The organism is Pseudoalteromonas sp. SG43-8 (assembly GCF_014164245.1).
Lineage (GTDB): Bacteria > Pseudomonadota > Gammaproteobacteria > Enterobacterales > Alteromonadaceae > Pseudoalteromonas > Pseudoalteromonas distincta.
The window spans coordinates 1-49,142 of sequence record NZ_JACJEX010000016.1 but is presented as its reverse complement, the minus strand read 5'-3'; the positions used below and the strand labels follow the sequence as shown (position 1 = coordinate 49,142).

Here is a 49,142-nt window from a genome sequence, read left to right as displayed (position 1 = left end):
CATAAAGCCCAACTGATCGGCCGTTAAACCGCTGTTAATACCTTTTTTGCGTAAGTATTTTAAACGTGCATCGCGTTGGCGGGCTACGCGTTCGGGTGTAATACCCAGTGCTTTAAAAAACAGCTCGGTTACTTCAAAGTATTTATCGAGCCATTGGCCCGCGTGTTTATCCCATACTTGCCATTCTTTATGGGCCACGATCCACCCTAGATCAACCATATCTTTAAACGCACGACTGGCGCGGCTAATACTTGGTTTAGGGGCGTAGTTTTTATCTACTTTCGTTTTATTAAGCTCGTTTTGGCTTATGGTGCTTAAACCGCATGAGTCGGCGGCATTGCGTAGGCTTATTTGTACTTGGTGGGTTACAAGGTTTACGTGCTCACAAAATACGGTTGCCAAAGCGCGCATGGCTTTTTCACGGTCGGGGTAATATATTTTTTTACGGTTAGTGGCGGGGCGCATGTATACGGCCGCGTCTGATTTTACGATGTTTATTTTTTGAGACTTTTCGACAAGATCACGCACAAAGGCGAGGCGGGTAGTGTGATTGCTTGGCACTGTGTAATTAGGGTTTGCGTTTTTAACGCGGTTACAGTGCTGTAATGGGGTGTTATTATTTGTTTGCATGTTGGCTGCTTGTATTTAGTGCGCTTTGGGCATAAAATAAAAGCTCGTTTAAGCTCTTGCTTGTGTGCTTAAGCGCAAAACGGGCGCGGTGCAGCGCCCGTTTTACCTTTCTTATAAGTCCTGCTTTGTTAAAAGCGTTACCTCGTCCTGAATAGTTAATATAACACGATATGTGTTATCTTCAAGTTAAAGATCACGCCCACTGTTTAAGTGTTGTTTTTTTAGACTTTTAGACCGCATTTAAAATAGCGGCATCCCAGTAACTGGTTAATTTTTTATCCTCGCTATCCGATGTTGAAAAGGTATTAAGCGTTAACGCCACTTCGACGGTGCCAGCGGGTGCAACTCCAAAATGGCGCAAAAGCTCCCAACCATTGTGCTCACTTTGTGAATCTGACGTAACGGCACCCCCCTTAAAAGCTAGCACACCAATAACAACACCTTGGTTGTCGTAAAAATCTAATTGGCTCGTTACCTCACCCGATACCGGCCCATTGGCCCCGTTTTCAAGTATAAACTGGTATTTTCTCATGATGGAACCTAAAACTAACTGGCCACCTTGGCAGGGTATTTTTTGCATAAGCTTTGTAGAATAAAAGGTGCTCCCCCCATTATGCCAGGCCTGCATTTTTAATGACCTGTCGCCTACCCAGTAATGATCGTCTGTTACCTCAATAACCCCTAAGTGGGTGCCCTCCTTAATTGATTGCCAGCCATTGGGGGAATCACCTATTTCATTTTGTTGATAATCGTAATTCCTTAATCCACCGGCTAGGCTTTTAGATATTGGTATGGCTAAACCACTGTAATACAATGAGTTCATCGCGGCTGTATCACAAAAAACCTTACCACCACCACCCACCAATTCTAAATACCCATCACCTTCGTAGCTAAAGTTATCCTCTGCACTTTTAACTAACGCTAAATCAGGGCGGTATTTTTCGGCCGCTGAGAAATGAGGGTTATTTAATTTTAGGCCGCCCGCTTGTGGGTGCGGATCGCCTGCTGTTGCGGCTTTACAATAAAATAAGGTGCTGTAAATATTTGTATTTCTAATAACTATGCGGGGCTCGTTAATTACACACCATGCATGGCTGCCTATAACCTCTAAAAATCGTTTGTTTTTTGCGGTAGATACAGGGTTTTCAAAGTGCGGGCCATACATTCTAACGTCTGCGTCACCATCGACTTTAACGCGCATATTGTCAAATGATCCGCCATGTATGTTATAAGAGCCCGCTTCAAAATGAACAACCCCCATGGTGCCATCCGTGCGTTGGTGGTTATCGGCTATAAAGCAATGCGACAACTTGATATTCTCGCCAAAATCTAGCCCGCCAAAATAGCGCGGGGTTCGCCAACTACCGCCCATTGTGTTTACTTTTTCAAGCTCACACGCCCATACGCCATTCCAAAAATCAATTACGTCATCAAAGTCAAACACGTTTACGCGGCGGATTTTAAATTTACTTGTAACTACAACACCATCGGCACTTTGGCGGGCATTTGCGTGCCCTAGCTGCAAACCCGAACCCGCAACCATATTGCCATACTCACCAATGGTGAACCCCTCAAGCGGTATATTGTTTGATTCTTCCACTAGGCGTTGATAGTTGTCGCTGTATGCGTAGCGGCCGCGTACTTTTATTGCAAACCCAGCCAATGGGGCTGCAGACCATTTTAATTTACAAATACCACGGCAGTACCAGCCGCCGCCCTCAACAAAAATTTCAAAACTATCATTTTCGTTAAAAATATACTCTGAGTTTTCAGGAAAAACTAAGCGGTTGCGGGTGTTTTCGTGTTGGCAATAGTCATTAGCTTGTTTAATAATCGCGCCGTATTCTGTTTTTTCTGTGATCGATATGCTGATCACCGCTCCGGCTGATCCGTCATCACCTCGGGCTGTATCTATTGTGCACCTTTGACTTACAGCGGTGACTTCATACTCTCCTGAACCTGATTGTAGTTGCTTACTGTCGCCACCAATACGAACCCTAACATCTTCTGTACCTGTGGCTGATTCTGATACTGCATATCTAACTGTATAAGTTTTACCTATTTCTATATTTTCGTTTTGAGATTCACCCGCAAAAACTTGGTATTGCGCTAAATTATTTGGCACGGTAATTGGGTTTTCATATTGCCACAACTCCGTAGGTGGCTCTAAAAAATCACTAACATTCACGTCACCCAGCGCGCGTAAGTACAAACCATTATCTGTAGGGTATGGGGTGGCGGCGGCAACTACTTTCCAAATTGTTTTACCTGTCGAATATTTATTTCCTAGCTTGTGCGCCGTGTACGCTTTCATTTGCGCAACGTTATTAAAGTTACGTTTATATATACTGTCATGCCCGCCGGGGGCGTTTAGCTCGCGGGTGTCGTTGTGACTCACAAATAAACTTAATAAATCATCAATTATCGTCGAAAGCGTTTTAACCTCAACGTTTGTGCCATCTAAATTACTAAACGTTACATTGCCCTGCTTGGTTTGCCAATCGTGCATTGCTTGTGTGTTGTTATTAAATAGCGTGTTTGCATCTTGCAAAACCTTCATTATTGATTGAAATTTTATCGTGCTTGGAATTACAGTGGCTGGAGCGTTATTTATATTTTCATACCCCCAAGGGTTTAGTAGCTCAATGATAAACCCGCCTGAGTCTGTAGCAAGCACCCCACTGATTTCAACCGGCATTATCTCTTGCATTTTTACAACTAAAAAATCCCCTTTATTAACTTGCGCGGGGTTTTCACCGCTATTAATTACAGCGAGTTTGTCACCTGTGTTAATGCTTATCTGATTGGCTGTAAATGCGGCCATGATTAGTCCTCTTGTGAAATTATTGAAAGTTTTTGTGACGGATTTTGATAACTACCCACATTCACGGCCGCACTAACTCGTCGTGTTATTGCTAACTTGTAGGTTCGGTCTACTGTAGATTGCTTATTATCGGTATATGTAAACGAACCACTCGCCGTTTGTTGTAGGACCCAGTGCCATTTATCATCCTCAGTTTCAAAGGTTTGCACTAGGATTCGCCCCTCACCAGTATAAGATTGTGTTTGTCTAACTACCCAGCTGGTTCCCACATATTCTGAAAGAGTTATTGTGTATTCGGGCGCGGAAGGTTGCGGCGCTTCATTTGTACTAGAACCTGTGGCCCTAGATGAAAACTGCAAAGAGCACACTATATTAATAACCCCGCCGTTCGAGCCAAATGGGCCAATCTCTACAAAGGCATCGGCTGATAAATCCGTGGTCGTTAGCGCTGTACTATAAGTACCGGCAACAATAGAGCCACCAAAATAACCATTGCCGCTGGTGTCTTTCCACTCTGTTGCATTTACTTTGGTTAGAGAATCTAAATCAGGAAGGCCATTAACCTCAATTCGAGGGCCATACCAATACCAAAGATTATCGGGGCCAAAGCCTGGTGCATATTCTATTTTCATAAAACTGCCGCCAATTAAATCAATACGAGGCGACTCAATGCGAGTGCCCGCCCTAAAAGCTTGGCCGTCAATAGAACCGGTGGCAAATATTGCGCCGTTTACTTCTAGGGCATAACTTTCCCATGCACTGCCGGTGTATTTTTTGGTGGTGTTTACATTGGGGTTGCTGGTTTTATAAATATTAACTACATCGCCGTTGATTGGTGTGTTGCCAGGTACAGCACTGTTTGCGGTGCTATCATTCCATGCGCCAGTGCTTGTTCCTACGTAGTAAACCCCACCACGGCCACCGGCTTGCGCTTGTATGTCTGCGGCATTTTCAATAGCGGTGCCATCACCTAAAACCATGCGGCCTTTAAAGGTGTGCACGGGGTTTGCTGGATCAGTGTTATCAATATACGAAGTAGGCACAAAGGTATTGCCTACCATGACGCCTTGACGTATTACGTCGGCCACTAAATCTAAGTTGCCTGTTTCGCCATCGTTATAACCGGCGACACTTACCGCACGGCCATTGTTATCGAGCACCCACCCACCACGGGCCACCAATTCACCGTTTACTTTTTTAAAGACTTGCTTTAACTCTTTAATGCTGGCGGTGCTGTCACCATCACTAATTTGCAGGTTTGAAATATACTCGGCTAACGGGCCTTGCACCCATGATCCGCCATCGGCAACACATTGCACCGCGTCGTTCTCGCTGGTTACTTCGCCGTTTTCGTCTACACAATATCCAACGGCCGTGCGGGTATACTCTTTTGCTGTAGCAACTGCGGCACTTGTATCGTTGTTTATTTTAGCTGTTAAGGATTGTTCGACAGCTACAAGCGCTTGCTTATCATTTGCAACCACAGTGGATAAATCCGTAAAGGCGGCTTGGCTTTGATTGAATACTGCCTGTAGTTCAAGTGTAAAACTTGCTAATGATTCGATATCACTGGAATTGGCCTTTAGTTCAGTTTGTGCAATAGCTAGCTTTACACCCTGCTGCGCTAGTTCGTTATTTTTTATAAGCTGATTAGCAGCGGTTATTACATCGTTAAGATTCGCATTTTGTAAATCAATATCTAACCCTTGAATTTGCACTATGTTTTGCGAAATCTTGCCAGTTAAGGCGTTTAACTGCTGATCAACGTTTGAAAACTGACTATCTACGCTCCCATCAGCGGCATTAAATGCGGTGATTTGGTCGCTAATAAACCCCTCGGCACCATCAATAAATTGCTGCGCAGCGATGGCCTTTTGCAAAACTTCGTTTTCGTCATACTGCTGCAGGGTGGCGGTTATTGAATACTGGCTGTTAAATTCGTCAATGGTCTGGGTTACGTCTTGCCCTGTTTGATAGCCCGCATTTTTTAAATTACGTATTTCGCTTATGTTATTTACGATTAAATCAGGTAAATTCCCTTCGGTTTCAGGGCGCAGGCGGTCTACTTGCGTGTTTATATCTTCGATAAGTGTTTGTGCATCTTCGCTTAATTTTTGTAGTGGTATATCGTCGATATAGTCTAATAAATCAGATAGTGACGTTTTAACGGCCACGTCTACCCAAGGGCTCACACCTGATAAATTTTTAGTACGCACCTTAAAGCTGTATTCGGTATCTGGCACAAGGCCGGTATAAATATAGTTATAGCCGCTTGCGGTGTTTGGGTTAGTGTTTGGCTCGGCTGTTTGGCCTAAAAACTGCCATTCAAACGTTGTGCCTAAACTTGCACCGGTTACGCTGGCGCTTAGGGTAATGGTGTTATAAGTTACGGCGTCTATATTAACAACGGGAACGCCAGGTAACGCAACACTAAAACCAAACGATACCCATGCGCTACGAAAACCAATTTTTGACGCGGCGCGCACGTCCATTTCGTAGTTACCTGCGTCTAGGGCGCTAATAATAAACGAGGGGGTAACGCTTGTTGTGGTGCTTAATAGCGTGCCGTTTTTATATATTTGTATATCAAAATGGCTGTATACCGACTCCCAATTAATTTTCACGTTGCCGTCGTTTAATAAAGTACTGGTAAAATTAACCGGCTCGGCCACATTACGCGGATCGGGTAGTGATGTGTCCGGTATTGGTGGGCGTACAACGCCACTTAACCAGTTATAAATGTACGGTTGGTGCTCTCTAAAGGTTAATAAAAATTGCCCTGTTGATTGTTGAACGCTTTTAATTAATCTAAATGGCTTTTTGTCCCAGCCTAATTTATTGTGCGAAATAGGCACTACATCGCCAACGGTGTAACGCATCGCAATTGGGGCACACAGTACGTTAAAGTTTAATGATTCTCGGCTGATCATGGCTATGATGCGGGCCATTTGGCGCGCTTCATAATAGTTATTACAGCTTGATACTTTAAAACGATACTCAAGCAATACGCCGTTATCTTCGGCTAACCACTGATCGGCCAGTTCGCTATCTGGCTCTGGGTAAATGGCGTCTTGGTCGCTGTAACTTAGTTCTTTGTCTATGTATTCAACAATTACACGGTTATAGCGTTTATCTTTGCCGCCGTCGTCGTACTTTAATGAGCCTTTAAAATCACGTTCTGATAAGCCGTACTCGGTCGGTTCTTCGTCTTGCTCAATGATTAACGTTAGTCGCCCGTTAATAATAGGCATAAGCGCGCGCATTGATTTACCCAATAACTCGACGTTATCAAGCAATGATGCACTGGTATCGATTGCTAAATTACAGGTAAATAACGGCTTGGTCGTGCTTGCGCCTTGGTATTCTGGCACTTGGGTTTTAGCGACTAGGCCCGCTGTTTTAAACGAGTCTAAATCGTACTCGCTGGCGCTTAAGTTTTTACCAAAAATGGGGTGGGTTAAATAATCAAGCGTACAGTATGCAGGGTTTTCGCTGTATTCTGTTACGCCTGTTTCAAGGTTTTTAACTTTACGGCCACGTATAACGGCATTCAGATCGGGTAAGCCTGTAAAGGGTGTGTCGTCGCCTAAGCTCCACTCTAAACGAATGTAACTACATGCTAAGCCATCAAGTCGGTGATCTTTGGTTGCAGCATCCCAGCCCGACGCTTTTAAATGGGGGTCGCTGTAACCACCCATGCCATTTGTAAAATGTGTGGCATACGCCCAGCGGCCACCCTTTTTGGCGCTAAATTTACTGTCGGTAATTGATATATCATTTAATAAAATATCGTCGATAGACTCTATTCCACCCTCGCACCACACAACAATAATGTGCAGTAGGTCGTTTTTTACGTCGTCGCCGTCGTCGGGGTTGGTGGTGTTATAAAATACAATGGTGCCCGCTATTTTTCGCTCGCCATAAACAACCTTAATATGATCGTCACTTGATGGCTTAGTTATTTGGGTGCCGGTTTGTTGCTGCTCTGGCTCAGGGTTAAGCCAGTTCATTATTAATTTAGTGGTAAAATGGCGTATTTTTGAAAATAAACTCATGATTCTAATTGCCTTTGCGTTGCGCCTCGGTCGTTACGGCTTGAGCCTGTAACAACGACGCTTGTACCTTCTCGACCCCATGGAATATCTGTTATTACGGTGCCTGAAAATTCCATGCCTTTGCATGTTGGGTAAAACAACTGTTGCGATTTAAGGTTTGTTTTTCGTCCGCGCGCGGCTTCAAAGTCGGCCCATATAGACGCGGCTTTTAATGTTAGCTTTGCTGTGGTTTCGCCTTCTTCGCCTGACTTGCCCGAAAGCAGGCCTTTCCACAATGTGGTGTTGTAAGCAACTTGCCCCGCTGCGTTAAACCATAATTTGCTTATTGTGACGGGGGCATTTAGCCAATTTGAAGTAAAAAAAAGCGCCGTCATGGCGCTATCTACTGTGCTTAGTTCTATGTTTATTTCGCCAATTTTGGGGCTTGATTGCTGCTCAATACTGGCTTTTGACTGCCAAAACCCCGCTTGGTATTTAACCCCGCCATGCACTATGTGCGCGCCTGCGTTGGTAAGTGTTAGGTTTGTGTCGAGTTCGATAGTTAGCGTGTGTGCGTGAGTATGTGGGGCTGATAAAATAGCGATTAGATCGGCGGGTAAATTAATCATTTATAAACTCCATAAATTCTACTTTTACGGCTAGCTCCTTACCTTCTCGGGCGCGCAATTGTATATCTTGCTTGTCAGAAGTAAGGCGCATAACAAATTGCACACTTGAACCGGTTTTAAGGCTGGTGTTTTGTGCTAATGCATTACGTAACGGCGGGGTAATATGCACGGTGCCTTGGCCTGCGCCGTTGCTGCTTACGCTTTGTGTAACCATGTACACTTTGCTGTGGGTGCTAAATTGTAAAAAATCGCCAGGTTCTAAAATGCCCGTTTTAGCGCCAGGTAAATTATATAAAGCCACGCTTTCACTGCCCTGATCGGCGCTGGTTCTTACTGCAGCTAGATCGGCCCCCAACCCAATTGGGGGGTAAGGATTAGCAAATAAGCAATTGCCATACTCACCACCTAATGAACACACAAACGAAAACAAGCCCATAACATCGGCGTATTTAAGTTTGGGTGTGGTTAGGTCTATGCCCCATTTGTGCATAAACCCAATGCGGTTGGTTAGGTCTATACCGCCTTGGGTTGGGTCTGTTTGGGTTGTATCAAAACTGCGCAACCGCGCTTGCTGGGGGAGCACGTATTTAACGGGAAAAATGAGCATTACGCTTTCCTACATAGGTCTATCGATCAGATCTTGCATATCAGTTGCTATGCGATTTTTGTTGGCTTCGTACCACGAATCAAACCCATGTGTATCCATAGCGGTTACATTAAAGTTTGGTGCTATGGTTAAGCCGCCTTGGTTTTGGCTTTGGTTTGACATCATGGCGTACATTTCATCAATGCGCTGCGCGCTTTGGTTGGTGTATACCCGCTCGCCTTTATCAAGTAGCCATGTTCCTTCGTTTGGTATTGCGTCGATACCGCTGTGCGCCATACCCGCCATACCTGCAGAAATACCCCCAATGGCGGTGGCCATTGGTGTTGCAACTGCTAATGCGGCGGCCATTGCTGCAGGCGCAGCAATTGGGCCCACAATTGGAATGGCGGCCGTACTTGCAAAGGCGTTTAAGCCTGCGGTTAATGCCATTGCACTTGCACTAGTGGCCATGGTTGTACCGGCACTTACTGCAGTGGTTTTATTTAATACTTTTTCAATGGCCCATAACGCTAAGCGCTTTGCGCCCATTTCGGCAAGGGCTGCAATAGTTGATTTAACAACGCCCTGCATTACGCTGCGCATTGAGTCGCTAAAGCTTTGCTGGGTCATTACTGCATTGGCGACTGATTCGCCTATGCCTTGGGTGAACCTGTCAAACGTATTGCCCCACATTGCATCAAAGTCGGTGCTGGTTTGGGCGGCTTGTTCGCGCAGTTGCTCCATAAACGTTAGGTTTTGTTCTACGCGCTGGGCGTTAAATTCTTCGTTTGCTTGCAGAGAAAGCAAGCGGTATTCGTCCTCGGTTAGTTTTTTAGCTTCAAGGGCTAAACGCCATTCTTCTAATTGCACACCTAATTGGGCGCGTTCTTCGCTCCAATCGTTTTCGCGCATGAGTTTTTTAACAGCAAAATACTCTTGGGCTTGGGTTATTTGCGCTAGGTATGGGTTTTTGGTTTCTTCTGCTGGATCTTCCGTTTCCCCACTAACGGCAGGTGCAACACTTGGGTTGTAATTTAGGGTGCTTACATACGTTTGTGCTAAACCCTCAAAGCGGGCTTTGGCGTCTGCATACCACTGTTCAAGATTTTGTGAGGGAATAGGTTCCATCATTAAATTGTGCAGGGCGGTTGTTGATTCTTGCGCCGATTTATAGGCGGCGGCTGTTTCATCTTTGTCGAATAATTGCGGGGCGTCAAAGTTGCTTAATGAGGCTAAGCTTTGCGCCATTTTTGCGGCGTCGTCGTTAAAATAACCTGCGGCGTCTAGCGCTTGCTGAATAGGAAAAACAACGGTTTTAATAATGTGTTGGCCCAATGACGTCATGCCGCTAAGCATGGCGTTTGCCCCTTCCATTACTAGTAAGCGCAGGCCGTTAAAACTTACCTTTAGTGCTTGCCAAATAACTTGAATACCGCGCCACGCATTACCGACAAAGCCCGCGCCTTTTACCATAGTGCCTACTGCATCGGCTGCATAACTGCCCATGCCGCCTGCCTGTTTGGCGTTTTCTAAAAACAAATCAGCGAGTGAGCCGATCACCGGTGCGGCCTCTGTTGCTAGGTTTTGGCTAAAGCTGCTAAAGACTGATTCGGCGCGCTCTATTGAGTCGTTGGCCATTTCTACTTTGTTTGCATCGATACGATCAAGACTTATGCCAAGGGCGACGGCCTCGGCTCTCATAGCGTCAATGCCTGCGGCTCCCCCTTCAATTACTTTAAGCATGCCGGTGCCTGACTTACCAAACAATTCATAAGCAATGCGGGTTCGTTCTGATTGGCTTTCTATACCGCTTAGGGCTTCGGCCATAACGCCTAATTGTTCATCAGGTTTTAATTTATTTAAATCTTGGGCGTTAATTTGTAGCGCTTTTAATGTGTCGGCAAGTGGGCCAGTGCCTTTAAATGCAGCATCGGCTGTGCGCCGTGTCATGTTTTCTAAGCTTTTATCAAGGTCTTTATTTGCGACCCCTGACAATGCTGCAGCGTGGCGTAACTCAGTTAGTGCGCTGGTTTGTATGCCTATGCTGTCTGAAAATTTGGCGGTTTGATCAATCGCGGCCGCTTGTTGCTTGTAAATACCCAACAAAGCACCCACCACCACGCCACCGGCTAACAAGCCCGCTTTGGCGTAGGTGTTCATATTACTGCGGGCGTTTTTAGCAAAGTTACTTACACTTTTACCCGCTTTGGTTAGCTCTTTTCGTAACGTGGCGCTGTTACCGCCAATTTGTATATTTAAACTGGCTAATGTGCTCATGCTAGCTTAGCTCCCCACGCTTGAAGGTATTGTGTTAGGTCGTCGGGTGGTAACTCGACGGTTTTAGGTTTTTTCGGGTTTGATTGCTCTTGCTGCAGCTTTTTAAAAGCGTAGATTTCTGCAAGTTCGTGGTTGTTTATCTGGCTTTTAAGTTCCGACGGGGTGCGCCCTAATTCCAGTGCAAGCGAAATTAGGAAACACCGCCAGCCATCGGTTTTTAGTTTTTTGTTAGTTCTTCTATGTCGGCGTCGCTAATATTGTTTAGCTTTTGCGCCTCATTAAACATTTTATTAATGTCGGCGGCTGGCATTTCGCCCAGTGTTTTAAGATCGTCCATGGTAAACACTTGGCTGCCTGCTTCATCTTCGGCGCTCATGATAACCATGATTGCTTTTAATGATACGTCGGTTTTTGCTTTGCCTTTTTCGTCAAGAATGGCGCTTTCAAATTCTTCTTGCTCCATTGCTGTAAGGGCTTTTATGTATAATTCACCGTCGGGTAACGTTACTTTTGTTCGGGTTTTTACACCTAGTTTTGCTAAGAATTTCTTTTTATTAAACGCTGCCATTATGCAACTCCATCGTCTTTGTTAATGCCCATTTTTGCTTTGAAACGCAGGCCGCTTTCGGCTTCAAGTTCACCCATTACAAACGAGCCGATCACCGCTTCAAAGTCCCACGCGGGGCCACTTGTTCCTACGCGCAATTTAAACTTGCGTTGTTTTCCATCTGCTTCGGCGGCTTTTAACTCTATTTGGCCTGCGTCGGTTGCGTCCCAACGCCCCAATAGTTCGCGTTCGCCTGCATCTTTAAGGGCTGATTTGCCGTATTTCACTTGTAAATCGCTTAATACGCTATCTGTGTTTAATTTGCCTTCGCTGCCAATGGTGCCGCCAATGCTGTCGAACCCAGCAATAACAATTGGATCAGAACCGTCTGCAACTGGATAAACTGAAAGCTGTGAACCTTCAGGAAATATAACTTCGCTCATGGGTTTTATTCTCCGTAGTGAAAATTAAAGTCGATTATGTGGCGGTGTACGTTAGGATCGCCGCTAAAATCGGGGATTGTGTTTTGCTCTTTTATTAGGGTGATATTGACCCCGCCAAAATTGCCTTTTAAATATTTAAGGTGCTGGCGTAATTGTTTTGCAAGGGTGGCGGCGTCGGCTGAATTGCTCGCCACGATACTAATTTGATACCGCGCTGTGCGATGTTCAGTTAAGTCGAGTGTGGTTTCGGGTGTGTCGCTTACTGGTTTGTAACTAAACGCGGGTAATGTGTCGGTGCTTGTTACTTCGCGTTCAAATACGTCATCGCTTAATTGGTAAAGTATTGCGGTGATGGCTGTATTGATCATGTTGATTGCCTTTTAATAGCGCGTTCGATGCCTTTGGCCAGCTCAACTTTTGTTGTGCTTATTACTTTTGCCTCGTTTTTAATGAGGGATGGGCGCACAAACGGAACACCGGCAAAGCCTGGGTGCAATAAGTTATTTAAACCTTGTGGGTTTAATATGTGCGGCTTTACGCCTGTTTCTAGCCAATAAGCTATAAGCGGTGCGGGTAATGCGCTGCCTGTAAGCCCTTGTGATTTTTTATTGGGGTAAACGCCTACGTATGCGGCGGCGTCGTAAATACTGTGAGCCCCTTTTTTATTGAGGGTGGTTTTTGTTTTTATTGAGTCCTCAATGTGGCCCGTTTGGGTATTAAAGGCGCTAGTAAACCCGCTTTTCATATCGTCATGCACGGGTTTTGCAGCTTTTTTAAGGGCCGCGCGCAATACTTTGCCTTTGGTTGCACCGGCTACTTTTGCCAGTTGGGCCTCTAGCTCTTTTAGGCCGAGCACTTCGCCGGTTATTTTCATAGGGCTTGTAGCTCTAAATCAAAAATGATGGTGTGATTTAATAAACCTGCGTTGGTTACGTCTTTTACTTCGTAAGTTTGGCCGCCAATTTCTATGCTTTTTACGGCCATAAACGCGGGGCGGTAATCAATAGCAAAACTTACTTGGGCTGTGCTTACATCAAGTGTTTGTTGGTTTACTAGGCCGCCGCGCTGCTTGCGGTAACTGCCTTTAACTTTGCCCACTTGGGTTAGCTGTTCTTTTTTACCAGTGGGGGTTTTGACTAACGCCAGGTTAAAAAGCGTGGCGCGCGTCTTTTTTTGTGTGGCGGTTAATCTGTTCATGGTTAGCCTATTATGATGCGTTTAAACCCTTTTATTGCGGTGGTATATGCCGCGTTTTTGTTTAGGGGTTTATCTGTTTCTACTTCACGATTGCTAAATAAGCTGCTTATTTGCAATAAACACGCGGTTCGCAGGTTGGCGCTTTCGTATGGGAGTAAATTTGCTAATATAATCGGTGCCTCTGTTTGTTCGGGCACTTGATCGGCTGTTTCAAATATTGGGCGGCCAATGTCGCCGCACACTTGACCTATTGCGCGATCTATAAGATCGGGTATTTGTTCATCGTAGTAATCGTCGTCTTGCTCAATTTCTAACTGAATTTTTGCTTGGTTTGTTGTAACTAGCATGCGCTTTACTCTATTTTTTACATGAAAAAGCCGCATTGCAGATCAGGACAATGCGGCTCGGGCTGAGGAACGCTTTTTTACTATTCTGGTGTGTAAGCTACTGCAATATTTTGCTTAATTAGCTTGTCAGCAACCGACTTAGGACGCGAAGTAATATCGTCTTTACAGTAACTGCGATAGTTACCAGTAAATTTAATTGCTTTTTTTTCTTCTTTTTCGGGTTTCGTTTCTTGCTCTGAGTCGTCGGTATTAGTTACTTTTAACTGGTAGTAATCCCATGCTTGATCGCGCTGCTCTGCGCTTGGTTTTGACTCTGATTTTTTACCTTCATCATCAAATAACGTAACTTTTAGCGCGTCTACTGGTGGTTTTTTTTCAAAATTACCGACTGAAATAGCCACAACGAATGGCGCTAACGCTGGATCACAGTCGTTTATATCAAAAGATAATGTTTCTAGGGCGCTTGCTGCAGGCGATACAAGCAAGCTTGCTAATAAAGTAACTAACTTTGTTTTTGTGTTCATAGTTATGCCTTTTAAAGATGGAAAAAAGGGCGTTTTAATGCCCTTAAATAAAACTATTAAAGGTAATAGCTTGAGTTAAATTTAACGCCAGTACCGACAATTAAGCCTTCTAAATGACGGAAACCAATATCATTTTCAGTTACTAGGCGTAACAGGCTCATGTTTTGCTGGAACGTTAACTGCAAATCACCGTTTGAATCCATGTAAGCCGTTTCTTTACTTATATCGATTGACCATGTATCAGTTTCACCGATAAGTACGTCGTTAAAATCAACAAGGTAAATTTCAGATTCGTTTGAATCAACACCCAGATCGGCAGGGATATTGGTTGTTGTATCGAACGGTAAGCCTTTTAAAAATCCGTCTTTCATTTCAGGGTATTGAAAACGGCCGTTTGCATCTTTTAAATCTTTTAGGTAACGGGCGGTACGTGGTGGTAGCATCCAGCCAGGCATGATCATGTTTGAGTTTGATTCTTCAAGGCCAAGCATTAACGCACCTAAATACTCGTCAATATTAGTAGCAATTAATGAACCGCCAAATGCGATAACGCGGCCTGCATCGATGGCCGTTTTGCGGATACCGGTAGGAGTATCGCCTGTGCCATCACCGCGAATAAATGCACGGTCTTGGGTTTGGGCTGTTGCGTTGATCATGTCATTTAAAACAAGCTGCTCAATACGATAACCTGCATGGCCTATTAATTTATTTGACATAGCAACTAAAGAAATTTGCTCTTTAGCCTGCATTTTTAAATCGCCGAATTTAGATTCTGATACATCGCCTTTTTCTGTTTCGCCTTTGTATTTTGATGTAGCACCACCGCTTTGGCGTGGCATTGTTAGGCTGCCGTTTGGTAGCGGAACTGACATAGCCCCCATTTTACGCACTAATGTACGCGGGGTTAGCAGCTCGATTACTTCGCTCGCCCAGTTTTCAGGCACTAGCGACCCGCCGGAGTTTGCGGCGGTGGTTACTGCCATTGCAACGTCTTTATCGCCGATTTCGTTTTCGGCAAAAATACGAGCATCAGCTAAGTTGCCTTTAGCTGCTGCAATTGACATTGCTAAACGCGCGACCTTCGCGCCAGGGTAATCTTTTAGCGGTGCTTTTGTGTGGATAGCTAGGCCGCTACCAAAGCCGTTGCCGATTACTGGTTTTGCTGTTTCTATTGCGGTTTCTTGTGCTAAGCGAGCGCGGGCAAGTTTTGCTTGGTTTTGCTCTAATGAAACTTGCGCTGTGTCGAACTGTGTTAATTGTTCTGCGGTCAATTGGCCTGTTTCGGCCTCAATCGCGGCAAGAGATTTAATTGTTTCGCGTTGCGTGTTACACGCAGCGATAATTTGAGCGATAGTCATAATAGTTTTACCTTTTTTTAGCTATAAAAAAAGGCCGCTAAATGCGACCTTTGGGTGAACTCTGCCGCGTGGCAGGGAATTTAAATATTTTGTGTTAGTGCGATTGCTGCGGCTTGGGCTTTTATGCTGCGGGCAATTGTTGGGGCGCTTGAACGCTGCACCGCGCCTTGTGCTATTTGGTTTATTGCGTCTTGTGGGGTGGCTAGTCGGTCGGCCAGTTTTAAATCAATTGCGGCTTGCCCTTCGTAGGTGTCGGCCTCGGTGGCAAGAACTTGCTCTAAGCTCATATCGCGGTATTTAACGATGGCCCCTACAAATTTTTGATAGGTTTTTTCTATGTTTTTTTCGGTGTGGGCGCGTTCTTCTTCGCTCATTTCGACGTCGGGGTGAAAATAAACCTTGGTTGCGCCACGGTGGAACGTGTGCATTTTGTAGCCTGCGTCGGCGTAGGCTTTGGTCATATCGAGGCGCTTTTGATAGACGCCTACGGAACCTACGCCCGCTGTATCTGAGATAATAATTTCGGTGCAGGCTGCGGCAATTAAGTACGCACCCGAGTAGGCGTTAAAATTAATGATGGCGCGAATTGGCTTAATGCTACGCGCTTGATAAATAAACTCGGCACATTCAAACGCGGCTTGTGCTGTGCCACCGCCGCTGTTTATATCGAGTACAATTTCAAGCACTGAATCGTCGTTAAGGGCTTTTTGCATTTGGGTGCGTAGTAATTCGTAGCTCATTACTTCTTCGCATGAATCGGTTATAGAGCCACGGCGCGGGATTAAAATTCCATGAACGGGTAAAACGACAATGCGATCGCCCTTTTCAGGGTCGCCCAGTGGAATTGGCATTGATTCTTTAGCGCTTATTTGCGCGTCTGACAATACGGCGTTATTGCTTTGAGCGTTTATATGCCCTAGTAATCGGGGAGCAATAAACGATTCGATAATGTTTGATAAGTGCGCGGTACAAAGTAGTGGCGTATTAAATGCCATTTCGGCAATACGTGGGTAGTTTATGTTCGGCATAGTATTTTCTCTATTTCTAGGCGTTGCTCGGGTGTGGCGGTTGACATTTGGCTAGCTGCTTTTTTATCTTCTGGGCTTTGCATGTTTAGCGGTGTTAAATACTCGTTGCCGCCCTCTACTGGTTGTAAGTTTTCAAAGCGGCGTATGTCGTTAACCGATAAGAAACCCCATTGACGGCCAATTGCGTATGAGTCGTACCGCGTTTTAAAGTCACCTCTTACTAATGAGCTAAAATTAAACTCTATAAAGTAGGTGCCTCTTTCTTCTGGTAATAATAAATCGCGGTGCATGGCGCTTTCCCAGCGCTTTAACCATGGCATTAATGCAAACACTAAATAATTTAAGGTGGTTTGCTCTACCGATTTGTAGGATTCACCGGCGCTTTCACCTAGCATGCTGGGCGGTATGCCATATAAACGGGCAATATCAAGAATGCCCATTTTACGGGCCTCGATCATTTGCGCTTCGTTGTTGTTCATTGACATTTGGCGGTAGGTCATGCCCTCTTGTAGCATGGCCACTTTAAACGCTTTACGCACGCCGCCTACGTGGCGGGCTGCAAACGTATCAAGCACGTTGTCTATGTCGGTTTGTTTATCAAGGCTTTCGACTTCATTAGGGCGTTCAATCACGCCGCTTAGTGTTGTTCCTTGTGAAAATACAGCGCTTGCGTGCTGCTCTGTTGCTAACACTAGGCCTATTGAGTCGGTGGCGGTTTGGATGGGTGAAACACCGGTAAAACCATTTAAGCTAAACCCTTTTACGTGGTGCATTAAGTCCATGCTCACGGTTTTGTTTTCAGGTGTGAGGTGGTAATACGGTAGGCCATCGCCGCCTTTAAGCACTTGTACGTTGTCGGGGTGAACCCAAATAAGCTCTTTAACCCGCATTTTTTCGTCGTGGTCTTTTAATGCGTAAAAATTACCGCGCAAACCAAGCAGGCCCATACCCGACTCGAAGTATTCAAAGGCGGTATCTTTTTTATTTGGCTGGTATCTTAAAACAGCGTAAAGGGGGTGGTCTGTGGCTTTATCCCTTTTATCTCCTTCGCGCTTATAAAGCTCGCAATTTAATTGCCCTACACTTGTTGCCAATAATGTGATGGCGCGGTTTAAGGCGCTGTTGCCCATGGCGGTTACTTCATCTACATGTACGCCGCTGTTTGTGGTTCGGTTGCCGCTGCCAAAGCTGCGGGCCATAGAGCTAATTATTGCCGATGTTTTAAACATGCTAGGGGAAAACATTATTTAACCCCTTTACTGTTGGCTATTGATTTAGCGGTTAAGTAGCTGTGTATTAATAAAAGTAAACCGCCGACTAGGTAGGCGGCGGGCTTATAGATTAACCAAGCGCCGTAAGTAATTGCGGCTATGCCAATCATGCCAATTACAAAGCTATATGAGTTAATAATTGCGCTTAAGATTAAAGTGGCCGCTTTGGCTAATGCGTTCATTAATCTTTTGTGTGTTCTTTCGATTTTTTTTAGCATCCAACGTTACCGCCTGCATAAATTGATTTCTTTTTAAGAGGTGCTTGTGTTTGCTGCAGCATTGCCTCGCCTATTGCCATGATCAGCGCTACCGCACCATCTATTTTGTTTATGGGTTTTTGTTTAATGGGTCGCACTACGTCGTCGTTACCTTGTAGGTGCCTGCCGATTACGTTTGATATTTGCCACGCCATTAATGCGTTGCCATCGTGATGAAAACGCCCTGAATTAATGGCGGCCTCTAGCTCTTTCATTGGGTCTGAAAGGTTTGTGTAATTTTGCGTGACGGTCACAACGTTTAAACCTTCGTCCATTAGGTTGTGCGCTAAGTTAGTTGCACCGTGTGGATCGATTGGTATTGCGGTGCTGGGCGTTTCTAAGTGACTCTCTACTACGTCGGCTAATATGTCGCGGTAGTCGATTTCGGCCCCGTCGGTTACGCTGAGTAACCCTTGATTTAAGTAACGCTGGTATTGCTGTTCAAGCTGTTTGTTTTCGTTGTTGTATACTTGCTCGTAGGGCACCCAAAACTTAGGGGCTACACAATACCAATGCGTTTTGCCGCCAATGTCTTTCCAAAATATGCGGGCCTTTGAGTTCATATCGAGCTTGCGGGCTAAGTCGAGTGCTTGCACACAATCGGTGCCTTTAAAGTCCTCTATTTTTAAACTGGTATCTTCGCAAGCTTTGTATTTTTCCATATTGAAAAATGCACTTTTAGCACTCGCCCACATGTTTAAATGTTTGGTTTTAAATATGTTGGTAAAGCGCGGGCTGTTAATTGCCTTTTGCTGCTGGGCCAGTAAAAAATCTGCTTTTACACTTATGCCGTAATTTGGGTTTGCTTTTAAAAGTATGGCTGGGTTTGTCCAGTCGTCGCCCTCGTCGATACCGTAAAGCAGTGCAAAAAGGTGATCGTCTTGAGTGCCATTTAACATGGCTTGGCAGCGCAGTTCTAAATCATAACAAGGGCTGTCTAGGTTGGTTCCCGCTGTTGTGATTGTTAAAATCATTGGCTGATCACGCGAGCCCATGCCCGTATCAAACGTATCGTATTGCTCGCTTGTTGGTTGTTCGTGGTATTCGTCAACGATTGCAATATGCGGCGAACTACCATCGCCAGGTTGACCGATCACAGGTTCAAATACTGAACCATCGCTGCGCGTTAATTTTTTAGCGTGTACTTGTAAGCCAAAGCGCTTGCGTAGCTTTGGCAGTTTGTTGACCATTAGCAGCGCGGGTTTAAATACTTCCCATGCTTGCTTTTCATTTGTTGCACCGCAATAAACCTCGCTGCCGTATTCATCATCAGCACATAAACCAAATACGCCCACACCTGCGGCAATAATTGATTTACCATTTTTACGAGGTACTTTTAGCATCACTTCGCGAAAACGGCGCTTGCCTGTTTTTTTTACTACCCAACCAAACGAGGCGGCGAAAAAAAACAACTGCCATGGTTCTAATGTTATGCGTAATTTACGGCGGGCCCATTCGCCTTTTGTGTGCGGCATTTTTTGTATAAACGTACAAATTCGCTCGGCTTTGGCTTTGTCAAATCTGTATTTAAATGCGGGGTCTTTTTCTTTTGCCAGCTCATCTAAGTGACGTTGGCAGGCTTGTATTACTTGACGGCAATTAGGGATTTTACCCGCCACAACATCACGGGCATATTTGTTCGCCGCGTTTACGTTGGGGTAAGTGGCCATTGTTTAAAACTCGTTAAAATCGTCGTCCTCGTCGTCCTTATCACCTTTGCCGCCGCTCAACATTCTGGCGCGGGCCATGGGTGATAAGCCAAGTTGATTAGCTAGCTTTACTGATTGATTGACGATCATATTATGCGCGGTTACGTGTGGGTGTAACTTAAGGCTGCCCGAACTCGATACATCAGTAAAATCAGCAATGTTAGTTAATTGCGCTTCAAGCTTTATAATTTTACTTATCGCATTACAGTAATTAATTAAGTGTGGAATATCTTCGGCCGCAAACGATTTTCGCTCAAACATAATTCCTAAATTTGAGTGCCACGCATCAACTGCATGCTGATCAGAAAGCAGCGCCTTGGGGCAGTTTGGCTTTTTTTTAATTGACGTATCGCCAACCGTTAAACCGTTAGCAATTTTTCCAGCGCCAGGCGCGCGAGTTTGGGCCATTTTGAACCTGCAACAAATGTTAACTTGATGATCGAATAAAGATCACGGATTGATCAAATTTCAATTCTTATTATTTGCGTATAAAAATTTGACTAGATGGCGGTACTGTAGAATGGGCTTTCTTTGAACAAAAAAGACCCCCCCCCACCCCTATAGATTCAGTTTTATTGCGGTGTGCGCGTATCTTTTTAGTATCTCATTAACAGTTCGGGTTCTTTCCCAACCTGTTTTAGTTTTTGCGCACGAATCACAGAAGAAAGATAAATTTTCTAACTGTTCAGTACCGCCTTTAGCAACCGGTATTATGTGCTCACATATCGAACCTGATTTAACAACTGGGTTTGGTTTTGTTAAGCAGTTAATACATAAACATTTAGCTAAATTCTTTACGTGTTCGCGGGTTTGTTTCCATGCTTTAGTTGTGTAAACGCGCTTACCTTTGCGGCTTTGTTGCTGCTGAAAGCTGCCCCAGCTCGCTTGGTCTTGGTGTGTTTCACAGTAGCCGTGGCGTTCTGTTGTAGTCTTACCGCAGCCGCCTTGGCGGCAGCGCTTAGGTGTTGCATGTGCCATAGATAACCCCGTTATATATTTAATAAGTATTAAAACAATATCTATTAAATATATATTAAGCAGCCCATTGGCTTGCATCACTACAGCCAATGGGGTGTTTTACTTCTTGTTCTGTGTTTCGATAGACCTTAGCCGCTGATTAAATAGCGCCATATCTGTTTCAATACGTGAGCGCCACACTGCAGAGTCAGTAAACTTATTCTGTAAGTCCTTTAATATTACCGACTGACTAGCTAAACGTTCTTCAATGCGGGCATACTGCAATTGGTTTTGGTTTACAGTTAGACCAACCCAGCTAAGCACGCCAACAATAACGGCTGTTAATGCAACCATGCATGCCTTTTCAAATGCTAACGATCTGCGTTCTACATTGTTACTACTCATGCTTTGCCCGCCACTTTCTAAGTGCTGCCTTATCAATACTGCACAACACGTTTTGATTATGGGATTTAACAGCAAACGTTAATAGCTCACGATTGGTTGTTATATCTGATTGCTTAACACTGCAATCATTAAGGAGGTATGCCGGAGGTAACACCGGCACTTGCTTTGTTATTGTTATTACTTTGGGATCGGGTGGCGTCGAGTAGCACCCGACTAACATCATCAGGCAACATAGTATTGCCCCAATCTTTATTAACCTGTTCATAAATGAACACCTCTTTTAGCTCAGTTTGCACAACGGTTTGTTGTTCGTTCACAGTGTTAAGCGTTGCCAGGTGTTCGTTAAACATTTGCTCTTGGAGCTTATTGTTAGCAATTAGCTTTAGTTTATCCGCTTCACTGCTTTGTAATTCACCGCCCAGCTTTTCTATGCTCGTATTTAAGCGCTTGTTCTCGGCTGCTAACTTGGTGCTTAACTCAATAGCGTTGTTATATTTATTAACTACAACATAACCGCCAACCGTTATGGCTAAGGCTACCGCTGCAAGTAACGCTGTTTTATTTAGTGATAACATATTAATCCTCGTCAGCTGGCGGGATAAAGTGATTATAAATAGCTTTAGCTTTATTTAGGTCGCATATAAACGGGCCAATTTCCCCTGCACTCATAGCATCAACCGTTTTTTGCAAGGTAAACTCTTTAAATACCGCATTACTGTATTCACCTTTAAGTTTTGGTAAATCTTCATTAGTAAAAACTAGCAACCGATAATCACCAACTAACAAGGCGTCAGGCCAGCGTTTATGCAATGACTTATCCCAACCGGCGGCGGTTACAAATGCGTATAATTGAAATAAACTCATAAATTGCTTTTATCCTTCCATACGGCCGCCGTAAAATTAGCCATTACCGCCGATACATCGCCTACTGTGGGCGACTGGGTTTCACCTTGAGACTTATTAGTAAGTGGTATCTCATTAGTTAAAACACCATTAAGATCCCTAACTCTCAGCATATAAAGCGGTAAATTCATAAGCTCACCACTGCCACGGCTTCCTATTGTTTCAAATGTAGTATCTTCTGAGGGGGTTAGAATTAGTTTATTTTCACCACTTGTTGGGATGGGATCTTGATTTATATCTCCTGGCTCATCGTTTAGTGTGGCCGTTCCAAATCGAACCCTAAAAAATGAACTTGTCGAACCGGCGTCTATACCTGAACGATTGCTTGCCGACTCTATAAATTTACCGTACGCATTAGATGGGGTGCCACCAATAAAGCTAATTTCAATTTCAGCGCCCGCCTTAACGGCAATGGGCGATGTTAGCTGCCAGTATTGACTTAAACCGTCAGGCACTGCCACCCAAGCAATGGCAGTAAATATCTTGCTTTTAGCAAAGCCCGCTTGCTTTAATAGCGGCGATGAAATACCCATAACTACACCGTGACCGTCACAGTAATAGCCGAATCGCTTAAACCCGCGCCCGACTGAATAAACACATTTTCAAAGCTTTCAACTTCGTCGGTTTTCCAATACGCCGGTATTGGATTGCCTTGAAAATCACTTAAACCCGACTGATCGCCAAAGCTCACATAAATTAAGCCCTGCGTGTTTGCGTTTTGCAGCTCAAAAGTCACATCACCGGCAGGAACCGTTAAACCATTATCTAAAAACAATTGAGCTAAAGACGTTTTCACAGCCGATACATTAATTTGTGGATAAGATTGCTTAGCCATTTAAAAACCTCTTTTGCACGGTAAACGCGCTTTAATTTGTAATTGATAACGTCTAATGTGCTGCACATATTCAATGGTCTCTCTTGAATAGTGACCTGTCACATCGGGTAAGTATTGGATAATATGGGGGTAAAGTACTTCGCCACCGCTAAGCTTTTGCGCTTTAAGGCAATTGCCCGCGCCTGCGTTGTAATTACACAACGCTAAATTTTCGCGGTCATACTCAGGGCGAGGGCTCGACCAAAACGCGTATTGCTGTTGCATATATCGTGCAGCAACTAAAATAGATAACTCAGGATCAAACGGCGAACCGACCAAACCAAGCTTGGCGGTTTGTTCTTCCCAAGTAGCAGGCATAAACTGCGCAATACCACTTGCACCAACGGGGCTAACAGCATCAGTTTTAAACCGTGACTCTTGCCAAAGCTGGGCTTTTAATAAATCAGGATCACGGCCCGCACTAAAACGCTTTACTGCGCTTTCAATATCCGCATCATAACCACAACTAAGAGATAACGAGGCCGAATAACAAGGCAGCACCAATAAGCTGCAAACCATACAAAATAGCAAGCGACCGATAATCTTTACCATTTTTGCAATCTCTCACAAGTTCGTCGAGCGTATAACCCGCGCGGCGGTTAAAGTAACGCAGTGCAACACGTAATAAAACGTAAGCCATAATAGCTAAAAATAAGTTATAACCCGCACCGCTTAAAAACGTATAAAATGCGCTCATTCATCACCGCCATTTTCTAACTGCTCTGCAATTTCAGCATAAATGCCTTTTTTGCTTATTGTCTCTACACACTCTGCAGCAAGTTTAAAATCACCGTAATTAAGCGCATGAACCAAAACTCTATCGCGGCCAAAGTCCCAAAACCCAATCATATAAAGCAACGCTAATAAAGCACGTTGGCGCTGCATCGGCCATTGGGTAAAATCAACGTAAGCAATTAACGGGTCGTAAATATCTAAAATATCCGACGCCAATAAATTTAATGCCTCGTCCTCTGTCATTGGCTGATAATCAAAGTTGCGCTGCAAATAATCAGGCAAAGGCTTTTTATTTATATCGTGGCCGTAACCTATTAAGCGCTCGTTACTATTTGTTTTGCACACCAATGCGGTAAAAGCCACATGGCGTTTTAATTGGTTGATTAAATTCATCATGGGGCACTTAAATTAAGGGCATAAAAAAAGCCCAACTAATAAAAGTTGGGCTTGCGCAAGTAAATACAATTTTGGGATTCAGTTTTAAATCGGTTGCTTATTTACAACTTTGCCACCGTGACAAAAACAATACATTCTTATGCCAAACAAGTAAACACAAAAATAGATAAAAATTAAAATAAACACAAAATATGTTATTTACAGCAATAAAACAAGCCAAAAACAACACATAAGCGCAATGTGTGACCCGTCACAAGCTAAGCCGGTTAACTAACGCAAACTTATAGCATTCAGGACTGCCAGCATTATTCCCATTGCAACCGCCAGGTAAAGGGAGTTTGCATTTATTACACTGTGCAAATTTAAGCTGTTCATCTAATCGCTCTTTATCACGGCGTATTAATGTACTTATATATTCATCTACACTGTACGGCTCTTTACCCTCACCCGCCCGCACTTGGCATAACATGGCCAATGTTTCACGCTCAGATTCAGATAAACCCACTTCAACACGCTTAACACCAAACTTAGCCAAGCGCTCACGGCTTTTGCGTTTGCGTTCTGCAGCGTCAGCGCGCTTTTTCTCTACCAAATCTAGTTCGGGGCAGTTTTTTACATTCATATTGCTGAGAATAAAATGCCTTCTACGGCTAGCCTCTACCTGCTCTGATTGGTGTAATAAATATGACTCAGCTACACTAACTTTTATATTTGGGTTTGCTTTAACCCATGTTTCAGGTTTATTTAAATCATCAAAAGAATCAAGATTATAAAGGCACACAAATTCATTTTCTGGAAAATAACCATTTTTTAATGCACGCTTTATTGACAGCTCAGCCTGATTGCTATCCCTGCAAAAGATACCTTGCGCATTTAATGTGGAATTAAAAACAGCATCGCGGGTTTCGTCTATAAGCTCAAGCGCAGTAACTTTTAACTTTGTGGCTGGCTGTCCTAGCATTTTAAGTGAGTCATTAAGTTTAATTTTTTCAGACCTTCTCACTAAACAATCGAACGCAAAACGGCTGCCTTTTGCAGTAGTAAACGCCCTTTCATAAATACCAAAGTGCAGGGCTGTTGAGGCCATTAAGTGTGACATTATCGTAAGGCCGTTTTTACGCCCTGCTGAAAGAGCCACCTTTTTATACCTCAAATCACCGTTGCTTTTGCAAACCCAACCAAACACATTTACAAAAAAGAAAATCTGCCACGGCTCTAATTTTATATTTTCTTTCTTCAACGCCAATTGGCCCATAGTGTGTTTATGGGTTTCAATATAAGCACAGCACTTAATTGCTTGTTCTTCGTTTAACTTAAAAGAAAACTCAGCGCTGTGAACTGCCGCCATATTTGCCAAAAATCGAGTGGCTTGTGATTTCATTGCAGTACAAAGATTTTCTTGATCAGCTGCATAATCGATTGCTATTTGAATGTAATTTTTTTCACCCATTAGCGTATTTACTTTTTTAGCAGTCACTTATCACCCCCAGCGCGATAAGAACACCCTCAAGAGCATAGGCCAGCCCAGTAACAACCAACGCAAACGCTATAAAAAAGCCCCACGCGCACAATACCGCCATAACTGCTGGCGCTTCATTTTCATTATTACTTTTCATAACTACCTCTTTTTTACTATTCATTGAATGCCACACATGCGCGCGGCGCTTTGGGCTGCTACTCATGACTAAGCAAATTAGGGCGTGAAAACATCAGCGCACTATTTTGTAATTTATCTATCGACTGCTTACGGCCATCAATGCTAAGTACCTTTATTTGATGTTCGGGCGTTAATATTTGCTCAACAACAAAGCGCGGGTTATTAATTAAGTTATTCATATAGCGTTTACCGTGCTGTGTTGATTGACCAAAAATGCGGGCTATTTCAATAGCCGTATAAAACTTACCCGCGTTCAATAACTTCTCTGCTGCTATTTCAGTGCTCATTATTAAAGCCTCTTTGGTGGGTTGCATTTAGGCATAGGAATTTCGCTTTTTACGCGCGGCAAATTAAAAGGCTGATAACCTGTAATTTCTACATTAGGCGACTTAACACGGCGCTTAACCTCTAAATCAACATTTACAGAACCCGCGCCCATGGCATAGGCCAGTAGCACCGCCGCAAACATCAATACCGAAACAAACGTTAAAGCGCCTAAAAATTCAGTAGTCGTAAGCTGTAAAATAATCATGCGTAAAGTCCTTTTTTTATGGCGGTCCTAAGTCGTGCACTAGGCACCTGGTTAAAAGGTTTGCCTTTTAAAAAACACCTAATCACCTTGCACACTAAATTGGCGCGTTTATAAGCTTTAGTAATATGCACAAGATTGTTTGTTTGCTGGCTAAGTTGCGCAAAAAATACAGCTCTATCTAAGTAATAGTTAACGCTAGGGGTAATACTATAAATCGACCCCGAAAACTCAATGCAAAGCGCTACCGCTTTTTCAAACTCAGATTGGGCAAGATTGTGCATAACATCAAACGCACAAATAGTTACGTAAAATTCTCCAGTTACTTTTTGGCGTAAAGTTGGCAGGGTTTTTATATCAGGCATTACATTCTCCGAATAATTTACGCGGCACACCCATTGAGCTAACTAGCTTTTGGCTGCGTGCATTTAAAATTTCATCAAGTCGGTCAAACACAGATTCACTTTCATAGTGAGTACCATATTCATCTAAAAATATTTGAATGCCCTTTTCTACCCTGTCAATAACCGCAAAATCTAAAGGTGTTAACTGACAAGGGTGCTTAATTCCTAACGCTAATTTAATAGCTAAATTCAACTTATTTAATCGCATTTCATCTTCCTTACTGTAAAACACCAAAATAGCGCCACAATCCTTTGTACAACTCAGATTAAGCGGGCGCGTTAAAATCGTAGGGTCTCGCCACTGTCTCGGCTTCAACTGCTGTTTTCACATCAACCAAATGCTGAGCCCACAACGTTAAAGACTCACGTTTTTTAATAGCACCGGTTGTTTGCATATATGTTTGCTGTAACTCTGTTAATGCATGATTTAAAAGCAGTTCAGCAATGAGCGAATCAATGCCCAAATCAAGCCAGCGGCCACGGCAAAACTTACGTAAATCATGGGCCGTATATTTACCATTACTTACTTGTTGCACGTATTTATTGGCCTCATTTTCATTAATAGGGCCGCGTGTTTTTGCTGGGAAAATATAAGCACTGCGTGAGTGTTTGGCTTGCTGCTTATGCCAGGTAATTAAATGCCCAAAAGCGTAATCACTTAATTCAATTACATGCTCTTTTGTTTTTGTTATATCCGCTGGTAACGTCATTCGCTTATTAAGTGTATCTATGTGATCCCAACGTAACTGGCGGGTTTCACCAATACGGGTAGCGTGTAGCAACATAAACCAGCACAACATATAAGGCGCACTCGTAGGGCTTAATAAATCACACGCTAATTCAGGCTCATTTTTAATAGATAACTTTGATTTTTTAGGTTCGATTTTTGTAGGAATAAACGTTTTAAATGTCGTATCACTTAAAGGGTTAAATTCTATTAACTGACTTTTTTGTGCTTGGCTTAGTGAACGTTTTAATAACTGGAAGTGCTGACGAACCGTGCTTAACTGGTACGCGTTTTGTAATGGCCAAATCAACTCGTTTTCGCACACAAAGTTATTAAAGCTCATTAAATCGCAGTGGCCCACAAGCGGGATCAAGTGTTTACTAACTGACGACTCAATATTAATACGGCGTTTTTTACTAATACTTTTATTACTTAATTCGCGCTCTAAATACCACGTAAGTAACTGCCCTAACGTTTCAAAACGACTAACTAAAAGCGGCTTATCTAACGCATGCTTAACAAGTAAGTCAGGCACCAACGCAAGCGCCTTTTGGCAATTAAACACCGGCCATGCGCCAAACTTATGCCATTTATCGGCTTTAAAATCGACGATGTACCAGCTACCCACCTGCAGCGATGCATGCATTTTTAAAATTAACGGATAACGAGGATCACGAAAGCGGTTAACCTCAACGCTTGCATGGGTTTTTATTAAATTATCCGTTAAATTTGCTCTTAATGTAGCCATGGCTTACACACACCTTTTGCACAAAAACTGTGCATAACTAAAGTTCGTACTGCTGTTTAATATCTCGCGCCGCGAACAAGCTTTCTTGCACTCTGCGACGGCGTACCAGCGCGGGCTTAGCCTCTATTCTTTTTTCTTTAGCTGCGCGCTTTCGCCACCCTTCATAATGTGTTTTTGATTGCCCCATAGGCTCTAAAAAGTTATCGCTCATAAATCACCTATTTCCATTTAAAATTACGTAAAAGCTGAAACCCTAAAAACATACAAAAGGCAGCGAATAAAACGACCGGAATACCTAAAACGACTAAAACCCAAATTGGAATTGTAAAACTCATAAATCACCTGTTTTAATTAAAGAACTTTCAACGCATACGCGTGCATCTTGCAAGCGACGGTTGTAGGTTCTTAAGCTCATACCCATGCGTAATGCGCGGGTTTCTCTGTTTGCATCAATTGGCAAATTAGGCAAAAACAACGCCCCATACTCAACACGGCACACAGTAACGGCCTGTTTATTCGTTACCATAAATCGCATTAAAGCCGATTCAATATTAAGCTCTACGCATTCCACAATTGGGGAGCAACCCCCGCCTGAACGATCAAAGCTGTCACCGTCCATAATCATTTGTAAAATTGATTTTGCGGTAGTCACTTGCCCCGTATGAACCCAGCGCGCCCACTGTTCAAAATAGCGCTCTAAGCGGGCCTTATTGTGTGAATGTCGTAAGCTACTCATAATTACTTAGCTCGCTGCCTAAACTTGCGGTGTTTCACCTTGCATTCGCTTAACAGTTCATCAACGGTAAACACATGGCCAGGTAAACCGCTAAACGTTAAATGCGGCACATAATGCAAATCATGCAGCGGGCTTATTTTTATTTCAGTCGTATAAAGCGGTGAAAGTGCCCCGTATTGGTGGCAAACAACCGCCCCCATCCCACGTAACAAAGCAAGCTCACGGCCTGTTTGTGGGTTTGAAACCACCGTAACGCGGCGCTCTGTTTTGCGATCAGGTATTTGGTTTAACTGCGCAATGCGCAATTCAATATCACCAATACGCGACAAATTAACGTGATCCGATAGCCCTGCATGTTGGTGCTCTATATAGCTAAACGCCTTTTTAAGCGACTCGCCTGTGTTGGCATACAAAACAATAATCATGCGCTCACCTTCTTTTTATTTTGGTTGTTGGTGTAATCCTGCTGCCACTTTTGCACGTCTATTTTGTTACCGCTTTTAAGTACAATAATTTGGCAGTTTTTAGGATGAGGGAACCGCTCACACGCGTAATAACTTCTAAATGTGCGATACCCAATACCCAAAAAGCGGGCTGCCTTACCACCGCCATTTTCACCAAACGTACTATCTACCCATTTTGAAAACGTCATTTGAACACCTTTTATAGTATATAAATAAAATAACACAAAGTGTGTTAAAAATGAAACACAAAGCATGTTTATTTAATGCTCAAACCGTGACGAATGACACAAAGTGTGTTAACTTTTCAATAAGCAAGCTTAATTGGGATTCGTTATGACAGAATTAACCACCACAAACACAGTACAAAGCACTGATAAAAAATCAGAAAGGATGCGCAAAGCCCGTATAAATGCAGGCTTATCGCAACGTGAGGCCGCCGAAAAAATCGGGGTTGGACAATCGCGCGTATCTAATTACGAAAACGAAATAAACAAAAACGTACCGCCTGAGTTTCTTAAACTTTGCGCCAAAGCCTACAACTGCTCACTAGAGTATTTATACGGCTTTACCGACGAAATTGAGGGCGGCTATGCATACCGCCCAATCAATAAAGACAGCGTAATAGCAATCAATAAAAGCGAGTTAGCAAAGCAAAAATTAACCTTTCAAGACCTGGACGAAATAACCGTAACAGACAGCGCAATGTCAAATGCATTTACGCAAGGCGAACAAATAGTAATAAGTAAAAAAGTAGGCGTTATTAGCAAGCCCGCTATTTATGCAATAAATCAAGATGGCAGCACAGTAATGCGCGGTTTACGTAAAGAACTAAACGGCAGTTACACCTTGTTTGTGCATAACAAACAAACCTACGACGATCAAACACTCACCGAGGACGAGTTAAAAAACCTCACCATCATTGGTAAATACATAGGCCACTGGCGCGCAGCCAGCAATTAAGCCCACAAGGCTTTTTTGCGCCTGCAATTAACATAAAACATGTTAAATAATGTTATTTAACACATATAAGGATCATCATGACGACTTTAACAACCGTACAAAATACAGTAGAGCGAAAACTAAACCGTCAAGCTGCGCGCAGTCTTTCAATGAAAAACAACGCACAAGCAATAATTGCACTTGCCGAAGCCGTAGCCAGCAACCCGCGCGCAATAGACGACATAATTGATTTAGCCAATGCAATTAGCATGGACGCAGAAGATTTAAAAACCGACTTAGGCAGCGCGGTAAACGCCTTGGCCGATATTCACACCTTAAGGATAAACAGCCATGCTTAACAACTACCAAAAAGGCTTATTAAACCAACTCGCAGAAGGTAAAACCAATTACGAAATTGGCGCAAGTAACAGCCTAAACCAAACCGAATTAAATATAGAGCTGCGCAACATGCAGGCCCGTTTAGGTGCAAAAACACTTGCACACCTTATGCACCGCGCATGGGAATTAGGTTTATTAGGCGCGCGCACACTGTGTTTATGTATAGCCATATTTGGCGCAAGCACCGCCAGCGACATAAACAAAATACGCCCTGTACGCATAGCGCGTACACAAATGCGCCTCACTCGCCGTCAAGAGGCCGCATAACATGGCATCAAATAACAACCACCAAAGCAAAAGTAACAAAGCGGGGCGCGACACCACACAAACCCCGCATTGGTTATTTGAGGCACTAAACAGCCAATACCATTATGTATTAGACGCTGCAGCGCTAAAAAAATCAGCACTAGTTGAACGTTATTACACCCCGCGTAACAACGCCCTTAAAAAAGATTGGTCGGCCGATATAGGGCTTTATTTAGATGCAAACAGCGCAACCCCTGCAGTATGGCTAAACCCGCCATACAGCAATATTTTACCGTGGGTAAATAAAGTTATAGAGCAACAACATAAAGGCATATTAACCACCCTATTAGTACCGCGCGACAACCGCACCCAGTGGTGGCCCGCCAATAGCGCCAGCAAAATAATAGACATAGTAGGGTATTACGAAAATCAAGGCGTGTACTTACGCGGCCCCAAAAAAGGCCAACCAAAGCTTAAATGGCGTAGTGGCGGCATTCGCTTTATTAACTCGCTGAACGGCAAAGAAGAACCCGCAGAGCTAAATAAACCCATGTGCATAATAGAATTTAACCCGCACCTAATTGGCCAACCATGCCAATACAGCACAATACCTAAAAACGTACTAATGGCCCTAGGTCAAAAAGCAATAGCAAAAAAGAGTAAGTAACCATGCAAAAAACACAAGTAAACAGCCAAGAACGTGACGCCCTAAGCCAACTGCACCTAGTGGATAACAGCGAGTGCGAGGCACATTCAAGCGACACGCTCACAAAATTTGTACAGCAATACAACGCCGAACAAATACAGCAAGAACAACAGGCAACAATACACGCGCTTTATCGACAAAACACAAGCGACGAAATAGCCATACTAAAATCAAAGCTTGAAGCCGAAAAGCGTTTTAACGCCGAGCTGCAAGATCAAGCAAAGCAAGACGCAATCGACTTAAACCGCGCCGCTAAAGCCGTAGAAAACGGCGTAAAAATAGCAAGCCAAACAACCGCGCTTAATAACACCATTGCCAGCTTACAAAGCCAGCTAAAAACCGCACACGAAAAAGTGCGCGAGCTAAACCAGCTCAACCCTAAAAAATTAAAAGAGCAAATTAAACGCCAAAGCGAGGCAAACGAAAAAGCGCAGGGGCGCAATAAAAAGCTAGAGATTGAAAAAAAAGAGCTTAAAGCCGAGGTTAAAGTATTAAGAGACCAGCGAAATATCGCCGTAAACAAAGTGGCCGAACTTCAACACAAGCTTGAGCATAACACCGGTGCAGGCCTATACCACAACGGCGAGCATCACTTAATTATATGGCCGCAAAAAACAAAAATGCAGCGCGAGGACGGCACACAGTTTGAAAGCAGATCACTGTTATACCTACACCAAAGCGGGCGCGGTGGCCTAATTAGCCATGACCCAAAAAACGGTGCACAACTATGCGCAGCCCCCAAAGGCGGCTTGCGCCCAAGTAAAGACACCCTCGACTTTGCACAAATCTGGTTACGCCAGGTAAACGAAGTGCAAAACGGCATTATTACCGACGCCAACATGATCCCCGTTAATTTCAACGCCCAACTGCAACCGGCTGAATAAGGATAAACCCCCATGATATTTTTAATTTCAGATACCAAAAGAAAAGAATTAAAAAACGTAGTTTTTGAAGATATAAAAGCTGACGTATCAAGTAAAGATCAAGCGTGGGAAGTTAATACCTTTCTAATTCGTTACTTTTCAACAGAAAAAGCGGCAGTTTTTTGGTGCTCAGAGCGTGGAATAAGCACGACTATTGGCGTTAAACATAAAGGCTTGGATATAACCCCAAGCGATAAAATATTAAAACCCTACCAAGTAGGTGAGAACGATATTGTTTTAGCTTACAACGAACAGCGCGCAAAACATGTATTAAGTAACTCTACAGGGGTGGACATAGAAGAATTTGAAGAAGTTAAAGACTTATCAAACGACTTAGATATGGGTTTTTGTAACGAAGAAGGGGAGTTTATCCACACACTAAAAACACTGATAGAAAACAGCGACGGTCAAGGCGAGCGATATTTAACGGGGTGGGAATAAATATGCCAACCCAAACAACAAAAAACGGCGAGTACATTCTTATTTATTGGGATGATAAAACGCACGAATATATACGCGGCCATGTAAGCATTGAGGATGCACAAAAAACCCTAGATTTTGAGTGTGAAGATGTTATTGCAACCGAAATAAAACACACCTACGCATTTTGGGGCGTGGGCCTTGATGACTGCGGCGAACCTTGCCAGCGCTTTTACTTAAGAGACGCGCCCGCCAGAGGTCGCTTTAAAGTCACTGAAATTTCATTTAAGGATAAACATGCAATTACCTGACGCCATAGCGGCCGACATTAAAGCGCATGGTTTAGAAAAAGTGGCGGGCGTATTAGCCCGCACACTTATCGCGCTGGCGCATAGCCAACAACACGATATTGAATTTAACAGCGAGCTGGGAAATGTATTTATTGAACGCAAAAGCCCTAAAACAAACGATTGAGGATAATAAAATGAAACGTTTCATATTATTAACATTAGCAATAAGCGCTTTTTTTTTACCGGCGGCGGTGGGTAAAAGTGCCACCGCCGTAGCAACAACCACGCAGGGCGCAAATCATACAAGTGGTGCATATCGCTACCGCAGTAGCTATTTATCCCCATATTATAAAAAGATGGCTGGCGACCGTATCTTTTATATTGACGATAAAGCCTTTGCCACGCACAAGAGCCTTGGCGTAATAAGTGTAAAAGAGGTGAAAGGCGATAAACTATTTACTCACCACTTTGGCGGGCGCTGGTTTTATATCGACGCATTTAAGGTGGCAAAACCATGAACCCAACCATTGACGCTAAAATGAAAGCCAAAGGCTATGAACGTGTAAGCGGCATGGCAATATTAAACGATGTAGCCGTAACAGAAACCCACCGCGAAATACTCAGCGCCAAATTAACAACACCCAAAGCCGTCGAAGTGTTTAACAAAGAATGTGAAGATTTATGGGTGTTATACCGAAAAAATAAATTAACCGCCCAAATAACATTTAGTGAGTTTAATTTAGTACGTAATGCGCGCGGTAAAGATGCCGCACGTTTTGACATTGTAGATGATGAGGGCGAAAGCTATTGGCTGTGGATGAGTAAAGCAGACATTAAGCGAAATATTAAAATATTCCCTGAATGCAAAGCCGAATTGCAAAAAGGGCTTAATCGTTACGCATAAAAAACACCGCCTAAGTGCGGGGTTTTTCGTTTCGCTCTATCCGTTCTTGAGTGGCCCAATACATTTGACTCAATTGGCAACTTCCCTGCATGGCGCCCCAATGATTATACCTACACCATTTTATAACATGTGCATTATTCAATGCTGCTTCTTCAATGCAGCGCCACCTTGCCTCAATTTCCATTACACGCTGAAATTCAGCGTTTAAGTGTTTTTGGCAATAGCGAACCCCAAATACATAACCTTTGGCCGGTTGCTCACACTCACTACAAATATTAAACGCCCACTTACGTAATTTAGTAAACATACGCCCTCACTTTAATAACTTATATAAATTACTGCATTGTTGGCACTTCGCGCGCTTAGCACCTGAACGGGTTTGTTTAAGTATGCCATTACAATTAGGGCAAGGCACTTGTGCAACTCGCTTGATCATCGCCTCATTAATAACAGCACTGTTATTTTTGCGCGGTGGCAGCATACCCAACCCCGATTTTTTCGGCGGTATTCGGTGTTAATCCACTTTGCATCGGGTTCATTGTGCAGGCCGTCGCCCATCATATCGCCGAGCTTTACAAGCTGGCTATGCAATCGGGCGGTTGTTTTATCATTCATCAGGTAAAAGCCTTTCACCAATAACCGTTGTTGTATAGCTAATAGAATGTTCAGGCTCTACGTTATAAGAGCCGCCGCAGGTATCACAACTCTGTTCACCTTCGGGTACATCATCGGGTTCATATTCAGTGGCGCAATGAGGGCATTTTATATTATCTTGCAATCGATACTCCCACTGATCATAACCGCCATTATTCTCAACGGCTTTAGCTACGCGTTTTAGTGCAATTTGCTTTTCTGCATTGTCTAGTTTTGTTTGGCAAGGAGCGCAGCGCCAGGTGTTATTAAAACAACCCCAAACAGCTTGAGTTTGTGCGCTACGGGGTTCCTTGCATGTTATGCATTTGTCGTGTTCATCGCATACAATATACGGCGATTGGCTCGGATCGCAATGACTGCACCCATTGACCCAATACCAGTTATTTTTAATCAGCTTGGCGTACATTGCTTTATTAGTGGGGTGCTTTAATACTACATCGGCATTTCCTAAATTTATAGAGTTGCGGCTTTTTTCCTCCCTAAAAAGCATCGTGCTACCATTTCGAACAACGTCCATTTTGGCTGTTAATCGGCTGTTGTTTATTAATTCCATTTTAAGCCCCTTTGCGTATAGCTTGGCAATCGGCGTAAGTGCATTGAAAGTGATCACCCATGTTTTCCCAATCGTGATCACAGTCTTGTTTTGCACTTACTTGCCCAAACTCGGTTAAATCTTCAAATTCGTCAAAAATAAAGTTTTCGCGAACGGCCACCACTTTAAGCACAATTTGCATTTCTTGCTTGCCTGCAAGTATGCGCCCTAAGCTCACCTCGTTATCGGCAAAATTGCCCTCTAAAATTTCAGCCACTAGGCTATCTACATTATCAACCGCTGTAGCGGCTATCTCTTGCGAACCTGACATAAAATACCCTTTTACTTGCGTTATTACCGTGTAATCACACAGTATCAAAGGCCAAATAACATGTAAACACAAATCGTGTTAAAGCTTAAATAAATACTAATTAAATATTTATTTAATATTTATTGAGTATATATAAAATATTTATTGCATATTATTTAGAATCACCTTATATTTACACGGTAATCAAAGAGGAGCAGGTAAATGATAATTGTATTAGCACATAATAAAGGCGGGGTTGGCAAAACGACTACTGCACTAAATTTAACCGAAATATTAAAGCCGGACATCGTAATAGACCAAGACGCGCACAGTAACTTAGTTACCTTAAACAGCTTTCGTGAGCCAAGCGCTCAATTTAATGTATTAAGCGGCTTGAGCAAAAACGAACTTATTGAGCAGTTAAAGCAAAGCGAGCAAGGTAAATTAATACTGGTTGATTGTGGCGGGTTTGACTCTGAATTAAATCGCATAGCGGTTGCATTAAGTGATTTGGTGATTGTGCCAGCAAACGACGACATAACCGAAGTGATCGGCCTTAAAAGCTTTGATAAAACACTAAAAGAAATAAGCGCCGAAATGGGTGTAAATATAAACGGCCGTGTATTGTTTACCCGCGTTCACCCACGCCGCAAAAAGTTTGACGACGTAGAAAGCTTTTTAAATAACTCTGAACACCTATCGCGCTTAAACACCACATTAGCCGCGCGTAAAGATTACCCATTAGCGGCCATCGATGGCATGGGCGTATTTACTCACCCAAAAACAAAATACAGTGATGCCGCACGCGAAATTAAAGCGCTGGCAATTGAAATAAACACACTGTTAAATATTTAAACCATACTTTATTAATACTAATTAAATACAAAGGCTACAACAATGGGCAAGTTCGACAAAATAAACAACGTAGGCAAAGGTGCAGCATTAAGCGAGCAAACAAGCGAGCTAAACACCAAGCCAGCCACCAAGCCAAAGCACATAAATAATTTACCTGTAAAAGCAGAGCAGCGTTTTAATGCATTAAAAGCAGCGGGTAAAGTAAGCGGCAATTTATCAGCTTACATGGTGCAAGCATTATTTGAAAAGTTAGAAAAAGACGAGCGATAAAAGCAGAATTTAAAAAAGAGTAAGCCGGTGAACTTCGACCCCCACCGGCTACATGCAACACTAAAGAGGAAACTTTAAAATGTCACAAGCAAACTATACAGCAATACAAAAAATGCGTCTAATTGATTTACACACCCTACCAAGCCACCTTTTATTACAATGGTTGGCCAGTAAGCCCGCATGGTTACAAGCGGCGGTTATTGGTCGCCAAGCGCATTAACGCTTTTATTTATTAACTGGGCGATTTGCACCGCAACATTGTTAAGGTGTATATCGTCCTCACTGGCTCTTGCTAGTAATATTGCTAGCGAGTGAGCCGCCCCTAAATCATCCTTAATCGTAACCTGATTATTACCTTCATTTTCCATAATATATCCCTTGATAACTTCATTATTTGCAATGGAAAGTACACCCAAAAATTAACCTTTGCAATAAAAACTTACATTTTGTCAGTTTTTATTCAGGCAGGGTATGTAATTATTTACAGGATCGGTTACTATAACGCCAACATAAGAGGCAGGCCCATGTTTAAAAAAGCATTAACACCCGAGCAGCAAACCGTACACGACATAATAAACCGTGTGTGCTGGGCGCATGGTGTAAAAAATAAAGCGGCCCTTGAGCGCAAAATTGCGTTAAGTGACTCATGGTGTACCAATACCATTAAGCGTGGCTCAATACCGTATGCACTAATAGACCAAACAGCGCAGGCAACCAGCATAAGCTTTGATCACCTACTGTACGGCAGCCCAATGAGCCAACTAGACCCAAATGATTTGTTGTATATAAAGCAAGGTTTAATAAAAAGCTTAAGAGAGCTAAACGAGCAGGGGTTTATAAATAAAGCGAGCAGCTTAGAAGATTTAGAGCAGCTTGCTAAAAAACAAGCCGCCGATATTGAACACGAACTTACAATACAGTGGAACAAAAACACCAAAGAGCGCGCCTAGCGCTCTTTGTTAAACTTTGCATAAATTACTTTATGCCCTAAATCATTATCGTATTTATTCATTAACTGCCCTATTGATAATTCCTCAACAGGCGCTTGCACATCAGCCGGTGTAATTTCTGCAAGCTCAAAATCATAACGCTGCATACTTGGGAACTTACCCAATATTAATGCAACCTCATTTTTAAGCTTTTCGGCTTCATTCATTAATTGCATCGACTTTTTAAAGTCGGGTTCGTGCTTAGCATTAATACTTAAGCGCATGGCCAGTTCAGACTTATCGCGTAATTGCTTTTTAAAAATAGCACGGCGCGACATAAGCCAGGTACTTAACGTAAGCAAACACACCAATATTAAAAGCGCGCCATAAACAATATTTATCATAAAGCACCTCTTGGTAAACGTAAGCTCAACACATCACCAAGCTTAGTATTTAAAATTTTAGGAAAAAGCATCACAACCCCCAACACACAGCTAATATAAAGCACTGTAAAACTATACAGGTAATGTAGCACTGCAAACCCTTCTTGAATATCCAAAACCACAAATTTAAACCAAATAATAAAGTTAATTACTGATAATGCTAATGTTAATCTAACAACAGTAAAAAACAGCTCGCCGTATTTATAGCTAAATCGCACATGTAACCGGTAAAGAATGATCACACTTAACACACCCATAAAGCTAACCGCTAAATAAATGTTTTGCGCTAAATCCCCGCGCTTTGACTCAGCTAAAAATATAAGCACTTTTTCCATTAGCAGGGTAGTTAACATGTACTTAGACACCACCACCGCAATTGATAAAAAATCACTTAGTAATTCTTTATCGTTAAGCGCTCTAAAAATAGATAGGCATAGGGCCAGCAAATAACACAGTGAAATAATTACTTGGACTGAAAAAACATTATGGGTAGCAGTGGCAACGAGTATTTCATTATACAAACCAGACAGGGTTTTTATCATGTTCATTCCTTGATTAAGGATGCAATAGTATAATTTTGGACATAAAAAAACCAGCGTATTGCTGGCTTTTTAAACTTTGCTTAAATTCTTTTTATTTTGGCTTTTTAGGATTCAAAATAATAATACCGCCAGTGCCTTGTATTTTTGGCTTTGGCTTAGGGTTTAAAATAATAATACCGCCAGTACCTTTTAATTGTTGTGTGTTTACGTTCGCTGGGGTTACGTCTGCAGATAGGCCGCTAAGTAGTAATAATGTAAGTGTCATTTTTTTGCTCCTTAAAATAGTTAAGTGAGCATTAGCAGGGTTCGTGCCAATATAAGTGCATGATATAAAATCACTCTTTAGGGTAAACCCTAGAGTTTATTAAATTAACGCCCAGTAACACGCAATATGTAAACTCTAGCGACAACAAAACAACTCTAAAGTTTAAGCGGGCCCAGTGGCAAAAAATTACGCATACATACGCATAAGCGACGCGCACAAACAGCACAGCCACGGCCAACGCACCCGCATAACCCAATATGCCGCCAAGCACGGCTTTTATATATATAAATGGTACGAATACACCTTAAGCGGATCGAGCACCAATAAAACACAGCGTGGGCTTATTGAACTAATAGAGCGATTAACGCCAGGTGATCGGGTATTAGTAAACGACATAGAGCGATTAGGGCGCGACTCTATCAGCGACATAATGGAAGTAACCACCCGCATAATAAATGCAGGGGCCGAAATACACTTTTGTTTAACGGGCGATACGCTCACCCCAAGCCATAAAAATGACGTAGGGCAATTTTTTATACAAATTGGGCGTGCTTTTGCCGCACAAGACTTTAGTAAACAGCGCAGCTTAAAAGCAAAAGCGGCAGCCAATAGCCGCAAAGCAAACAACTTACCAGCGGGGCGGGCAAAAGGGGCCATAATAAAAAGCAAACTTGATGAGCGCGAAAACCAAATATTGTTTTGGCTAAGCCAAGACGTATTTAAAAGCGAAATAGCACGGCGATTAAATTGCAGCGCCACCGCATTAATAAAATGGCTTGATCGGCGTGATGAACTAATATGCCAAGCCCGCGAACGTGGACTATACGAAAGCGGCCTAAGCATTGGGGAAGTAAAACGAAGGTTAAAGGGTAAGGGTTAAAGGCTATTATTTATAGGCATGTTATTAACCCAATCAACTGCAGCAACTCTTAACTGCTCTATGTTTTGGCAATTTACTAATTTTTCATCTTGCCAGTCGCCGGTATCTAAAAATATATGACCGCCTGTTACTGGCTCTAAGTGAATGGTTACACAAACCATAAATATTACCCATTCTTCTTCTGGGCAACCACATTCATCGCTTTTGCCAACGCTAACCAACTCGTAGCGGGTTTTCATATCACTTAATTCACCAGTGAAATGCATATGAACCTCAATCTTAACTATTAGGCCGCGCCTAATGGTTGGTTAATTATTCCATTCTATTATTTTTATCTGCTTTGGTTCTTGGCCGCTGCCAAATTTCTGTTTTCCAAATTGGACGCAAACGCACTAACGGATAATAAAAGCCGCGAATAATTACAAAAGCGCTCACAAGAAGTGATTGCAGAAAATTAAGGGCAAGGGTAAATAATATTACCAATGGGTAAACAATCGTACATAATGTGCGCCTTACATAATTGTTTTTTATAAAACCGATAAACGCAGGGCGAACGGTAAAAGTACCATTTTTATTTTTAAATATAACAATCATTCTCTTAATTTCCCCATTAAGTATTGAAACTCTTTATCTGTTATTGTTCTTGGTAAAGCTTCAATTTTAAAATTATGGTTTTGTTGCTTAGGCTCAAAACTCGGGGTGGTGTTTATTTTGTCATCTAGCAGCTTAGCCAGTGATTTTGAAAACACATGCATAATCTGATCTGCGTTCTTGCCGTTATCATGCCAAAGCTTATGTATTAGCGCGTCGAGCAATTGATAGTCGCTATCGGGGCGTTTACTTAACTCATTTACTCTAAAATCCGTGTCTAATTTTTCAAATTGTGCAATTAGCACCTGCAAGGCTTTAGCGTTAACAAGCTCTTTATCCCTGTATGGGCTTGCTCTGCCGGAATTTGTGCGCGCAATGTCTCTTTTTATTTGCTGTAAAAAATACATAAGTTACCCTTTACATTTTCCATGTTAATTTAAGGCGGTCGCCTAACTTGCCGCCCTCTTTTTTAATCACGCTTTCAACCGTGCTTTCAAATACATCAGGCATAGCGTGGTTATTAGTGGCGCTGTAGCCATTACTTAACAGCGTGGCTTGCATGGTTACTTCAATATCACCAAACGCCTGTTTTTGTATTTCTAGCAACCTTATTAATTCACTTATTTTCATTTTATAACCTTAAGAATGAGGCCGCATGACTTATAAAACGCCACTAACTCTTTGCGGGTATTGCATTTAAAACGGGGTATAAACCCCTGCTCGTATTTTTTACGCGAGCCAAACACCCAGTATTGGCCCTTAATCATTTTATGATACATGGCTATCTCATTTGTATTTCAAACTTGGTTACACCGTGCTTATTTAAAAACGCGGCCATATTATCTAAACGCCAGGTGCGCAAATCATCGGTGCGACCATGACGCACGGTGTACGCAATGGCTTGCCCTGCAATAACGCCTATAACATGGTATTTATTAGTGCCTGCTTGTTGCTGGGCAATTAACTTGTTAAACACTTTGGTTTGCAGCAAGCGTAAAAACTCGCCCTCTTTAACGCGATTAAATTTAATCTCCATGCTACATGCCGCCATTTTGTAGTGTTTGTTTTGGCGTTTTGTTTATACAAAGCACATCAAATATTAAATATTCACTGGGCGGGGTGTAACGGCCAATCGTGACAAACTCGCCATTATGGTTAATTTGATACGCAATATCGTGCTCTTGGCGGTGTATCGATGGGCAATCATGCACCGGTGTTTTTAAACGAACCGCGCTTAAGTAATCATTAAATTGCAATTCGTTAACGAGTAAAGCCAAGCACCACCCCCGTTTTTATTAGCTCAACACTTTCGCAGCGCACCCACTGCCAAAGCTCCGGCGGGGTATCTGTTTTACTGTCGATTAGTGCAAATAATCCTTCATTTAAATTAGACGCAATCACGTAGTGCTTTGCGCCCTTATACATTACGTACATGTGCGCGTGGTGCCCCATAGTGTTAAAAATGGCTCTATTCATGCGGCAACCTGTTTTTTAGACCGTGTTAAGTTAGCTGTAACAAGGGCCGCCGCTGCAGGTGGACACACTGCGTTACCACAGCGGGCCACTTGGTTTTGCTTGGTGTTTTTTTTGCCCTCACTGTTAAAGGCTATTTTGTAGGACGCAGGAAACCCCATGGCCGCGTACAGTTCGTGCGGGTAAAGCATACGCATGCCAATATCAACTATTTGATATTTTGACCCCCTGATCATCACCACACCGTAACGGTCTTTTGTAGTTATGGTTCCCAGTGGCTCAAGGGCGCTTTGGGCGTTTGATGTGCCAAAGTATTTAATTAAAAATGTTTGCACTTCGCCAAGGTGATTCCCACCGGCTGAAATAGTATGTAAAGGCTCGTTGGTTTTATGGCCGGTATTATCACCGCGAAACTTTATTATATGACTGGTAACTAATGCAAAGTGACCGCCTTTAACTTGCGCGCACAATGTACGTAATGGCTCGTTTAATGCCATGTTACGTTGATTCGAGCTGTTAGCGTGTTCGGTAATAAAAGGGGCTACATGTTCGCGAGGAACAACAAACGGATCGGGGTTGTTTATTATTTCTTTTTCAATCCCTTTAGCAATACGTATTAAGGTTTTCTCGGCTATTGGTCTCGGGCGATTAAAAATAGATTTAACCGGTATAGACCAATCTATAATGTCAGCGGCATTAAGGTAAGGTTTTAAGCCCGAATCTTTTTTCCCATGCGTAGGTAATGGCCATTTAATATTTAATTCATCATTTCTAGCCACAAGAAATAAGCGTTTTCGACTTGTTGGCGCACCAAAGTCGCAAGCAGTTAAAACTTTGTAATCAAGCGTGTAACCTAGCCCTTTTTCGAGCTTATGATAAGGAAAATCATTACCCAAACTTTCTCTTATTTCACCCCATGCGGGGTGGTTCTTTTCTAAGCCTGTTGTTAGACATTTTATAAATGCAGCAAATGTTTCTCCTTTTTTTTCTTTGTCGGGTTTAAATACGTTAGGTGAAACCTCTTTTAATGGCCCCCAATCTTTAAATTCTTCAACATTCTCTAACATAAAGATACGTACAGGAACTAGAGCCGCCCACCTAACAGCGACCCATGCAAGCCCGCGTATTTCTTTATTTACAGGCTTACCACCTTTTGCTTTGCTAAAATACTTACAGTCGGGGCTAAACCATGCCAAACCAACGGGGCGGCCTGCACATGCGGCCACCGGATCAACGTCCCACACTGATTCGCAATAATGGGTTGTGCTTGGGTGGTTAACCTTGTGCATATCAATAGCGGCGGGGTCGTGGTTAATCGCTATATCAACACTACGGCCTAACGCCATTTCAAGGCCCGTACTTGCCCCGCCGCCCCCTGCAAAATTATCAACTACTATTTCATTTTGGTGTAACATACTTGCGCCTAAATAATTACCGTGTAAAAAACATTATTACTGTTATTTATTACCGTGTAAACATGATTCGTGTTAATTTACGTGATAAGCAAATATAAGTAGGATAATTAAAAATTGAATAGCGAAAAAAGCACAATGACCACTACACCCAACGACAGAAAAAAAGCCGTTGCCCTTGCGCGCAAAACGCATCATAAAAAACAGCTAAATGAAAACAAACGGGTTGATACATATATAAAGCCCGAAACAAAAGCAGGGCTACTACGCATTAAAGCGAGCTTTAGTGATGTTAAAAACGAGGGGCAAGCCATAGATAAAGCACTGGGGCTTGCGCTTGAAAGCCTTGATAAAACACAGCAAAACACCGAATAAATATTAAAAACATATTTATTAAATATTATTTAAATATCCCTGCATTTATGCGGGGTTTTTAATGCCTAAAATTCGGGTATTATATTTTTGCTATTTATTTAAAACAAAAAAGGAACAGGTATGTTTAAAACACTATTAACGGTAGCCGTTATTGCACTTGGTTTAAGCGGGTGTGCTAAGTCGAGTTATACAGTAGGGAATAACTTTGCCACTGAAAATATAAAACAAATTACCAAAGGCGAAACAACAGCCGAGCAATTAACGGCCTTATTTGGGCAGCCTTATTCAAAATATGTATTAAGCGCTACCCAAACAAAATGGATGTATATTTATAACGAGGGCACAGCTAAAGCGCAGTCTTATTTATTTACCGCTAAAATAGAATCAAGCGGCACTCAAAAAGTATTAGATGTATTGCTAACTGACGATGTTGTTACAAATTACACCTTTACCGAGGGCGCTATGCCAGGCATGAATATTAATTAATGTAATCTAAACAAAAACCCCGCATTTAAGCGGGGTTTTTTATTGCCTTAAATATGGCGGGTAGGTTCGGTTAGCGCCGTTATTTGTTTAAACATCATATTGTATTGCTGTAATAAACCTAATAGGCCGTCTAGGTCTTTAGCGGCTGTGCGTACATTGCTTACCAGTACCGGCTTGTTTTGTGCCTCGGCTAGCATAAGCTGGTTAAGTAATGCGGCCATTGGAGTTGGCAATAAGGTATCGCTATAATTAAACGCGCTTACTTGAGTTGCTTTTATTATGCCCGATTTAGGTAAATCAATTATTACCGCGTCATATTGCGGGCTTGCTAACTTAAACTGATCAACAATAGCTAACGCCTGATTAAATAAGTGGGCGGGTATTTGCTCATACTTACTTACGTTAAAGTGGCTTTTTAATTTATTGTATAGCGTGTTGTATAAACTTTGGTGCAGTTCGCGCGGTTGGCTGTGTACCAGTGTGCTAACTTTGGTTTGTATTTGGCGTTGTTGGGCGTGGGTTAATGTACCGTATTGTAATTCGCTTAACTTATCGGCCATGGCATTAAACGCGTTAATGTACGCCTCTTTTATTTGCGCGGCTTTTTTACCAGTAAAACCCATCACCAAAAACATAAAGCCATCTTTGCTCATTTCATAAGTATCATATACGTTTCCGCGATGATTATATTTAACCGCGCAAAAGTTCGCGGTTAAAAAGTTAGCTGAGCATTCAAGTAAATTTATTTTTTTTATGATGTCTCGGTGTCGTTTAGAAAACGCCTCAGCAACTTTGAACGTGTTAGTTACTAGCTTTGTTTCTGTTGATGTAATTGCATTGGTTGGTAGTGTTTGAATATTCATACTTTTGACCTTTTTCTTAAATACTTATTTAAGCCACACAAAAGTCTCAGTTTGGGTGGCAAGCTAAAACGAGGTTGAGACTGTCGCGATAAAGGTAAAACGACCCGCCGAAGCGGCCTCGCCCAGCTTGCCATAATATATGGGGTGCTAAACAACAGGCATTAAAAAACCAGCGTAAAAGCTGGTGACAATGCCACCTTTATCATTGCGGGGTCTCAATCCCGATACCGGATTTTGCCAGTACCTTTTTAATATATCGCTGAAAAAGGGTGATTGTCAATTTTGTTTTATTGCTCCTTATAAGTTCACTGGCTTTTTATGCAGCCTTATTGATTGTGAAACCACCCCTTCGAGTGTGAAGCTATCGTAATCAGATATATTTACCGGTGGGTAATCGTCGTTGGCTGATAATAACTGATTGTTTTTTATATCGGCCAATTTACACACAAACAACCCATTTAGCACCGCGACTATGACGTCGTTTTGCTTTGGCTTTAATGCGCGGTCAATGATCAATAAGTCGCCATCAAATATCCCAACACCTTGCATGCTGTGCCCACTTGCGCGGCCAATAAAGGTAGAGGTGTCATTTAACAGGGCACTGTCTAATGTGTGGGGCAGATCTTTTAAGTTCTCTGCGGTAATTACGTTTGACTCAAGCATAAAAATCATCAATTGCTTTTTTGTAACTGGCGGCCAGTTCTTGGGCGGCGGTGTCGTCGCTTTCGCTGATTGACTCGAACGCATCAGATATATTTTGTAAAACAAAAGGATTGTTACCCGTTGTTTCGTTAAATATCTTTACTGGGTCTAGCTGAAACGGGGGCGGTGTGCCTAGTTCAGCAAGTGCATGTTTGGCGGCGGTGCGTAAATATTTGTGCGCCGTTATTGTTTGCGTAAGTGTATTAACTGAAAAGTACATAAAAGCCTCGCGTGGGGGCCGTGGCCCCCAGTGGTTAATTATTTAATTTCTTCGGTGTGTTCAATATTAAAAACGTATAAGGCTTTTAGCACCTTTTTTGTATCTTCAACACCTGATTTAGTGGTAATTTTTTTATCACATACCATAAATATTTTACAGCCTTTTGCGCCTTTAGATACTTTGCGGCCCGCCTCGTTCCACTGCTTAAAACCTGCCCATGCGTCACTTGTTAGGCTGTAAGCCTCTTTATGTTCTTCAAGGTTAGTTTGATTGTTAACTGAGTAAACCGACTGAGTGATTGTATTGAAGTTTTGCATTTTAACACCTTACTGTATGGTTTGAGCCAATCCCAAACCGCAAAGCCAGTATATGCTTTAACTATTACCGTGTAAACACAAACCGTGTTAAAAACACAAAATAAATATTTATTAAATATTAAAAAGATATTTTATTAATACTTATTGTTGCTACTGGTTAAACTAAGTTTAATTTTAACGCTAATAAGTTATACACAGTTTAAGTGTATTTATAACCAATAAACTAACCTTTATATATCCTAATAGAGATCCTAAGAGATCCTATTAGCGCTGCAGGCTATAAGTGGCGGTGGGTCTAGCGCTTTGCGGTGTAGTGTGAACGGGAAAAAGGTGTAGTGCAAACGGGGAGCGGTGTAGTGTGAGCGGGAAAAAGGTGTAGTGCGAGCGGGCAACGTGGTGTAGTGTAAACGGGAAAAACAGTAACTTATAAACAAAGTACCTACTATGGCTGAGATAATTAAATTAACTACTCCTGAGATTGGCAGCAAGCTAAGCAATAAATTAGATGTAAACAGTTCATCCACAGTGCAGGCGCTTGCCATGCTCCGAATTGGCGTATTTATACCAATACGCCGAAACCTACCCAAAAACAATAAAGGGGAGCTTACACGCCCTGCGTTTAGAACCGATATAAGCGAGGAATTTAGAAAGCTTGAATTTGCGCGCACCGAAGGGTTTGAAAAGGTCGCCATACAAGGCCCAGCGCTTAACTTTGAAACTGATTTTAAAGTATGGTGCGGCGTGATCAGGGCATTTAATACCTATGGGTATCAAAATTGCGCCATTAAGTTTGGCTTTGGGGAGTTTGCTAAAATGTGTGGGTTTTCTTCTAAGCAACTAGATGAAAGACTCAGAACGCGCATACATGATGCCCTAGCTAGAATACGCGGCCAAGTTATTGAGTTTTCAAAGCCCCAGGTAAGTAAGTCATACATTGGTGGTTTGCTTAATACCGGCAGCTTTGACGCTGACAGCGACACCATTGAGCTTATAGCCGATCCTAAATTGTGGGAGCTTTACAGCATTGACCACCATGTTTTACTTAAGCTTAGTGTGTTATCAAAACTGAACCGAAACGAAACGGCACAATGTTTATATGCCTACTTAAGCGCCCTACCTAAAAACCCATTTCCTATTAGCTTTAAACGTCTGCGCGATAGAGTGTGTTTAACATCGAGCGTAAAAGAACAAAACAGAACAATTAAAAAAGCACTCGATAAGTTAACGGCCATTGGGTTTTTAAGTGGTGATATTGTTAAAAAGGATGGTGAATCATATTTAATATTGCATGAGCTAAGCCAGCGACTTAACTTAAAAGAGGGTATTTAATACACTTTCCCGCTCACACTACACCCAATGCAAATACGTACTATGGCTTTTAGACTAACTTAAGGTACTTAGTTAATACAAAGCAATAGTTTAACCGGCTAATGGTTTGCGGCCTGCTGACTTACTAATGATTGGTGGGCGTAAACGGGAAGGTTCCCGCGCGCACTACACCCAATAAAACACCGCACTATGGCTTTTAGGCTAACTTAGGGTAATTCCCATAGTCTAAATGGTTAATTAACGGCTCCTTACGTTTGGGGGCGTAAACGGGGAAGTTCCCGCGCACACTACACCAACAAAACACCTTGCTATGGCTTTTAGACTAACTTAAGGCATTAACTTAAGGCGATCCCCATAGTTTAACTGGCTAATGGTTTACGGCCTGCTGATTTACTCATAATTGGTGGGCGTAAACGGGAAAGTTCCCGCGCACACTACACCAATAAAACACCGCACTATGGCTTTTAGGCTAACTTAAGGCATTAACTTAAGGCATTAACTTAAGGCAATTAGCATAGTGCAGGCCGCTAATTAACGGCGCTTTACGTTTTGTGGGCGTAAACGGGAAGGTTCCCGCGCACACTACACCCAATAAAACACCGCACTATGGCTTTTAGACTAACTTAATAATTTATAGTTTGTGACCTGTCACGCTTTATTAAGTGTCGGACTTAGGCGCACACAGCGCTTAATTTAGCAGAGGGTTTAGGCGTTATGCACTCAATGCGCTTGCGCATGATAAACCCAACCCCTGTTTTTGTTGGCCGCATTGGTGGTGGGCGTACAATGTTATTTAAGGCACATATTTTGATTGCCCCTCTGATAAACCAAAAAATGCCACTGTGCTAAACGCTTTGATAATGCATGTTTGCAATGCAATGTTAAAGCGGGGCACTAAGCCCCCGTAGCGCAGCTACGAATTGGGGCGCTTCATCCATCTTTATAAATACCGCCATGGGCGCAGCCCGTCGAGGCGGATTGCCTTATACACAGCTAGCTGTGCGTATAAGTTATTTAGCTGTTATTAAAGGTAAGATAATTTTGCACTTTAAACTAAGCGTAAGGCACATGTAACAAAGTCAGGCTTGCACTTTATATGTATAACCTAGTTAAGGGGGTATAAATTGGCATGGGTGGGCACGTATTTAACAAAAGGTGTTTAGGTTTTGTGGGGCTGGCTTATCAAAGCAGCCAAGGGCAGGGCTAAAATTAAACGTAAGGCACGCAAAAAGCCACGCTTATGCATGGTGGTATTTAATTATTAAGGGGCTAGTTAGTGCGGTGGGGCGCTTGGTTCGTACTGCGCAATAGCACGTAATTGGGCCAGTTCTTGGTTTACTAAGCCTTTAAATACTTCAAGACTCATTAAGCTGGCGGTAGCACCTAAGCGGCTTAATACGCGCTGTTGTGCAACATGGCGTTGTTGTTCGGGGGTTTTAGGGTTAATAGCGCGCTTAACTTTAGTTATAGCGCGTTTTTCGGCTAGGCGTTCAAATGCACGGCGGTAATGTGCCAGGCGTTGACGTTCTTTAATTTCGGTTATGCTCATAAAGCCCAACTGATCGGCCGTTAAACCGCTGTTAATACCTTTTTTGCGTAAGTATTTTAAACGTGCATCGCGTTGGCGGGCTACGCGTTCGGGTGTAATACCCAGTGCTTTAAAAAACAGCT

General features: G+C 42.8%; 78 protein-coding genes. 18 read left to right on the top strand and 60 right to left on the bottom strand.

Features of this window, described 5'->3' with window-relative positions; all coding sequences use genetic code 11:
- The 40 genes from repA to H5122_RS18255 all read right to left on the bottom strand — a co-directional run.
- Positions 1-630, bottom strand: a 630-nt coding sequence (gene repA, locus H5122_RS18445) for a plasmid replication initiator RepA (RefSeq protein ID WP_182713004.1), incomplete at its 3' end; no start/stop codon positions are given.
- Between the two features lie 229 nt (positions 631-859).
- Positions 860-3,454 (bottom strand): hypothetical protein, encoded by a 2,595-nt coding sequence (locus H5122_RS18440; RefSeq protein WP_182682926.1) that lies wholly within the window; start codon positions 3,452-3,454, stop codon positions 860-862.
- Between the two features lie 2 nt (positions 3,455-3,456).
- Complete coding sequence (locus H5122_RS18435) at positions 3,457-7,509, bottom strand: hypothetical protein (protein ID WP_182682927.1); 4,053 nt, start codon at positions 7,507-7,509, stop codon at positions 3,457-3,459.
- Positions 7,506-8,117 (bottom strand): hypothetical protein, encoded by a 612-nt coding sequence (locus H5122_RS18430; RefSeq protein ID WP_182682928.1) that lies wholly within the window; start codon positions 8,115-8,117, stop codon positions 7,506-7,508. Before H5122_RS18430 ends, H5122_RS18435 begins: the two co-directional genes overlap by 4 nt.
- On the bottom strand, positions 8,110-8,724 hold the full coding sequence (locus H5122_RS18425; protein ID WP_182682929.1) for a hypothetical protein: 615 nt from the start codon (positions 8,722-8,724) through the stop codon (positions 8,110-8,112). The genes H5122_RS18430 and H5122_RS18425 overlap by 8 nt, the downstream gene beginning before the upstream one ends.
- A gap of 9 nt (positions 8,725-8,733) precedes the next feature.
- Positions 8,734-10,980 carry a hypothetical protein gene (locus tag H5122_RS18420; RefSeq protein WP_182682930.1) on the bottom strand — a complete coding sequence of 749 codons (2,247 nt, stop codon included), beginning with the start codon at positions 10,978-10,980 and terminating at the stop codon, positions 8,734-8,736.
- 217 nt (positions 10,981-11,197) lie between these two features.
- Entirely contained in the window at positions 11,198-11,548 is a 351-nt protein-coding gene (locus H5122_RS18415; RefSeq protein WP_182682931.1) for a hypothetical protein, read from the bottom strand.
- Positions 11,548-11,970, bottom strand: coding sequence for a hypothetical protein (locus H5122_RS18410; RefSeq protein ID WP_182682932.1), 423 nt, complete (start codon positions 11,968-11,970; stop codon positions 11,548-11,550). The genes H5122_RS18415 and H5122_RS18410 overlap by 1 nt, the downstream gene beginning before the upstream one ends.
- Before the next feature lie 5 nt (positions 11,971-11,975).
- Positions 11,976-12,338: a hypothetical protein gene (locus H5122_RS18405; protein WP_182682933.1), complete on the bottom strand. Its 363-nt coding sequence runs from the start codon at positions 12,336-12,338 to the stop codon at positions 11,976-11,978.
- A complete protein-coding gene (locus H5122_RS18400; protein ID WP_182682934.1) occupies positions 12,335-12,844 on the bottom strand; it encodes an HK97 gp10 family phage protein in 510 nt (169 codons plus the stop codon). Before H5122_RS18400 ends, H5122_RS18405 begins: the two co-directional genes overlap by 4 nt.
- Complete coding sequence (locus H5122_RS18395) at positions 12,841-13,167, bottom strand: hypothetical protein (protein ID WP_182682935.1); 327 nt, start codon at positions 13,165-13,167, stop codon at positions 12,841-12,843. The genes H5122_RS18400 and H5122_RS18395 overlap by 4 nt, the downstream gene beginning before the upstream one ends.
- A gap of 2 nt (positions 13,168-13,169) precedes the next feature.
- Complete coding sequence (locus H5122_RS18390; protein WP_182682936.1) at positions 13,170-13,514, bottom strand: head-tail connector protein; 345 nt, start codon at positions 13,512-13,514, stop codon at positions 13,170-13,172.
- 80 nt (positions 13,515-13,594) lie between these two features.
- Complete coding sequence (locus H5122_RS18385; RefSeq protein ID WP_182682937.1) at positions 13,595-14,038, bottom strand: hypothetical protein; 444 nt, start codon at positions 14,036-14,038, stop codon at positions 13,595-13,597.
- 56 nt (positions 14,039-14,094) lie between these two features.
- On the bottom strand, positions 14,095-15,396 hold the full coding sequence (locus tag H5122_RS18380; protein ID WP_182682938.1) for a phage major capsid protein: 1,302 nt from the start codon (positions 15,394-15,396) through the stop codon (positions 14,095-14,097).
- Positions 15,397-15,476: 80 nt separating this feature from the next.
- Entirely contained in the window at positions 15,477-16,424 is a 948-nt protein-coding gene (locus H5122_RS18375; RefSeq protein WP_182682939.1) for a S49 family peptidase, read from the bottom strand.
- Positions 16,412-17,668 carry a phage portal protein gene (locus H5122_RS18370; protein WP_182713003.1) on the bottom strand — a complete coding sequence of 419 codons (1,257 nt, stop codon included), beginning with the start codon at positions 17,666-17,668 and terminating at the stop codon, positions 16,412-16,414. Before H5122_RS18370 ends, H5122_RS18375 begins: the two co-directional genes overlap by 13 nt.
- Positions 17,668-17,877, bottom strand: a complete 210-nt coding sequence (locus tag H5122_RS18365; RefSeq protein ID WP_182682871.1) for a hypothetical protein — start codon at positions 17,875-17,877, stop codon at positions 17,668-17,670. Before H5122_RS18365 ends, H5122_RS18370 begins: the two co-directional genes overlap by 1 nt.
- A 29-nt stretch (positions 17,878-17,906) precedes the next feature.
- Positions 17,907-19,622 carry a terminase large subunit gene (locus tag H5122_RS18360; protein WP_182682872.1) on the bottom strand — a complete coding sequence of 572 codons (1,716 nt, stop codon included), beginning with the start codon at positions 19,620-19,622 and terminating at the stop codon, positions 17,907-17,909.
- A gap of 3 nt (positions 19,623-19,625) precedes the next feature.
- Positions 19,626-20,069: a P27 family phage terminase small subunit gene (locus tag H5122_RS18355; protein WP_182682873.1), complete on the bottom strand. Its 444-nt coding sequence runs from the start codon at positions 20,067-20,069 to the stop codon at positions 19,626-19,628.
- Positions 20,070-20,219: 150 nt separating this feature from the next.
- On the bottom strand, positions 20,220-20,639 hold the full coding sequence (locus tag H5122_RS18350) for an HNH endonuclease (RefSeq protein ID WP_182682874.1): 420 nt from the start codon (positions 20,637-20,639) through the stop codon (positions 20,220-20,222).
- Positions 20,640-20,738: 99 nt separating this feature from the next.
- Entirely contained in the window at positions 20,739-21,023 is a 285-nt protein-coding gene (locus tag H5122_RS18345) for a hypothetical protein (RefSeq protein ID WP_182682875.1), read from the bottom strand.
- A complete protein-coding gene (locus H5122_RS20330; protein ID WP_404936282.1) occupies positions 21,016-21,243 on the bottom strand; it encodes a hypothetical protein in 228 nt (75 codons plus the stop codon). The genes H5122_RS18345 and H5122_RS20330 overlap by 8 nt, the downstream gene beginning before the upstream one ends.
- The gene (locus H5122_RS18340; RefSeq protein WP_182682876.1) at positions 21,152-21,598 is read right to left on the bottom strand and encodes a hypothetical protein; all 447 of its coding nucleotides are present in this window, start codon (positions 21,596-21,598) and stop codon (positions 21,152-21,154) included. The genes H5122_RS20330 and H5122_RS18340 overlap by 92 nt, the downstream gene beginning before the upstream one ends.
- Position 21,599: 1 nt before the next feature.
- Entirely contained in the window at positions 21,600-21,887 is a 288-nt protein-coding gene (locus H5122_RS18335) for a hypothetical protein (protein WP_182682877.1), read from the bottom strand.
- A complete protein-coding gene (locus tag H5122_RS18330; RefSeq protein WP_182682878.1) occupies positions 21,884-22,459 on the bottom strand; it encodes a hypothetical protein in 576 nt (191 codons plus the stop codon). The genes H5122_RS18335 and H5122_RS18330 overlap by 4 nt, the downstream gene beginning before the upstream one ends.
- A 2-nt stretch (positions 22,460-22,461) precedes the next feature.
- Positions 22,462-22,761, bottom strand: coding sequence for a hypothetical protein (locus tag H5122_RS18325; protein ID WP_182682879.1), 300 nt, complete (start codon positions 22,759-22,761; stop codon positions 22,462-22,464).
- Positions 22,762-23,319 carry a transglycosylase SLT domain-containing protein gene (locus tag H5122_RS18320; protein WP_182682880.1) on the bottom strand — a complete coding sequence of 186 codons (558 nt, stop codon included), beginning with the start codon at positions 23,317-23,319 and terminating at the stop codon, positions 22,762-22,764.
- Positions 23,267-23,497: a hypothetical protein gene (locus H5122_RS18315; protein ID WP_182682881.1), complete on the bottom strand. Its 231-nt coding sequence runs from the start codon at positions 23,495-23,497 to the stop codon at positions 23,267-23,269. Before H5122_RS18315 ends, H5122_RS18320 begins: the two co-directional genes overlap by 53 nt.
- A complete protein-coding gene (locus H5122_RS18310; protein WP_182682882.1) occupies positions 23,494-23,931 on the bottom strand; it encodes a glycoside hydrolase family protein in 438 nt (145 codons plus the stop codon). The genes H5122_RS18315 and H5122_RS18310 overlap by 4 nt, the downstream gene beginning before the upstream one ends.
- A gap of 250 nt (positions 23,932-24,181) precedes the next feature.
- Positions 24,182-25,408, bottom strand: coding sequence for a hypothetical protein (locus H5122_RS18305; protein WP_182682883.1), 1,227 nt, complete (start codon positions 25,406-25,408; stop codon positions 24,182-24,184).
- Positions 25,398-25,547 carry a hypothetical protein gene (locus tag H5122_RS18300; protein WP_182713002.1) on the bottom strand — a complete coding sequence of 50 codons (150 nt, stop codon included), beginning with the start codon at positions 25,545-25,547 and terminating at the stop codon, positions 25,398-25,400. The genes H5122_RS18305 and H5122_RS18300 overlap by 11 nt, the downstream gene beginning before the upstream one ends.
- Positions 25,548-25,605: 58 nt before the next feature.
- Positions 25,606-25,875, bottom strand: a complete 270-nt coding sequence (locus tag H5122_RS18295; RefSeq protein WP_182682885.1) for a hypothetical protein — start codon at positions 25,873-25,875, stop codon at positions 25,606-25,608.
- A 2-nt stretch (positions 25,876-25,877) separates the two neighbouring features.
- Positions 25,878-26,120: a hypothetical protein gene (locus tag H5122_RS18290; protein WP_182682886.1), complete on the bottom strand. Its 243-nt coding sequence runs from the start codon at positions 26,118-26,120 to the stop codon at positions 25,878-25,880.
- Positions 26,117-26,482, bottom strand: coding sequence for a hypothetical protein (locus H5122_RS18285; RefSeq protein ID WP_182682887.1), 366 nt, complete (start codon positions 26,480-26,482; stop codon positions 26,117-26,119). The genes H5122_RS18290 and H5122_RS18285 overlap by 4 nt, the downstream gene beginning before the upstream one ends.
- The gene (locus tag H5122_RS18280) at positions 26,475-26,729 is read right to left on the bottom strand and encodes a hypothetical protein (protein ID WP_182682888.1); all 255 of its coding nucleotides are present in this window, start codon (positions 26,727-26,729) and stop codon (positions 26,475-26,477) included. The genes H5122_RS18285 and H5122_RS18280 overlap by 8 nt, the downstream gene beginning before the upstream one ends.
- A 58-nt stretch (positions 26,730-26,787) precedes the next feature.
- Entirely contained in the window at positions 26,788-27,996 is a 1,209-nt protein-coding gene (locus H5122_RS18275; protein ID WP_182682889.1) for a tyrosine-type recombinase/integrase, read from the bottom strand.
- Between the two features lie 37 nt (positions 27,997-28,033).
- Positions 28,034-28,207 carry a hypothetical protein gene (locus H5122_RS18270; protein ID WP_002960455.1) on the bottom strand — a complete coding sequence of 58 codons (174 nt, stop codon included), beginning with the start codon at positions 28,205-28,207 and terminating at the stop codon, positions 28,034-28,036.
- A gap of 120 nt (positions 28,208-28,327) precedes the next feature.
- Positions 28,328-28,732 (bottom strand): hypothetical protein, encoded by a 405-nt coding sequence (locus H5122_RS18265; RefSeq protein WP_002960459.1) that lies wholly within the window; start codon positions 28,730-28,732, stop codon positions 28,328-28,330.
- A gap of 2 nt (positions 28,733-28,734) precedes the next feature.
- Positions 28,735-29,157 carry a hypothetical protein gene (locus tag H5122_RS18260; RefSeq protein ID WP_182682890.1) on the bottom strand — a complete coding sequence of 141 codons (423 nt, stop codon included), beginning with the start codon at positions 29,155-29,157 and terminating at the stop codon, positions 28,735-28,737.
- Entirely contained in the window at positions 29,154-29,384 is a 231-nt protein-coding gene (locus H5122_RS18255) for a hypothetical protein (protein ID WP_002960463.1), read from the bottom strand. Before H5122_RS18255 ends, H5122_RS18260 begins: the two co-directional genes overlap by 4 nt.
- A 145-nt stretch (positions 29,385-29,529) precedes the next feature.
- Here H5122_RS18255 and H5122_RS18250 point away from each other — a divergent pair, with 145 nt between their 5' ends.
- The 10 genes from H5122_RS18250 (at position 29,530) to H5122_RS18205 (ending at position 34,023) form a co-directional block, all read left to right on the top strand.
- Positions 29,530-30,156, top strand: a complete 627-nt coding sequence (locus H5122_RS18250) for a helix-turn-helix transcriptional regulator (protein ID WP_182682891.1) — start codon at positions 29,530-29,532, stop codon at positions 30,154-30,156.
- A 77-nt stretch (positions 30,157-30,233) separates the two neighbouring features.
- Positions 30,234-30,494 carry a hypothetical protein gene (locus tag H5122_RS18245; RefSeq protein ID WP_002960465.1) on the top strand — a complete coding sequence of 87 codons (261 nt, stop codon included), beginning with the start codon at positions 30,234-30,236 and terminating at the stop codon, positions 30,492-30,494.
- Positions 30,487-30,801: a LuxR C-terminal-related transcriptional regulator gene (locus H5122_RS18240; protein ID WP_182682892.1), complete on the top strand. Its 315-nt coding sequence runs from the start codon at positions 30,487-30,489 to the stop codon at positions 30,799-30,801. Before H5122_RS18245 ends, H5122_RS18240 begins: the two co-directional genes overlap by 8 nt.
- Position 30,802: 1 nt before the next feature.
- The gene (locus H5122_RS18235; protein WP_182682893.1) at positions 30,803-31,447 is read left to right on the top strand and encodes a DNA N-6-adenine-methyltransferase; all 645 of its coding nucleotides are present in this window, start codon (positions 30,803-30,805) and stop codon (positions 31,445-31,447) included.
- A 2-nt stretch (positions 31,448-31,449) separates the two neighbouring features.
- Positions 31,450-32,370 carry a hypothetical protein gene (locus H5122_RS18230; protein ID WP_182682894.1) on the top strand — a complete coding sequence of 307 codons (921 nt, stop codon included), beginning with the start codon at positions 31,450-31,452 and terminating at the stop codon, positions 32,368-32,370.
- Between the two features lie 12 nt (positions 32,371-32,382).
- Entirely contained in the window at positions 32,383-32,850 is a 468-nt protein-coding gene (locus H5122_RS18225; RefSeq protein WP_182682895.1) for a hypothetical protein, read from the top strand.
- Positions 32,851-32,852: 2 nt separating this feature from the next.
- Positions 32,853-33,140: a hypothetical protein gene (locus H5122_RS18220; RefSeq protein ID WP_182682896.1), complete on the top strand. Its 288-nt coding sequence runs from the start codon at positions 32,853-32,855 to the stop codon at positions 33,138-33,140.
- Positions 33,127-33,303: a hypothetical protein gene (locus H5122_RS18215; RefSeq protein WP_182682897.1), complete on the top strand. Its 177-nt coding sequence runs from the start codon at positions 33,127-33,129 to the stop codon at positions 33,301-33,303. The genes H5122_RS18220 and H5122_RS18215 overlap by 14 nt, the downstream gene beginning before the upstream one ends.
- A 10-nt stretch (positions 33,304-33,313) precedes the next feature.
- A complete protein-coding gene (locus H5122_RS18210; protein WP_182682898.1) occupies positions 33,314-33,637 on the top strand; it encodes a hypothetical protein in 324 nt (107 codons plus the stop codon).
- Positions 33,634-34,023 carry a hypothetical protein gene (locus tag H5122_RS18205; RefSeq protein ID WP_182682899.1) on the top strand — a complete coding sequence of 130 codons (390 nt, stop codon included), beginning with the start codon at positions 33,634-33,636 and terminating at the stop codon, positions 34,021-34,023. Before H5122_RS18210 ends, H5122_RS18205 begins: the two co-directional genes overlap by 4 nt.
- A 10-nt stretch (positions 34,024-34,033) precedes the next feature.
- Here the strand turns inward: H5122_RS18205 and H5122_RS18200 are convergent, their stop codons facing one another.
- The 3 genes from H5122_RS18200 to H5122_RS18190 all read right to left on the bottom strand — a co-directional run bounded on the left by H5122_RS18200 (position 34,034) and on the right by H5122_RS18190 (position 35,540).
- Positions 34,034-34,330: a hypothetical protein gene (locus tag H5122_RS18200; protein WP_182682900.1), complete on the bottom strand. Its 297-nt coding sequence runs from the start codon at positions 34,328-34,330 to the stop codon at positions 34,034-34,036.
- Positions 34,331-34,630: 300 nt separating this feature from the next.
- Positions 34,631-35,230 (bottom strand): hypothetical protein, encoded by a 600-nt coding sequence (locus H5122_RS18195; protein WP_182682901.1) that lies wholly within the window; start codon positions 35,228-35,230, stop codon positions 34,631-34,633.
- A 1-nt stretch (position 35,231) separates the two neighbouring features.
- Positions 35,232-35,540 (bottom strand): hypothetical protein, encoded by a 309-nt coding sequence (locus tag H5122_RS18190; protein WP_182682902.1) that lies wholly within the window; start codon positions 35,538-35,540, stop codon positions 35,232-35,234.
- 201 nt (positions 35,541-35,741) lie between these two features.
- Here H5122_RS18190 and H5122_RS18185 point away from each other — a divergent pair, with 201 nt between their 5' ends.
- The 3 genes from H5122_RS18185 to H5122_RS18175 all read left to right on the top strand — a co-directional run bounded on the left by H5122_RS18185 (position 35,742) and on the right by H5122_RS18175 (position 36,864).
- A complete protein-coding gene (locus tag H5122_RS18185; RefSeq protein ID WP_182682903.1) occupies positions 35,742-36,374 on the top strand; it encodes a ParA family protein in 633 nt (210 codons plus the stop codon).
- Between the two features lie 42 nt (positions 36,375-36,416).
- Positions 36,417-36,644, top strand: coding sequence for a hypothetical protein (locus H5122_RS18180; RefSeq protein WP_182682904.1), 228 nt, complete (start codon positions 36,417-36,419; stop codon positions 36,642-36,644).
- A gap of 79 nt (positions 36,645-36,723) precedes the next feature.
- Entirely contained in the window at positions 36,724-36,864 is a 141-nt protein-coding gene (locus H5122_RS18175) for a hypothetical protein (protein WP_002960476.1), read from the top strand.
- On the opposite strand, the gene H5122_RS18170 is transcribed toward H5122_RS18175, so the two are convergent.
- Entirely contained in the window at positions 36,842-37,012 is a 171-nt protein-coding gene (locus tag H5122_RS18170; protein ID WP_182682905.1) for a hypothetical protein, read from the bottom strand. The genes H5122_RS18175 and H5122_RS18170 overlap by 23 nt on opposite strands.
- Before the next feature lie 156 nt (positions 37,013-37,168).
- Between H5122_RS18170 and H5122_RS18165 the strand changes: the two genes are divergently transcribed.
- Entirely contained in the window at positions 37,169-37,594 is a 426-nt protein-coding gene (locus H5122_RS18165) for a hypothetical protein (protein ID WP_182682906.1), read from the top strand.
- Here the strand turns inward: H5122_RS18165 and H5122_RS18160 are convergent.
- The 3 genes from H5122_RS18160 to H5122_RS18150 form a co-directional block, all read right to left on the bottom strand.
- Positions 37,591-37,977 (bottom strand): hypothetical protein, encoded by a 387-nt coding sequence (locus tag H5122_RS18160; protein WP_182682907.1) that lies wholly within the window; start codon positions 37,975-37,977, stop codon positions 37,591-37,593. The genes H5122_RS18165 and H5122_RS18160 overlap by 4 nt on opposite strands.
- Positions 37,974-38,558, bottom strand: coding sequence for a hypothetical protein (locus H5122_RS18155; RefSeq protein ID WP_182682908.1), 585 nt, complete (start codon positions 38,556-38,558; stop codon positions 37,974-37,976). The genes H5122_RS18160 and H5122_RS18155 overlap by 4 nt, the downstream gene beginning before the upstream one ends.
- Positions 38,559-38,649: 91 nt before the next feature.
- Positions 38,650-38,823, bottom strand: coding sequence for a hypothetical protein (locus H5122_RS18150; protein ID WP_182682909.1), 174 nt, complete (start codon positions 38,821-38,823; stop codon positions 38,650-38,652).
- 175 nt (positions 38,824-38,998) lie between these two features.
- Between H5122_RS18150 and H5122_RS18145 the strand changes: the two genes are divergently transcribed.
- On the top strand, positions 38,999-39,703 hold the full coding sequence (locus tag H5122_RS18145; protein ID WP_182682910.1) for a recombinase family protein: 705 nt from the start codon (positions 38,999-39,001) through the stop codon (positions 39,701-39,703).
- Here the strand turns inward: H5122_RS18145 and H5122_RS18140 are convergent.
- The 8 genes from H5122_RS18140 to H5122_RS18105 form a co-directional block, all read right to left on the bottom strand.
- Positions 39,700-39,969: a hypothetical protein gene (locus H5122_RS18140; protein WP_182682911.1), complete on the bottom strand. Its 270-nt coding sequence runs from the start codon at positions 39,967-39,969 to the stop codon at positions 39,700-39,702. The genes H5122_RS18145 and H5122_RS18140 overlap by 4 nt on opposite strands.
- Positions 39,970-40,015: 46 nt before the next feature.
- Positions 40,016-40,297 carry a hypothetical protein gene (locus tag H5122_RS18135; RefSeq protein WP_182682912.1) on the bottom strand — a complete coding sequence of 94 codons (282 nt, stop codon included), beginning with the start codon at positions 40,295-40,297 and terminating at the stop codon, positions 40,016-40,018.
- Entirely contained in the window at positions 40,294-40,701 is a 408-nt protein-coding gene (locus H5122_RS18130) for a hypothetical protein (protein WP_182682913.1), read from the bottom strand. The genes H5122_RS18135 and H5122_RS18130 overlap by 4 nt, the downstream gene beginning before the upstream one ends.
- Before the next feature lie 10 nt (positions 40,702-40,711).
- Positions 40,712-40,924, bottom strand: coding sequence for a hypothetical protein (locus tag H5122_RS18125; protein ID WP_182682914.1), 213 nt, complete (start codon positions 40,922-40,924; stop codon positions 40,712-40,714).
- Between the two features lie 151 nt (positions 40,925-41,075).
- Positions 41,076-41,330 carry a hypothetical protein gene (locus H5122_RS18120; protein WP_002960490.1) on the bottom strand — a complete coding sequence of 85 codons (255 nt, stop codon included), beginning with the start codon at positions 41,328-41,330 and terminating at the stop codon, positions 41,076-41,078.
- 1 nt (position 41,331) lies between these two features.
- On the bottom strand, positions 41,332-41,571 hold the full coding sequence (locus H5122_RS18115) for a hypothetical protein (RefSeq protein WP_182682915.1): 240 nt from the start codon (positions 41,569-41,571) through the stop codon (positions 41,332-41,334).
- Positions 41,555-41,770: a hypothetical protein gene (locus tag H5122_RS18110; RefSeq protein WP_182682916.1), complete on the bottom strand. Its 216-nt coding sequence runs from the start codon at positions 41,768-41,770 to the stop codon at positions 41,555-41,557. Before H5122_RS18110 ends, H5122_RS18115 begins: the two co-directional genes overlap by 17 nt.
- Positions 41,767-43,182 carry a DNA cytosine methyltransferase gene (locus H5122_RS18105; RefSeq protein ID WP_182682917.1) on the bottom strand — a complete coding sequence of 472 codons (1,416 nt, stop codon included), beginning with the start codon at positions 43,180-43,182 and terminating at the stop codon, positions 41,767-41,769. The genes H5122_RS18110 and H5122_RS18105 overlap by 4 nt, the downstream gene beginning before the upstream one ends.
- A 114-nt stretch (positions 43,183-43,296) precedes the next feature.
- Here H5122_RS18105 and H5122_RS18100 point away from each other — a divergent pair, with 114 nt between their 5' ends.
- On the top strand, positions 43,297-43,554 hold the full coding sequence (locus tag H5122_RS18100; RefSeq protein WP_182682918.1) for a hypothetical protein: 258 nt from the start codon (positions 43,297-43,299) through the stop codon (positions 43,552-43,554).
- A 120-nt stretch (positions 43,555-43,674) separates the two neighbouring features.
- Positions 43,675-44,040, top strand: coding sequence for a hypothetical protein (locus tag H5122_RS18095; RefSeq protein WP_182682919.1), 366 nt, complete (start codon positions 43,675-43,677; stop codon positions 44,038-44,040).
- A 47-nt stretch (positions 44,041-44,087) separates the two neighbouring features.
- Here the strand turns inward: H5122_RS18095 and H5122_RS18090 are convergent, their stop codons facing one another.
- From H5122_RS18090 to H5122_RS18075, 4 genes are all read right to left on the bottom strand, one after another.
- A complete protein-coding gene (locus H5122_RS18090) occupies positions 44,088-44,903 on the bottom strand; it encodes a Rha family transcriptional regulator (protein WP_182682920.1) in 816 nt (271 codons plus the stop codon).
- A gap of 297 nt (positions 44,904-45,200) precedes the next feature.
- Positions 45,201-45,566 (bottom strand): LexA family transcriptional regulator, encoded by a 366-nt coding sequence (locus tag H5122_RS18085; protein ID WP_182682921.1) that lies wholly within the window; start codon positions 45,564-45,566, stop codon positions 45,201-45,203.
- Entirely contained in the window at positions 45,559-45,825 is a 267-nt protein-coding gene (locus H5122_RS18080; protein WP_182682922.1) for a hypothetical protein, read from the bottom strand. Before H5122_RS18080 ends, H5122_RS18085 begins: the two co-directional genes overlap by 8 nt.
- Positions 45,826-45,863: 38 nt before the next feature.
- Positions 45,864-46,142, bottom strand: a complete 279-nt coding sequence (locus H5122_RS18075) for an ArdC-like ssDNA-binding domain-containing protein (RefSeq protein ID WP_182682923.1) — start codon at positions 46,140-46,142, stop codon at positions 45,864-45,866.
- 444 nt (positions 46,143-46,586) lie between these two features.
- Between H5122_RS18075 and H5122_RS18070 the strand changes: the two genes are divergently transcribed.
- Complete coding sequence (locus H5122_RS18070; RefSeq protein WP_182682924.1) at positions 46,587-47,471, top strand: RepB family plasmid replication initiator protein; 885 nt, start codon at positions 46,587-46,589, stop codon at positions 47,469-47,471.
- A 1,273-nt stretch (positions 47,472-48,744) separates the two neighbouring features.
- On the opposite strand, the gene H5122_RS18065 is transcribed toward H5122_RS18070, so the two are convergent.
- The coding region (locus H5122_RS18065; RefSeq protein WP_182713001.1) for a hypothetical protein at positions 48,745-49,142 on the bottom strand (398 nt) is incomplete at its 5' end.

Bases quoted from the DNA above. Each gene is read 5' to 3' on its own strand.
- H5122_RS18415 (WP_182682931.1), bottom strand. From the start codon at position 11,548: ATGGCAGCGTTTAATAAAAAGAAATTCTTAGCAAAACTAGGTGTAAAA.
- H5122_RS18360 (WP_182682872.1), bottom strand. From the start codon at position 19,622: ATGGCCACTTACCCCAACGTAAACGCGGCGAACAAATATGCCCGTGAT.
- H5122_RS18295 (WP_182682885.1), bottom strand. From the start codon at position 25,875: ATGAGCACTGAAATAGCAGCAGAGAAGTTATTGAACGCGGGTAAGTTT.
- H5122_RS18325 (WP_182682879.1), bottom strand. From the start codon at position 22,761: ATGGCTAAGCAATCTTATCCACAAATTAATGTATCGGCTGTGAAAACG.
- H5122_RS18385 (WP_182682937.1), bottom strand. From the start codon at position 14,038: ATGAACACAAAAACAAAGTTAGTTACTTTATTAGCAAGCTTGCTTGTA.
- H5122_RS18230 (WP_182682894.1), top strand. From the start codon at position 31,450: ATGCAAAAAACACAAGTAAACAGCCAAGAACGTGACGCCCTAAGCCAA.
- H5122_RS18075 (WP_182682923.1), bottom strand. From the start codon at position 46,142: ATGCAAAACTTCAATACAATCACTCAGTCGGTTTACTCAGTTAACAAT.
- H5122_RS20330 (WP_404936282.1), bottom strand. From the start codon at position 21,243: ATGTTAGTCGGGTGCTACTCGACGCCACCCGATCCCAAAGTAATAACA.
- H5122_RS18180 (WP_182682904.1), top strand. From the start codon at position 36,417: ATGGGCAAGTTCGACAAAATAAACAACGTAGGCAAAGGTGCAGCATTA.
- H5122_RS18205 (WP_182682899.1), top strand. From the start codon at position 33,634: ATGAACCCAACCATTGACGCTAAAATGAAAGCCAAAGGCTATGAACGT.
- H5122_RS18270 (WP_002960455.1), bottom strand. From the start codon at position 28,207: ATGAGCGATAACTTTTTAGAGCCTATGGGGCAATCAAAAACACATTAT.
- H5122_RS18365 (WP_182682871.1), bottom strand. From the start codon at position 17,877: ATGAACGCATTAGCCAAAGCGGCCACTTTAATCTTAAGCGCAATTATT.
- H5122_RS18410 (WP_182682932.1), bottom strand. From the start codon at position 11,970: ATGAGCGAAGTTATATTTCCTGAAGGTTCACAGCTTTCAGTTTATCCA.
- H5122_RS18260 (WP_182682890.1), bottom strand. From the start codon at position 29,157: ATGATTATTGTTTTGTATGCCAACACAGGCGAGTCGCTTAAAAAGGCG.
- H5122_RS18315 (WP_182682881.1), bottom strand. From the start codon at position 23,497: ATGAGCGCATTTTATACGTTTTTAAGCGGTGCGGGTTATAACTTATTT.
- H5122_RS18210 (WP_182682898.1), top strand. From the start codon at position 33,314: ATGAAACGTTTCATATTATTAACATTAGCAATAAGCGCTTTTTTTTTA.
- H5122_RS18335 (WP_182682877.1), bottom strand. From the start codon at position 21,887: ATGAGTTTATTTCAATTATACGCATTTGTAACCGCCGCCGGTTGGGAT.
- H5122_RS18430 (WP_182682928.1), bottom strand. From the start codon at position 8,117: ATGATTAATTTACCCGCCGATCTAATCGCTATTTTATCAGCCCCACAT.
- H5122_RS18250 (WP_182682891.1), top strand. From the start codon at position 29,530: ATGACAGAATTAACCACCACAAACACAGTACAAAGCACTGATAAAAAA.
- H5122_RS18290 (WP_182682886.1), bottom strand. From the start codon at position 26,120: ATGATTATTTTACAGCTTACGACTACTGAATTTTTAGGCGCTTTAACG.
- H5122_RS18095 (WP_182682919.1), top strand. From the start codon at position 43,675: ATGTTTAAAACACTATTAACGGTAGCCGTTATTGCACTTGGTTTAAGC.
- H5122_RS18255 (WP_002960463.1), bottom strand. From the start codon at position 29,384: ATGACGTTTTCAAAATGGGTAGATAGTACGTTTGGTGAAAATGGCGGT.
- H5122_RS18130 (WP_182682913.1), bottom strand. From the start codon at position 40,701: ATGTATTTTTTACAGCAAATAAAAAGAGACATTGCGCGCACAAATTCC.
- H5122_RS18070 (WP_182682924.1), top strand. From the start codon at position 46,587: ATGGCTGAGATAATTAAATTAACTACTCCTGAGATTGGCAGCAAGCTA.
- H5122_RS18440 (WP_182682926.1), bottom strand. From the start codon at position 3,454: ATGGCCGCATTTACAGCCAATCAGATAAGCATTAACACAGGTGACAAA.
- H5122_RS18165 (WP_182682906.1), top strand. From the start codon at position 37,169: ATGTTTAAAAAAGCATTAACACCCGAGCAGCAAACCGTACACGACATA.
- H5122_RS18390 (WP_182682936.1), bottom strand. From the start codon at position 13,514: ATGCTAGTTACAACAAACCAAGCAAAAATTCAGTTAGAAATTGAGCAA.
- H5122_RS18235 (WP_182682893.1), top strand. From the start codon at position 30,803: ATGGCATCAAATAACAACCACCAAAGCAAAAGTAACAAAGCGGGGCGC.
- H5122_RS18140 (WP_182682911.1), bottom strand. From the start codon at position 39,969: ATGCATTTCACTGGTGAATTAAGTGATATGAAAACCCGCTACGAGTTG.
- H5122_RS18285 (WP_182682887.1), bottom strand. From the start codon at position 26,482: ATGCCTGATATAAAAACCCTGCCAACTTTACGCCAAAAAGTAACTGGA.
- H5122_RS18220 (WP_182682896.1), top strand. From the start codon at position 32,853: ATGCCAACCCAAACAACAAAAAACGGCGAGTACATTCTTATTTATTGG.
- H5122_RS18105 (WP_182682917.1), bottom strand. From the start codon at position 43,182: ATGTTACACCAAAATGAAATAGTAGTTGATAATTTTGCAGGGGGCGGC.
- H5122_RS18195 (WP_182682901.1), bottom strand. From the start codon at position 35,230: ATGGAATTAATAAACAACAGCCGATTAACAGCCAAAATGGACGTTGTT.
- H5122_RS18300 (WP_182713002.1), bottom strand. From the start codon at position 25,547: ATGAAAAGTAATAATGAAAATGAAGCGCCAGCAGTTATGGCGGTATTG.
- H5122_RS18135 (WP_182682912.1), bottom strand. From the start codon at position 40,297: ATGATTGTTATATTTAAAAATAAAAATGGTACTTTTACCGTTCGCCCT.
- H5122_RS18435 (WP_182682927.1), bottom strand. From the start codon at position 7,509: ATGAGTTTATTTTCAAAAATACGCCATTTTACCACTAAATTAATAATG.
- H5122_RS18280 (WP_182682888.1), bottom strand. From the start codon at position 26,729: ATGCGATTAAATAAGTTGAATTTAGCTATTAAATTAGCGTTAGGAATT.
- H5122_RS18420 (WP_182682930.1), bottom strand. From the start codon at position 10,980: ATGAGCACATTAGCCAGTTTAAATATACAAATTGGCGGTAACAGCGCC.
- H5122_RS18110 (WP_182682916.1), bottom strand. From the start codon at position 41,770: ATGAATAGAGCCATTTTTAACACTATGGGGCACCACGCGCACATGTAC.
- H5122_RS18190 (WP_182682902.1), bottom strand. From the start codon at position 35,540: ATGTCAGGTTCGCAAGAGATAGCCGCTACAGCGGTTGATAATGTAGAT.
- H5122_RS18080 (WP_182682922.1), bottom strand. From the start codon at position 45,825: ATGTACTTTTCAGTTAATACACTTACGCAAACAATAACGGCGCACAAA.
- H5122_RS18340 (WP_182682876.1), bottom strand. From the start codon at position 21,598: ATGTTATCACTAAATAAAACAGCGTTACTTGCAGCGGTAGCCTTAGCC.
- H5122_RS18175 (WP_002960476.1), top strand. From the start codon at position 36,724: ATGTCACAAGCAAACTATACAGCAATACAAAAAATGCGTCTAATTGAT.
- H5122_RS18215 (WP_182682897.1), top strand. From the start codon at position 33,127: ATGCAATTACCTGACGCCATAGCGGCCGACATTAAAGCGCATGGTTTA.
- H5122_RS18150 (WP_182682909.1), bottom strand. From the start codon at position 38,823: ATGACACTTACATTATTACTACTTAGCGGCCTATCTGCAGACGTAACC.
- H5122_RS18185 (WP_182682903.1), top strand. From the start codon at position 35,742: ATGATAATTGTATTAGCACATAATAAAGGCGGGGTTGGCAAAACGACT.
- H5122_RS18350 (WP_182682874.1), bottom strand. From the start codon at position 20,639: ATGGCACATGCAACACCTAAGCGCTGCCGCCAAGGCGGCTGCGGTAAG.
- H5122_RS18310 (WP_182682882.1), bottom strand. From the start codon at position 23,931: ATGATGAATTTAATCAACCAATTAAAACGCCATGTGGCTTTTACCGCA.
- H5122_RS18200 (WP_182682900.1), bottom strand. From the start codon at position 34,330: ATGTTTACTAAATTACGTAAGTGGGCGTTTAATATTTGTAGTGAGTGT.
- H5122_RS18375 (WP_182682939.1), bottom strand. From the start codon at position 16,424: ATGCCGAACATAAACTACCCACGTATTGCCGAAATGGCATTTAATACG.
- H5122_RS18380 (WP_182682938.1), bottom strand. From the start codon at position 15,396: ATGACTATCGCTCAAATTATCGCTGCGTGTAACACGCAACGCGAAACA.
- H5122_RS18405 (WP_182682933.1), bottom strand. From the start codon at position 12,338: ATGATCAATACAGCCATCACCGCAATACTTTACCAATTAAGCGATGAC.
- H5122_RS18275 (WP_182682889.1), bottom strand. From the start codon at position 27,996: ATGGCTACATTAAGAGCAAATTTAACGGATAATTTAATAAAAACCCAT.
- H5122_RS18085 (WP_182682921.1), bottom strand. From the start codon at position 45,566: ATGCTTGAGTCAAACGTAATTACCGCAGAGAACTTAAAAGATCTGCCC.
- H5122_RS18090 (WP_182682920.1), bottom strand. From the start codon at position 44,903: ATGAATATTCAAACACTACCAACCAATGCAATTACATCAACAGAAACA.
- H5122_RS18355 (WP_182682873.1), bottom strand. From the start codon at position 20,069: ATGGCCCAAACTCGCGCGCCTGGCGCTGGAAAAATTGCTAACGGTTTA.
- H5122_RS18265 (WP_002960459.1), bottom strand. From the start codon at position 28,732: ATGAGTAGCTTACGACATTCACACAATAAGGCCCGCTTAGAGCGCTAT.
- H5122_RS18125 (WP_182682914.1), bottom strand. From the start codon at position 40,924: ATGAAAATAAGTGAATTAATAAGGTTGCTAGAAATACAAAAACAGGCG.
- H5122_RS18170 (WP_182682905.1), bottom strand. From the start codon at position 37,012: ATGGAAAATGAAGGTAATAATCAGGTTACGATTAAGGATGATTTAGGG.
- H5122_RS18395 (WP_182682935.1), bottom strand. From the start codon at position 13,167: ATGAACAGATTAACCGCCACACAAAAAAAGACGCGCGCCACGCTTTTT.
- H5122_RS18240 (WP_182682892.1), top strand. From the start codon at position 30,487: ATGCTTAACAACTACCAAAAAGGCTTATTAAACCAACTCGCAGAAGGT.
- H5122_RS18400 (WP_182682934.1), bottom strand. From the start codon at position 12,844: ATGAAAATAACCGGCGAAGTGCTCGGCCTAAAAGAGCTAGAGGCCCAA.
- H5122_RS18160 (WP_182682907.1), bottom strand. From the start codon at position 37,977: ATGATAAATATTGTTTATGGCGCGCTTTTAATATTGGTGTGTTTGCTT.
- H5122_RS18330 (WP_182682878.1), bottom strand. From the start codon at position 22,459: ATGGGTATTTCATCGCCGCTATTAAAGCAAGCGGGCTTTGCTAAAAGC.
- H5122_RS18120 (WP_002960490.1), bottom strand. From the start codon at position 41,330: ATGGAGATTAAATTTAATCGCGTTAAAGAGGGCGAGTTTTTACGCTTG.
- H5122_RS18320 (WP_182682880.1), bottom strand. From the start codon at position 23,319: ATGGTTTGCAGCTTATTGGTGCTGCCTTGTTATTCGGCCTCGTTATCT.
- H5122_RS18245 (WP_002960465.1), top strand. From the start codon at position 30,234: ATGACGACTTTAACAACCGTACAAAATACAGTAGAGCGAAAACTAAAC.
- H5122_RS18370 (WP_182713003.1), bottom strand. From the start codon at position 17,668: ATGTTTTCCCCTAGCATGTTTAAAACATCGGCAATAATTAGCTCTATG.
- H5122_RS18345 (WP_182682875.1), bottom strand. From the start codon at position 21,023: ATGAGTAGTAACAATGTAGAACGCAGATCGTTAGCATTTGAAAAGGCA.
- H5122_RS18225 (WP_182682895.1), top strand. From the start codon at position 32,383: ATGATATTTTTAATTTCAGATACCAAAAGAAAAGAATTAAAAAACGTA.
- H5122_RS18425 (WP_182682929.1), bottom strand. From the start codon at position 8,724: ATGCTCATTTTTCCCGTTAAATACGTGCTCCCCCAGCAAGCGCGGTTG.
- H5122_RS18155 (WP_182682908.1), bottom strand. From the start codon at position 38,558: ATGATAAAAACCCTGTCTGGTTTGTATAATGAAATACTCGTTGCCACT.